Below are 57,671 nucleotides of genomic sequence, written 5' to 3'. Positions count from 1 at the left end.
CGGCCGTATTCCTCCTGGAAGGCGGCCTGGATCTCGGGCCGCTCGAACCAGTCCTTGCGGTAGGTCCAGCCGACCACGTCGCCGAAGGCCGGCAGCGCCCAGTAGTTCGGCGTGCCCTTGGGCCATTCGGAATAGCCGGTGACGGTGGCCGGGATGAAATCGTCCATGGTGATGCCTTCGGCATCGAAGAAATCGTTCAGCTTGACGTAATGGCCGCTCTCGGCGCCGCCGCCGATCCACTGGCTGTCGCCGATCATCAGGTCGCAGAGCTGGCCGCCGGAATTCAGCTCGTTGAGCATGCGGTCGGCGAAATTGGGCCAGGGCACGAATTCGAAGCTCATGCTGTGGCCGGAGGCCGCCTCGAAATCCTTGCTGAGCTCGACCAGGGCATTGGCCGGATCCCAGGCGGCCCAGCACAGGGTCAGATCCTCGGACAAGGCCGGCGACGACGCGGCGGCCGCCAACAGCGCACCGGCCGCGGCCGATGTCATGACTCTTGCGTTCATTGTTGTTTCCTCCCCGAAACATCGGCGGCGCCGTCTCCTCCCGGCGATTCCGATGCAATATTTGTAAATGTGACACGTGCCTCAAGGCAACAAATTTCTGATGCACGTGTCTCATTTGGCTGTATAACAGGCAGGACCGGCCGCGGCTCCGCCCTCCGGAGCCGGGCCGCGGCAACGGCTCGAAGACAACGGCACGAAGACAGGCGCGATGAAGAAGACCTATCCCCGCGGCGCGCCGGACACGCTCCTGCGCCCGACCACCAAGGACCTGGCCCGCGCCGCCGGGGTCAGCCGCGCGACGGTGGACCGCGTGCTGAACGGCCGCGAGGGGGTCAAGCCCGAGACCGTGCAGAAGGTGATGGACGCGATCGAGACGCTGGGCTTCGTGCGCAACCTCTCGGCCGCGAACCTGGCCAAGGGCCGCAGCTACCGCTTCCTCTTCGTGCTGCCGCAGACCGGCGACCAGTTCCTCGACGAGATCCGCCGCCATATCGGCGAGGCCGAGGCGGTCTTCGCCGCCGAGCGGATCTGGACCGGCATCCATGCGGTCGACGGCAACGACCCCTACCGGATCGCCGACTACCTGGCGACGCTCGGCCCCGCAGAGGTCGACGGCGTCGCCATCATGGCCCCCGAGACGCCGCAGGTGCGCGACGCCATCGTCCGGCTGCGCGAGCGCGGGGTGCGGGCGCTGCCCTTCATCTCGAACCAGGCGCTCTCGGGCACGGATCTGGTGGGGATCGACAACCGCGCGGCCGGGCGGACGGCGGCAACGCTGATGGGGCGGTTCATCCATGCCGGGACGGGCCGCATCCTGGTCGTCGCCGAAAGCATGCAGTCCCGCGACAGCCTGGAGCGGCGGCTGGGCTTCGACGAGGTGATGCATGCCCAGTTTCCGCATCTGGCGACGCTGCCCTCGCTGGAGACCTATGGCGCCCCGGGCCGGGCCGCGCGGGTCATGGCGGCCGCGATCGCGGGCAATCCGGACATCGCGGGCGTCTATGTCATGTCCGCCGAGGCGCGGATCCCGGTGGAGATCCTCGCCCGCTCGGGGCTGCCCGGCTCGGTCGTCGCCATCGCGCACGAGCGCACGCCCTTCACCATGCAGGCGCTGCGCGCGGGTACGCTCGACGCGGTCATCACCCAGGATTCCGGCCATCTGGTGCGCAGCGCCATCCGGCGGCTCCGGGCGCTGGCCGACCGGCTGAGCACGCTCGACTCGCAGGAGAAGATCCGCATCGAGATCCTGTTGCCCACCAATCTCTGAGGCGGTCTCCGGCCTGCCTGGGGACGCGGCACTGGCGGCGATTGACCTCGCGCGGGCGGCATGGCATCGACCTGCCACCGGTTTCCTTCGGGAATGAAAAGGGAATCCGTGCCGGTTTCGCGACCGGGAAACGGAACTGCCCCCGCAACTGTAGGCGGCGAGCCAACCCCATATGCCACTGGAGCTGCCGCATGGCAGGGCCGGGAAGGCGGGGACGGCCGCGACCCGCCAGTCAGGAGACCTGCCGGCGACGTGCAACCATGGCCGGACGGGGTGATCCGGGCGGGATGTCCGGCGCTTGCATGTCCGGCCCTCCGCCCCGCTCCCGACGGCCGCATCTGACGGGACGGACCGGATGAGACACTGCCTGATCGCAAGCCCCCTGCTTGCCGCCCTCGCCCTGCCGGCGATGGCGACCGACTACCCTCTGGAACTGCAGAACTGCGGCCGCTCGGTCCGCTTCGACGCCGCCCCCGGCAGCGCCGTGACCATCGGCCAGTCGGCGACCGAGATCCTCTATGCGCTGGGGCTGGCCCCCAAGGTCATGGGTACCTCGGTCTGGTTCAGCCCGGTGCTGCCGCAATTCGCCGAGGCCGATGCGAAGATCGAGCGGCTGGCCGAAAACGACCCGAGCTTCGAGAGCGTCGTGGCGAAGAAGCCGGAGCTGGTCGCCGTGCAGTACGAATGGCATGTCGGCCCCGCGGGCATGGTCGGCACGCGCGAGATGTTCGCGGATCTGGGCATCCCGACCTACATCCTGCCCGCCGATTGCGACACCAAGGACAACTCCACCGGCGGCGACGGCACCCGCACCGGCGCCTTCGAGACTGGCGCGGTCTACAAGGGCATCCGCGAGCTGGCGCAGATCTTCGACGTGGAGGCGGCGGGCGAGGCGCTGGTCGCCGATCTGGAGGCGACCGAGGCCGCGGCCGTCGCGCGGGCCGTCGCGCTCGGCCTGCCGGAGGGGCTGACCGCGGTCTTCTGGTTCTCCTCCTCCGATCTGGAGACGGATCCCTTTGTCGCCGGGCGGCTCGGCGCGCCGGGCTACATGATGTCGAAGCTCGGGATCGGCAATGTCGTCGCCTCCGACGAGGAATGGCCTGCCGTCGGCTGGGAGACCATCGCCCGCGCCGATCCGGACGTGATCGTCATCGCCCGGATGGACCGCCGCCGCTTCCCCGCCGACGACGTCGAGAAGAAGCTGGACTTCCTGCAGAGCGACCCGGTGGCCAGCCAGATGACGGCGGTGCGCGAGGGGCGGATCGTCGAGATGGACGCCCATGCGATGAGCGCCACGATGCGCACCATCTACGGGCTCGAGACGCTCTCGGACGCGCTGGCCGGGATGTCGTTCGAATGAGCGGTGCCGCCCTCGCCATGGCGCCGCGGCGGCGGCGCGTGCCCGGGCTCTGGCTCGGGCCGCTGCTGCTGGCGCTGGCGATCCTGGCGGGGGCGGCGATCGGCGAGACGCGCCTGCCGCTGTCCACCGTGCTGCAGACCCTGGCCAACCACCTGTGGCAGGCCGGCTATCCGGTCGACCGGATCGATGCCGGGATCGTCTGGAGCTACCGGCTGCCGAGGGCGATCGTCGCGGCGGCCTGCGGCGCGGGGCTGGCGCTCTCGGGGCTGGTGCTGCAGGCGCTGCTGCGCAATCCGCTGGCCGATCCCTACCTGATGGGGCTCTCGGCCGGGGCCTCGACCGGGGCGGTGCTGGTCGCGGTGGCCGGGGTCGGCGGCGGCGCGATCACCATGTCGGCGGGCGCGCTCGCGGGGGCGATGGCGGCCTTCCTCGCCGTCGTGGCGCTGGCCCATGCCGTTTCGGGCGGCTCCGGCGGCGGCCGCGCCACCCGCGCGGCGGCGGCGATCATCCTGGCGGGCATCGCCGGGTCGCAGATGTTCAACGCGCTGACCGCCTATGTCATCGCCCGCTCCGCCAATGCCGAGGAGGCGCGCGGGCTGATGTTCTGGCTGATGGGCAGCCTCTCGGGCATCCGCTGGCAGGATGTTGCGCCCTGCGTCGCGGTCACTGTGCTCGGCACCGGGCTCTGCCTCTGGCACCGGCGCGGGCTCGACGCCTTCGCCTTCGGCGCGGATGCCGCCGCGGCGCTCGGGATCAATGTGCGGGCGATGCGCGGGCTGCTGATCTCGGCCACCGCGGCGATGGTCGGCGTGCTCGTCTCCAAGGTGGGCGCGATCGGCTTCGTCGGGCTGGTGATCCCGCATGCGATGCGCTTTCTCGCGGGCACGCGCCATGACCGGCTGGTCCCGGCCTCGGCCTTCGCGGGCGCGATCTTCCTGGTGGCGGCCGACATCGTCTCGCGCATCCTGGTGCCGGGCCAGGTGCTGCCGATCGGGGTCATCACCGCGCTGGTCGGCGCCCCGGCCTTCGCCGCCATCCTGATCCGGGGGGCGGGACGGTGAGCCTGGAGCTGCGCTCCGTCTCGGTCTCGGTGCATCGCCGGGCGCTGCTGCGCGATGTCTCGCTGGCGCTGCGCCCGGGCGAGTGCCTCGGGCTGGTCGGGCCGAACGGCGCGGGGAAATCGACGCTGCTGCGCTGCCTCGCGGGGATCCTGCGGCCGCAATCGGGCCAGATCCTGCTCGACGGGCAGCCGCTGGCGGCGCTGCGCGCGCGCGACCGGGCGCAGCGGATCGCGCTGGTGGAGCAGCAGGCCGAGACCGCCGAGCGGCTGAGCGTGCGCGAGGCGGTGGCGCTGGGGCGGACGCCCTTCCTGTCGCCGCTGCGCGGCTGGAGCGCCGGGGATGCGCAGCTGGTCGCCGAGGCGCTGGCCGCGGTCGAGATGACCGCCTTCGCCGACCGGCTCTGGCACACGCTCTCGGGCGGCGAGCGGCAGCGGGTCCATATCGCCCGCGCCCTGGCCCAGACGCCGCAGATACTGATCCTCGACGAGCCCTCGAACCATCTCGACATCCGCCACCAGCTGGCGCTGATGGCGCTGGTGCAGGCGCTGCCGCTGACGCGGGTGATCGCGCTGCATGACCTCAATCAGGCGATGGGCTGCGACCGCCTGGCGATGCTGGACCATGGCCGCCTGGTCGCGCTCGGCCCGCCCGCCGAGGTGCTCTCGCCCGCCCGGCTGGCCGAGGTCTTCGGCGTTGCCGCGTCGCTCCATGCCGGGCCGGATGGCCGGCCGCTGCTGCATTTCTCCCGCCCGCTCTGAGGGGCCCGCCTGCACGACTCGGGGGGGCGTGGCCCTGCCAGAAAGAGCGACCGGAGCGCCCCTGCAAGCGCTTCGGACGGGTCCTGCCCGTGACGCGCCGACCCCGCGTCAACTACCTAATTCGATAGCATTTAACTATTGATGCACGGAATACTCATATTGAAATCCGCTTTGAAAAGGCGTTGATCCGGCCCAGCTGCGGCGCAGCACCGGGTCCCGGCCCGCGGCGCGCGGCAGACGTGTGGTAACGAGAACCGGAGTAGTCGCGGACATGGCGAAGGACGAGGTGACGGGCAGGGCATCGGCCGCTGCCGGCGGATGGGGCGCGCTGAAGAGCGTCGGACGCCATTTGATGGGAAGCGGCGCGCCGGTCGCGGGCGCGAAGACCATGCTGCGGGCGAACCAGCCCGACGGGTTCGACTGCCCCGGCTGCGCCTGGGGCGATCCCGAGCACGGGTCGTCCTTCGAATTCTGCGAGAACGGCGTCAAGGCCGTCGCCTGGGAAGCCACCCGCGACCGCGTCACGCCGGACTTCTTCGCCGCCCATACCGTCGCAGAGCTGCGCGGCTGGAGCGACTTCGACCTGGAGAACCAGGGCCGGCTGACCCATCCGATGCGCTACGACCCCGCCACCGACCGCTACGAGCCCGTCGCCTGGGAGACCGCCTTCGCCGAGATCGGCGCCGCGCTGAAGGCGCTGCCCGATCCCGACCAGGCGGAATTCTACACCTCGGGCCGCGCGTCGAACGAGGCGGCCTTCCTCTACCAGGCCTTCGTGCGGCTCTATGGCACCAACAACTTCCCCGACTGCTCGAACATGTGCCACGAGGCCAGCGGCGTCGCGCTGACCGGCGCGATCGGCATCGGCAAGGGGACCGTGCTGCTCGAGGATTTCGAGCTGGCCGACGCGATCTTCGTGGTCGGGCAGAACCCGGGCACCAACCATCCCCGCATGCTGGCCGACCTGCGCAAGGCGACCGCGCGGGGCGCCCAGGTCGTGGCGGTCAACCCGCTGAAGGAAAAGGGGCTGAAGCGCTTCGCCGATCCGCAGGACAAGGTGGAGATGATGCATGGCGGCAGCAAGCCGACCTCCACCGACTTCCTCTCGCCGCGGCTCGGCGGCGACATGGCGCTGTTCCGCGGCATGGCCAAGCTGGTCTTCGCCGCCGAGGACCGCGCCCGCGCCGAGGGCCGCGCGCCGGTGCTCGACCACGCCTTCCTCGAGGCGCATACCGAGGGGCTCGAGGCCTGGCGCGCCGAGGTGGAGGCGACCGGCTGGGAGCAGATCGAGGCGCAGTCCGGCCTGGCCCGGGCCGAGATCGCCCGCGCCGCGGATGTCTATATCGCGGCCGACCGGGTGATCCTGACCTGGGCCATGGGCATCACCCAGCACCGCCATTCGGTTGCCACCATCCGCGAGATGGCCAACCTGATGTTCCTGCGCGGCAATATCGGCCGTCCGGGCGCCGGGCTGTGTCCGGTCCGCGGCCATTCCAACGTGCAGGGCGACCGCACGATGGGCATCAACGAAAAGCCCTCGGCCGCCTTCCTCGACGCGATGGAAGGCGCGCTCGGCGTGCCGATGCCGCGCCGCCACGGCCATAACGTTCTGGGCGCGATCGGCGCGATGCTCGGGGGCAGCGCGCGCGCCTTCATCGGGCTCGGCGGCAACTTCGCCCGCGCGACGCCCGACAGCGCGCTGATCGCCGAGGCGCTGACCCGGCTCGACCTGACGGTCAACATCGCCACCAAGCTCAATCACGGCCACCTGCTGACGGGGCGGCAATCCTACATCCTGCCCTGCCTCGGGCGCACGGAAATCGACCGCAACGCCGCGGGCAACCGCCAGATGGTCTCGGTCGAGGACTCGATGGGGATGGTCCACGGCTCGGGCGGGATCAACCTGCCCGCCGCGCCCGAGCTGAAATCCGAGGTCGCCATCATCGCCGGGATCGCTGCGGCGACGGTCGGCTCGGAGGTGCTCGACTGGGCAGCGCTGGCCCAGGACAATGACGCGATCCGCGACCTGATCGCCCGCGTCCTGCCCGATTTCGGCGATTTCAACACGGTGCTGCGCCAGCCCCGCGGCTTCCGCCTGCGCAACCGCGCCGCCGAGCGGATCTGGCAGACGCCCTCGGGCCGCGCGGTCTTCGGCACCGCGCCGCTGCCCGAGGCGACCGAATGGCAGAGCGCGCAGGGCCGCGACGCGTGCTTCGTGCTGCAGACCTTCCGCTCGCATGACCAGTACAACACCACGATCTACGGCATGGACGACCGCTATCGCGGCGTCTTCCGCGAGCGCCGGGTGATTTTCGCCAACCCCGCCGACATCGCCGCGCTGGGGCTCGCGCCGGGCGCGCGCGTCGCGCTTCACGGGCTGCACGAGGACGGCGTCGCGCGGGTGGCGGAGGATCTGCGCCTCGTCGCCTACGACATCCCGCAGGGCTGCATCGCGGGCTACTATCCCGAGCTGAACGTTCTGGTGCCGCACGGGCTCTTCGGCGAGGGCAGCGACACGCCGGTGTCGAAATCCGTGCTGGTCAGGATGGTCCCGGCCTGAGGCGCGGGCAGGCGGTCTGGCATGCGCTTCCTGCGCGCCGCCACCGTTTCCCGACGCGGCTTCTGCCGGTACGGCGCGGCCGTGTTCCCCCGTCGGGAAAGGAGGACCGCTCTGCGGTCTCCCGTTCGGGCGCGGGATGCGCTATCACCGGCCGGGATCGGACGGAGACCGGGGGCACGAGCATGGACGGCAACGGCTTGGCGGCAGCGCGCGACTGCCAGTGGGAGGTGGACGGGCTGCGCTATGCAGGGCTCGCCTGGGGGCCGGAGGCCGGCCTGCCGGTGCTTGCGCTGCATGGCTGGATGGACCATGCCGAGAGCTTCCGCGAGCTGGCGCCGCGGCTGGCAGGCTGCCATGTCGTCGCCATCGATCTCAGCGGCCAGGGGCTGAGCGGCCATCGCGCCGCCCATGCCAGCTACAATATCTGGGATGACCTGCCGCAGATCGCCGGGCTGCTCGACCAGCTCGGATGGGAGGATTGCGTGCTGCTCGGCCATTCCCGCGGCGCCAATATCGCCACGCTCTTCGCCGCTGCCCAGCCCGGCCGGGTGCGCGCGCTGGTGGGGCTCGATTCGCTGGTGCCCGAGCCCGCGGCAGAGGATGCCGTCCCGACGCTCCACGGCTTCATCGAAGGCACGCGGCGGCAGGGCGCGCGGCCGCCGCGGGTCTTCGCCACGCGCGAGGACTATGTCGCGCGCCGCATCCGCCAGGGCAATGCCCGCCGCACCGCCGAGGCTCTGGCCGGGCGCGCGCTGGAGCCAGTGCCGGAGGGCTTCCGCCTGCGCGCCGATCCGCGGCTCTTTGCCAGTTCGGCGGTGAAGCTGACCGCGGGACAGATCGAGCACGTGCTCGGCGCGCTGCGCTGCCCGGTCCTGGCCGTCTGGGCGACAGAGGGGCTGCGCCAGGTCCGGCCGCAGGCGGCGGCGCTGGCCGAGCGCGCCCTGCCGGGGATCGCGCAGGCTGAGACGCTGGAGATCGCGGGCGACCACCATGCCCATCTCGACCCGGGCGCGGCGGAATGGCTGGCGGCAGAGATCAACGCCTTCCTCGCCCGGCATCTGGGAGAGCAGGGCTAGCAGGCTGCGGGCACTGATCAGCGGCTGGTTTCCAGCTCCCTTGCTGCGATGATTGCCGCCCCTTCGCGAGCTTCCCTCATGACGCGTCCGGACGGTGCATCATGCGCCCGCCGGGTTGGCCTTGCCAGAGCATCCGGGCCGTCTGCTCGACCGCGGCCAAGGCGCCATGGCCGCGATCACAAAGGTGGCTCCGTGCCAGACGGGGCGATCCGCTGCGCAGCGTCCCGACGGCGCGGCGGTCACCGGCTGCCGACGGCGGTCCGAGCTCGCGAGGCCGGGAGAGGCGGGCTGCAGCAGCACCTTGGCGGCCATCAGCGCGAAGACCTCGACGAAACCGGCGTCATGTGCCGCCCGGGCGATCGCGGCGTGGACGCCGAAGCCGCGCTGGCCGCGCTGGTCATCCTCGTCAGGCCCGGTCCCGAACGCTTGGCGGCCCGCCCGGACCACCTTTGCCTGCCCACATCTGCGGCGGCTGGCGGCCGGAACCTCGAAGGCCATGCGCAGGTCCATGAAGGCGCCGTCACGGCTGGCGAGACTCCTCATCGCCAAGGCGCTGCCCTCCGTCGGACGGGCGGAACTGCCCGCAGTGCAGAGGCTGCCGCCGTGGCGCAGTTCCAGCGGCATTTGCGCCGGAGGGATCGCCATGCGGCTGCCCGTCAACTCCCGCCAAGCTGCATAGGCGTGCGGGGCTTCGTGCCATGCGCCAGCCGGTTCTCGGCAGGTGGGGCCCGCGGGGCGGCAACGCTCTGGGAGGATCGGTTCTGTCTGGCGAGAATTATCGGAAGCCCGCCCCGGGACAGGATCCCGGAGCCGGACCATGAAGACCCGCCATGTCCCGAACCGCCTGCCGCCTCGCCGAGCTGGGACCGGCCTGTCTGGCTCTCGATGCCCGAGCGGGCAGTACCTGTGCTTCCGCCGCACGGCCGGGCGGGTGAGCCTTCCGTGCCGTGCCGTGCCGTGCCGTGCCGTGCCGTGCCGTGCCGGGTCCGGCGGCCCGGCGGGCGGGATGCCCTTCGGGAGATGCAAGGCGCGGACATGAGCGCGGCGGGGGGGGGCAGGCGAGCGCCCCCCTGACTCAGCTTGCGGGCGCAGTCGACGGCTCTCTCGACCGGGTCGGGGTCTGTCCGGAGCCGCCCCGCCCCGTCCGCGCCGCGCCGGATTCCACCGGCCATCCGGCGGCGATCGACGGTGCCTTGGAGCTTCTGGTCCGGGTGCCGGGCGAGCGCGGGCGCCATGCGGTGTCGCGGTCGAGCGCTTGGGGGCGGGCTGGGCCCGCCCCGGCGTCCGCATGGAGACGGGCTGCAACCGGTTCGTGGCGCTCAACATGCGGATGGACATCCGCCTGAGCTGCGAGGGCTGCGGGCATGTCGTGCTTCGCGGCTCCACGGACGGACTCGCGCAAGCCGGCACTGATCCGTTGCATCAGCAGGCGCGTGGGGATCCGGCCGGGTCGCATGCTTGCCGACGGATTGCCGCCCTGACGGCCGCAACGCCGAGGAGATCCGCGGCCATGTCGGCATGGTGTTCCAGCCGTTCTGCCGCCTTCCCCGAAGGACCGCGCCGGAGACCGGCGCCGAGCGGCTGTCCCCGGCGCGGGCGCTGCTGCGGGAGGGATAGAACGGGCTGGCGGCGCTTCTGCGCCGCGAGGCGGCGGGCCGGATCGATGTGGACCGGGTCGACGGCGATGCGGTGACGGCACGGGAGGTGACGTTCCTGGGCCATCTGATGGCCTTCGACGCCGAACCGTCCCGGCGCGGCGCCGGAGCCGGACGGAACGCCAGACGGCGACTGGAACGCCATTCGCGCCGCTACCCTGGGGGAAGATGCAAACCACCCCGCCTCGAATCTCGTGAACTGGGCAGGGTGCGTCCTCTACGGAAGGTGACAGGCGACCGGTGGAAGGCGGGCGATGAAACCCATGCCTCACCAAACTGCCAACATTGCGGCGAGCGGACATCTCCCCGGCGCGGCCGGCCATCAAGGTCAAAATCCGATTGCCCCATGTCCTCCAAGACGACGCCCCGGACTTCTTCTTCAGCACCCGGCTGAACAGTTGGTGCTTGAACTCGGACACCGGACCCGTCGCCTGCGCAAGCGGGCGGGGCCCGGGCATCGCTTGCCCGGCAGGGCCACGCGGAGCCCGCAAGCGCGCCTGGCCCGGTCCGGCATCCGCGCGCCCGGCGCTCCGGTGCGGTCAGCAGGCGCGGCGGCTGGCGGAGGGGGGTTCTCCGAAGGCGCGGCGGTAGGCGGTCGCGAAATTGGCCGCGGCGGAATAGCCGGCTATCCGCGCCGCCTCGGAGACCGGAACCGCGTCGGCGCGCAGCGCACGGCGGGCGGCTTCCAGGCGGAGGCGGCGCAGATGCGCCTGCACCGTCGTGCCATGCGCCTCGCGGAAGAGCCGCCGCAGGGTGGAGACGCTGACCCCGCCCTCGCGCGCGATCGCCTCGAGCCCGGGCAGGGGGCCGGTGGCGCCGTCGCGCAGGAAGGCCTCGATGCGCGAAAGGCTGCGGCGGTCATGCGGCGCCAGCACCCGGCCGGAGGCGGGCGGCGCGATCCGGGCGAAGCTCTGCGCCACGAGGGTCAGCGCCAGTGCCTCGGCCTCGAGCCGTGCCAGCGGAGCCTCGGCGGCAGAGAGCCGGGCGAGCCGCTCGAAGCCTGCCACCTGCTCGCGCCCGAGCTCGAGCGCGAGGCGCCGCGCGCTGCCCGGCAGGGCGAGCTGGTGGCGCTCCATCCAGTCGGGGCCGAGATTGATGTTCACCTTGCGGACATATTCCCCGGCGCGGGAGCGGCGCAGGAAGGGCTCGGGATCGCGTGTCGCGGTCAGCACCAGCCGGGGCGGGGCGTTCTCGGCGCGGCCGAGCCCCATCGAGCGGCCCGAGAGCCGCGCCTCGGTCCGGCCCTCGAGGAAGCAGTGCAGGATCACGCCGGGCGCCCGCGTGGCGCGGATCTCGAAAGGTTCGCGGGCGGTCGCGTCGAGCATGTGGAGGCCGAAGCCCGGGGCGAATTGCGTCGCCACCATCTGCCCGTCGAGCTTGCTGCCCACCCGCTCTGCCGGTGCTGCTGCCATGTCGTCCCCTGCTGGCCGGGCCGCCGCCGGAATTCCGTCGCCGGATTGCGCTCCGGCAAAGGTTTCTGGCGCTGCGGCAAAGATCGCTGGCTACCGTCTCGGCGAGGGGTGGCTAATAATCGACAATAATAGTCAGTTTCTCTCCGCATCACAAGGATACGATCCCGTGCCCCGAGCCTCCTTCCGCCGGCTGCTTCTCGCGTCCACCTGCCTCGCCACGCCGGCGGCGGCGCAGGACGTCCTGGTCCTCGACGACATCCTCGTCTCCGCCTCGAGCTACGAGACGGAGGGCACCGGCAGCTACACGACCGACGAGGTCTCGGTCGGCGAGAAGGAGGTCCGCGACATCCGCGAGATCCCGCAATCGACCACGGTCATCACCAATGCCCAGATCACGGGCCAGGGCTTCACCTCGCTCGATACCGCGCTGCGCCGCACGCCGGGGATGCTGGTGCTCAGCAACGACTGGGGCCGGTCTTCGCTGTTCTCGCGCGGCTTCGAGATGGACTACCTCTATTTCAACGGCCTGCCGGCGCCGCTCTCCTCGATCTACGGCACCCAGCCGGATCTGGCGATCGTCGACCATGTCGAGATCCTCAAGGGGCCGAACGGGCTCTTCGCGGGCACGGGCGAGCCGGGCGGGGCCGTCAACATGAGCCTCAAGCGCGCGCAGGAGGAGTTCGGCGGCTATGTCACCGTCACCGGCCAGAGCTATGGCCGCGGCCGGATCGAGGCCGATGTCACCGGCGCGATGAACGAGAGCGGCACGCTGCGCGGACGCGCGGTCTTCGCCCATGAAGAGGGCGACGGCTTCGTCGACATGCAGGAGAACGGCGTCGATGTCGCCTATGGCACCGTCGCCTGGGACATCACGCCCGACACGATGCTGACCTTCTCGCTCAGCCACATGGAGCGCGACATCTCGCCCTTCAACGGCCTGCCGACCGATGCCGACGGCAACCTGCTGGACATCGACCGCTCGACCACGACCATGGCCGACTGGAACGATTTCGAGAACACCGTCGACGACTACATCCTGGAGCTGCGCCACGAGCTCGAGGGCGGCGGTTTCGTCAAGTTCTCCTCGCGCTATTCGACCCGCGACGTGGATTTCATCTATGCCTATGCCGGTTCCGCCGCGGATGCCGACAACAAGATCAGCCGCCTCTCCTGGCTGGCGCGCGAGTTCGAGGAGGACAGCCTGGCGCTCGACGCCTATGCCAGCCTGCCTTTCGATCTTGGCGCGATGTCGGGCAACGTGATCTTCGGCGCCGACTACCAGAAGGTGGAGTCGCGCATGTACCAGGCGCGGGGCGCGATCTCGGGCAGCTGGGATCTGGATGACTGGGATGTCTCGGACGTGGCGAAGCCGGATGTCGAGTACACCACCAAGACCGATACCGACACCGAGCGCTTCGGCCTCTATTCGCAGCTGCGCCTGCAGCCGGTCGAGCGGCTCAATGTCATCGCCGGCGGCCGCTTCACCTGGTTCGACCAGACCACGAAGGACCTGACCACCAACGAGATCACCGACGATATCGGCGAGGACGGGCATTTCACCCCCTATGGCGGCGTCACCTACGATGTCACCGACTGGGCGACGGTCTATGCCAGCTACACTTCGATCTTCCAGCCGCAGACCGAGACCGACGTCAATGACGAGCTGATCGACCCCGCCGAGGGCCGCCAGATCGAGGTCGGGGTCAAGGCGCGCGTCTTCGACGCGATGAACGCCTCGCTGGCCTTCTTCGACCTCCGGCAGGACAACCGCGCCGAGGTGGCGCTCGGCACCTCCGACTACTACGCGATGGATGTCGAGAGCCGCGGCGTCGAGCTGGAGCTCTCGGGCGAGGTGCTGCCCGGGCTGCAGCTTTTCGGCGGCTACACCTACACGGAGATGAAATACACCGACGGGCCGATGGATGGCGACGTGTTCAAGGGCTACACGCCCGAGCACATGCTGCAGCTCTCGGGCGAATACGATTTCGGCCCCGGCGCGCTCGACCGGCTGTCGCTCGGCGCCGGCCTGACCTGGTTCAGCGATTTCAAGGCGGTCTCGAGCGCGGGCGAGATCGAGGCGGACGGCTACACCGTTGTCAACCTGGCCGCCGCCTGGGAGGTGACCGAGCAGAGCGAGATCCGCCTGCGGGTCAACAACCTCTTCGACGAGACCTATTACAGCCGCGTCGGCAGCCCCTCGGTGTTCAACTTCTACGGCGATCCGATGAACGTGGAAGTTGCCTTCACCCAGCGGTTCTGAGCAAAAGGGCAGGGTCCGGCCTGTCCGGACCCTGCCAGCCGAGTCGGCCCCCGGGGCCGCATTCCCGCAAGCCTCACGTTTCGAGAAGCGACAGCTGGAAGGATGCTGGTGATGAGCGAAGTACTGGCTCAGGGCGAATTGCATGGCGGGCTGCCCGACGGCCTGCTGGAACGGGTCGCGCGCGAGATGCGCGAGCACGGGCGCGAGCCGCAGGCGGTGCCGGGCGGTCTGAGGCTCGAAGGCCAGGGCGCCCGGGTGGAGATGGATCTGCAGGGCGAGGCCTTCCGCATCCGCATTGCCGCAGACGACAACATGGCGGTGCAGCGGGTCCGCGGCGCGGTGATCCACATGCTCGACCACGCGGTCGAAGGGCTCTCCGACCGGATGGACTGGCAGGGCGGCCCCGAGCCGGGCGGCCTGCCGCCCAACGTGATCTTCGCCACGGTCGAGGGCGTCTCGCGGATCGGCGCGAATTTCCTGCGGGTGCGGCTGCGCTCGGACGCGATGGAGACCTTCGCCGAGGGCGGCATGCATTTCCGCCTGCTCCTGCCGCCCGAGGGCCGCGCGCCGGCCTGGCCGGTGGTGGACGAGCGGGGCCGCACGGTCTGGGCCCGCGGCGAGGACGCGCTCCACACCCCGGCCTACACCTTCGTCGATCTTGAGCCGGGCGAGGGCTGGATGAGCTTCGATCTCTACGAGCACGAGGGCAGCTACGCCACTGACTGGGCGCGCCGCGTCGCGCCAGGGGCGGAGGTCGGGCTCTCGGGCCCGGGCGGCGGAGACTTCCCGCCGGGCGACTGGATCCTGATGGGCGGCGACGAGACGGCGCTTCCGGCGATCCGCCGGATCCTCGCGCAGTCCGGCGAGGGGCGCTGCGGCCATGTCTTCCTCGAGACCGGCGATCCCGGCGACCGCGTGCCGCTCGAGGTGCCGCCCGGCATCACCGTGACCTGGCTGGCCCGCGGCGAGGGCCCGGACCTGCTGGAGGCGATGTCCGCCGTGGCCCTGCCGCCGGCGGGCGAGAGCCGCTATGTCTGGCTCGCCGCCGAGCGCCGGCTGGTGCGCCGCGCCAAGGCGCATTTCCGCGATACCCAGGGCCTCGCCGGAGCCGAGGGCTACTTCTCCGCCTATTGGAGCGCCCCGGCATGAGCGCTGCCCGCCTGTCCCGCCGCGCGGCGCTTGCGCTTGCGCTCGGCCTGCCGGCCGCGGCGCTCGCCCAGCCGGTCGCGGATCTCTCCGCGCCGCTCCTGTGGGCCGCGCCGCCCGAGGGCAGCCGGCTCCAGAGCTTCCTGGTGTCCCGCGGCGAGGGGCAGGTGGCGCAGCGGATGCATCTCCTCGTACCCGAGGGACCGGCCCCGGCGGCGGGCTGGCCGCTTCTGGTCGCGCTCGACGGCGCGGCGGTGGGCGAGGTTCTGGCCTCCCTGCCGCCCGCCGCGCTCGCGGGCCGCGCGATCCTGGCGGTCGGCCATGATGTCGATCTGCGCTATGCGCTGGTCGAGCGGACGCTCGACTACACGCCGCCCCTGGCCGAGGGACCGCAGGCGGATCCCGCCGGGCGCCCGGCCGGCGGGGCGGCGGCGCTGCTCGCGCGGCTGACGGAGGAGATCCTGCCCCGGGCCGAGGCGCTGGCGCCGCTCGATCCGGCGGCGCGCACGCTCTGGGGCCATTCCTATGGCGGGCTCTTCGCGCTCCACGCGGCCTTCGCCGGCGCGCCCTTCGCGCGGATCGTGGCAGCCAGCCCCTCGCTCTGGTGGGATAGCGGCCGCGCCTGGCAGGGCTGGCTCGGCCGCGTCGCCTCGGGCGAGGCGCCGGCCATGCGGCTCGACCTCCATTCCGGCACGGCCGAGGGCGCGCCGAAGCCCCGCGCCGAGACGCCCCAGGTCAGCGCCATGCTGGAGATGCGCGCCCGTACGCCTGCCGATGCGCTCGAACAGCTCGACCGCGCCCTGCGCGAAGCCGGCGTGCCGGGCCGCCTGACCCTCTTCCCCGATCTGGGACACGGCGCGGCCTTCGCCCGCTCGCTCGCCGAGGTGCTGGCCAGCTGACCCCGCCCTCCCCGCGCGCCGCCGGAACAGGGCGCGGGCCCGATCCGGCGACGGCCGGGACCCTGTCCCGCGGGTGGCCGAGTCGGGCCTTCCCGGGCGGGCGTCCATGCCAGCGAGTTTCGCCGGATGCCGGGACGGATCGCCCTCGAGGCTTGGCTTGCGGCCGGGAAAGGATCCGAGGACGTCGTCGTGGAAGAAACCGTTCCGGATCCGGTCAGCACGTCTTCCTGAATTGGGCAAGTCTAGCCACCGTCAGGACCATTTTCCCGGTTCTGTCCCCAAGCTCCCCGGCAGAGCAAGGCTTCTTCGGCACCTTGTGAAACCAGCAAGCCGCAGCCTGCGCGCAGCAGAGCCAACCGGCATCGCCGCCCAGACCCGGAGGCGCCCAAGCGCCAAGACCGGCAACGCCGCACCCCATTGGGACAGGGTGCTGGCCCGATCCGGCTGCGGCCGGGACTCTGTCCCGCCGGTGGCCGGGTCGGGCCTTGCTGCGCCTATTCCGCCGCGACGGTGGCCGCGCCGCCCGGGGTGTAGTTCAGGATCGGCGCCAGCCAGCGCTCGACCTCCTCCACCGACATCCCCTTGCGGAGCGCGTAATCCTCGACCTGGTCGCGCTCGACCTTCGCCACGCCGAAGTAGTAGCTGTCGGGATGCGCCAGGTAGAGGCCCGAAACGGAAGAGCCCGGCCACATCGCGAAGCTCTCGGTCAGCTCCACCCCGGTCGCCGCCGTCGCGTCGAGAAGCTCGAACAGTGTCGTCTTCTCGGTATGGTCGGGCTGCGCCGGATAGCCGGGCGCCGGGCGGATGCCCTTGTAGGGCTCGCCGATCAGCTCCTCGGGCGCGTAGCTCTCCGCGGCATAGCCCCAGAGCTCGGTCCGCACCAGCTCGTGCATCCGCTCGGCGAAGGCCTCGGCGAAGCGGTCGGCCAGCGCCTTGACCATGATCGCCGAATAGTCGTCATTCGCCGCCTCGAACCGCGCCGCGATCTCCGCCTCCTCGGGGCCGGCCGTGACCACGAAGCCGCCGACATAGTCGGCCGTGCCCGCGGGCGCGACGAAATCCGCCATCGCCACATTCGGCCGGTCGCCGCGTTTCGCCGTCTGCTGGCGCAGCGTGTGCAGCACCGCGCGGGTCTCGCCGCGGTCCTCGCCGGTAAAGAGCCGGATGTCGTCGCCGTCGCGGTTGGCCGGCCAGAAGCCGACAACGGCCCTGGGCGAGAACCATTTCTCGGCGACGATCTTCTCCAGCATCGCCTTGGCATCGGCAAAGAGCGCGCGCGCCGCCTCGCCCTGCTTCTCGTCCTCGAGGATGCGCGGATAGACGCCCTTCAGCTCCCAGGTCTGGAAGAACGGCGTCCAGTCGATGTAGCGCGCCAGCTCCGCCAGATCCCAGCCGTCCCAGACCTTCGTGCCGAGGAAGCCCGGCGCCTGCGTGCCCTCATGGGACAGCGACAGCGCATTGGCGCGGGCCTGCTCCAGCGTGATGCGCTTCTTGGCGAGTTCCGCGCGGGCATGGCGCTCGGCAACGTCGGCATATTCGCCGCGCACGCCCTCGACATAGCCCTGCACCTGCGCCGGCGACAGCAGCGAGGAGACCACGCCGACCGCGCGGCTCGCGTCGGTGACATAGACCGCCTGGCCCTTGGCATAGCGCGGATGGATCTTCACCGCGGTATGCACCTTCGAGGTCGTCGCGCCGCCGATCAGCAGCGGGATCTCGAAGCCCTGGCGCTCCATCTCGGCGGCGACATGGACCATCTCGTCCAGCGACGGCGTGATCAGCCCCGAAAGCCCGATCACGTCGACCTTCTCGTCGCGGGCGACCTGCAGGATCTTCTCGGCCGGGACCATCACGCCCAGATCGAGGATCTCGTAGTTGTTGCAGGCCAGCACGACGCCGACGATGTTCTTGCCGATGTCGTGGACATCGCCCTTCACGGTGGCCATCAGGACCTTGCCTGCGCTTTCGCGGCCCTCGCCGCCCGACAGGCGCTTCTCCTCTTCCATGTAGGGCAGGAGCACGGCCACGGCCTGCTTCATCACGCGCGCCGATTTCACCACCTGCGGCAGGAACATCTTGCCCGCGCCGAAGAGGTCGCCGACGACATTCATCCCCGCCATCAGCGGGCCCTCGATCACGTGCAGCGGACGCTCGGCGGCCTGCCGGGCCTCCTCGGTGTCGGCGTCGATGAATTCGGTGATGCCGTTGACCAGCGCGTGCTCCAGCCGCTTCTCGACGGAGAGCTCGCGCCAGGACATGTCCTTCTCGCGCCCTTTCGCGCCGCCCTGGCCGCGGTAGCGCTCGGCGATTTCCAGCATGTTCTCGGTCGCGGTGCCGCCATTGGCGGGGGCGCGGTTCAGGACGACGTCCTCGCAGGCCTCGCGCAGCTCGGCGTCGATCTGGTCATAGACCGCCAGCTGGCCCGCATTGACGATGCCCATGTCCATGCCGTTCTGGATGGCGTGGTACAGGAACACCGCATGCATCGCCTCGCGCACGGGTTCGTTGCCGCGGAAGGAAAAGGACAGGTTCGACACGCCGCCCGAGATATGGACATGCGGGCAGTCAGTGGTGATCCGCCGCGTCGCCTCGATGAAGTCGACGCCGTAATTGTCGTGCTCCTCGATGCCGGTCGCCACGGCGAAGACGTTCGGGTCGAAGATGATGTCCTCGGGCGGGAAGCCGACCTCTTCGGTCAGCAGCTTGTAGGCGCGCGAACAGATCTCGACCTTGCGGTCCTCGGTATCGGCCTGGCCGGTCTCGTCGAAGGCCATGACGATCACGGCCGCGCCGTAGCGGCGGCAGAGCCGCGCGTGCTCCAGGAACTGCGCCTCGCCCTCCTTCATCGAGATCGAGTTGACGACCGCCTTGCCCTGGACGCATTTCAGCCCGGCCTCGATCACCTCCCATTTGGAGCTGTCGATCATGACGGGCACGCGGGCGATGTCGGGCTCGGCGGCGATCAGGTTCAGGAACTCGATCATCGCCTGCTTGGAGTCGATCAGCCCCTCGTCCATGTTGACGTCGATGATCTGGGCGCCGTTCTCCACCTGCTGGCGCGCGACATCCAGCGCCTCGGCATAGTCGCCATTGGTGATCAGCTTGCGGAACTTGGCCGAGCCGGTGACATTCGTCCGCTCGCCCACGTTCACGAAGGGGATTTCCGGCGTCAGCACGAAGGGCTCGAGCCCCGAGAGCCGCATCAGCGGCGCATGCTCGGGGATGGCGCGCGGGGTGCAGTCCTTCACCGCATTGGCGATGGCGCGGATATGGTCATAGGTCGAGCCGCAGCAGCCGCCGACGATGTTCACCAGACCGTCGCGGGCGAATTCGGCGACCTGCGCGGCCATCTGCTCCGGGGTCTCGTCGTATTCGCCCATCTCGTTCGGTAGGCCGGCATTGGGATAGGCGCAGACCAGCGTGTCGGCGACGGTCGAGATCTCGTCGATATGGGCGCGCATCGCCGCGGCGCCGAGCGCGCAGTTCAGGCCGATGGTCAGCGGCTCGGAATGGCGCACCGAATGCCAGAAGGCGGTCGGCGTCTGGCCGGAGAGGGTGCGGCCCGACAGGTCGGTGATCGTGCCCGAGATCATCACCGGCAGGCGCATGCCGATTTCCTCGAAGACCAGCTCGCAGGCGAAGATCGCCGCCTTGGCGTTCAGCGTGTCGAAGATCGTCTCGATCAGCAGGATGTCGGCGCCGCCCTCGATGAGGGCGCGGGCCTGCTCGGCATAGGCGTCCTTGAGCTGGTCGAAGGTCACGGCGCGGTAGCCCGGGTTGTTCACGTCCGGGCTGATCGAGGCGGTGCGGTTCGTCGGGCCGAGCGCGCCGGCGACGAAGCGCTTGCGCCCGTCCTCGGCCTCGGCGCGGTCCATCGCCTTGCGCGCCAGCCGCGCGCCTTCGACATTGAGGTCGCGCACCGCGGCCTCCATCGCGTAGTCGGCCTGCGCGATCGTGGTCGAGGAGAAGGTGTTGGTCTCGACGATATCCGCCCCGGCCATGGCGTAGCGGTAGTGGATGTCCTCGATCACGTCCGGCCGGGTCAGGTTGAGAAGGTCGTTATTGCCCTTCTGCGGCTTGTCCGAGGAATGGGGCAGGTGGCAGGAACAGGCGCCGTTGCCGCAGCCCTGGAAATCGCCTTCGCCGAGCCCGAGAAGCTGGATCTGCGTCCCCATCGCGCCGTCGAGGATCAGGATGCGCTGCGCGGCCGCGTCGCGGATTTGGTCGAAGACGGGGGACAGTTTCAGCATTGGGCTCACCTCTGGCACGGACGGTCTCCGCGCTATACCGTCGCGAACGAAAAGCCAAACTCATAATCTTCAACGTGAACATGAAATCCGTTCAATTTGGACCGGCCGGGCGGGGCGCGTCATCCTGCGCCTTTCCCTGCGGCACCGGCGGGGCTAGGGCAGGGCAGGCAGATTGCGCGAGGCATGTTCCATGGCCGACGACCCGCGGATCCGGATGCTCGACGCGCCCGGCAAGCTCGATTTCCTCCACAGCCGCACGGTGGAGCTGCCGCGCGCGGTCACCGCGCTCGAGGCGTGGGCGATGATGACCGCCGGGCAGCCGCGCTGGCTGGGGGCGGCCTTCCGGCTGCGCGACGCGATCTCCGCGCGCTTCGGGGTCAAGCGGATCGGCAGCTTCTCGGGCAAGCCGGTCGCCTCGGTGGCGGCGGGCGACCATCTGGACTTCTTCCTTGTCGAGGAGGCGGCGCCCGACCTGCTGGTCCTGACCGAGCGCGACCGCCATCTCGACGTGATGACCTGCCTTTCCGTCGCGGGGCGGCGGCTGACCGTGACCGCCTCGGTCGTCACCCACAATGCCTTCGGCCGCGCCTACATGCTGCCGGTCGCCCCGGCGCACCGGCTGCTGGTCGCCTCGATGCTGCGCAAGCTCCGCCGCCGGATGGCGCGCGAGGCCGGGACAGTGCCAGCGCGGTAATTCGGGACCGGGCGGGGCTTCGGCCTTGACAATTGCCGAGTAAAACTGTCGGATACGCCCCGCCAGCCTCTCCCTGCGGCAAGCCCCAACCTCCCATCCGTTTCCGCCGGGACCTGTCCATGACATTCCTTCCCCGCATGACCGCCCGCACGCGGGCGATCCGCACCCTGCGTCCGCTCGCCTTCCGCCGCCTTCCCGGGGCGATCGCGGATGTCTGGCATGTGCGCGGCGCAGCCGGGGGCGGGGGCTTCTACAGCTCGCCCGACCCTCGGCTGGTGGTGTTCCTCGGCGAGCCTCCGGCGATGGAGCTGCGCTGCACCGAGGGCGGCCCGGCCGAGACCGGGGTGCGGGCGCTCTACATTCCGCCGGGCCTGCCGCTCTGGAGCGAGCTGGCCGAGGCGCAGGATTTCGCCCATCTCGACCTGCATCTGGAGGCCGGGCCGCTGGCGCAGCGGCTGGGACCAGAGGGGCGGGCGGCGATCGGCCGGGCGGCCTTCCTGAAAACCGGCCGCGCGGCGCCCCTGGCCGAGCTCTTCGCCGCCGAGGTGGAGCGTCCGACGCGGCCCGCGCTGATGCTCGACGGGCTCCTTTCAGCGCTGCTGGCCGAGACGCTCGATCTCGCGCCCGAGCCCGCGATGGCGCAGGGCGGGCTGGCGCCGGCGGTGCGCAAGCGGCTGGAGGGCCATGCCGCGCGCCATCTCGGCCGCCGCATCCCCACCGCCGAGCTCGCCGAGATCGCGGGCCTGTCGGAAAGCTGGTTCGCCCGCGCCTTCCGCGACGGCGAGGGGGTGACGCCGCAGCGCTGGCTGACCGGGCTGCGGCTCGACCGCGCCGCCGAGCTGATGGCCGATCCGGGCCGCGACCTGGCCGGGATCGCCGCCTGCACCGGCTTCGCCGACCAGGCGCACCTGACCCGCGCCTTCCGCCGCCGCCACGGCACCTCGCCGGCCGCCTGGCGGCGTGCGCAGTTTCCCCGGAACGGTTCAAGCGGCGGCGGAACGGTTCAAGCCGCGCCCGAATATCCGAGCTAAACGCTCGGGAAATCTTTTCCGATGGATCTGCCGATGCCCCTTCCCGTGAACATGCCGTCCCCCCGCACTGTCTTCCTCCTTGCCACCTGCAGCGGCCTGGCCCTGGCCGGGGCCGCGCGGGCGCAGTCGACCGCCGACCTGCTGGTGCTCGACACCATCGTCGTCACCGGCACGCCCGATCCGATGGCGCCGGTGGCGGGCTATGTCGCGCCGAGCCAGCAGACCGCCACCAAGAGCGGCACGCCGCTGCTGCAGGTGCCCTCGTCCGTCTCGGTGATCACCGGCGACCAGATCGAGGACCAGGGCGGCACCAACCTGGGCGACACGCTGGGCTATGTCGCGGGCATCACCGCGCAGCCCTTCGGCACCGATCCGCGCTTCGACAGCCCGACGATCCGCGGCTTCGACGGCTCGAACGCCCAGTATCTCAACGGGCTGCGGCTGCTGCGCGATTTCGGCGCGCCCTCCTTCGAGACCTATGCGCTGGAGCGGATCGAGGTGCTGCGCGGCCCGGCCTCGGTGCTCTACGGCTCGGGCACGCCCGGCGGGATGATCAACCAGGTGCAGAAGCGCGCCCAGGACGCCGATTTCGGCGAGGTCGGCATCGGCTTCGGCGATCCCAAGGCGACCGAGGCCTTCGTCGACGTCAACCGCGCCTTCACCCCGGATTTCGCCGCCCGCGTCACCGCGGTGGGCCGCGACACCGAGGAAGACGTCGAGGAGCTGACCAACGAGCGGCGCTATCTCGGCGTGGCCACCGACTGGCATGTCACCCCGGGCACGCGGCTGCAGTTCCTCGGCTCCTACCAGGAAGACAGCCCGATCACCCCGGCGGGTATTCCCTATGACCTGATCGGCCAGAAAAGCGACCGCGACCTGCGCGAATTCTACGCCGGCGACAGCTCCGAGGACGAGAGCGACCGCGAGATCCTCAACCTCGGCTTCGAGCTGGCGCAGGATCTGGGCGCGGGCTGGGCGCTCGACATGGGTTTCCGCTACCAGAGCTTCGACTGGGACTATACCGGCTTCTACGTCAACAACGCGGTGGCCGACGGCGACACGATCACCCGCGGCGGCAACGACTCCTCGGAGGAGAGCGAGACGCTGAACCTCGACAGCCGCATCACCGGCGAGGTGGAGACCGGCCGCGCGCTGCACCGGCTGCTCTTCGGGCTCGACCTGCGCCGCTACGATGTCAAGGAAAGCAACAGCTTCCTCTATGCCGATCCGATCAGCTTCTCCAACCCCTCGGCGTCGAGCGGCAATCTCAGCGCGCCCTGGTACACCTCGATCGACGACCTGACGGTCGAGCAGGCCGGGATCTACCTGCAGGACGAGATCGAGATCGGCGCGCTGACGCTCTCGGCGGCGCTGCGCCATGACTGGGTCGACCAGGATGGCGAGAGCTGGACCAACTTTGCCGGCACGACCGACATCTCGCAAACCGACCAGGCGACGACCTACCGCGCCGGGGCGTCCTGGCTCTTCGCCAACGGCATCGCGCCCTACATCTCCTATTCGACCTCCTTCGATCCCGAGCTGGGCTCGGATATCGACGGACGCGCGCTCGACCCGACCGAGGGGCGCCAGTGGGAGGCCGGGGTGAAGTACCAGCCCGCCGGGTTCAACGCGCTCTTCACCGCCGCGGTCTTCCGCATCGACCAGACCAATGTCGCCGCCACCGTGGTGGAGAACGGCATCAGCGGCACCCGCCAGATCGGCCGCGTCCGCTCGGAAGGCGTCGAGCTGGAGGCGGTGGCGAGCCTCGCGGAGGGCTGGAACCTGCGCGGCGCCTTCACCTGGAACGACGCCTGGCAGCGCCGCGGCGACAATGCGGGGGCCGAGCTGCCCAATGCGCCGCTGCACAATGCCAGCCTCTGGCTCAGCCATGATTTCGACGGCGCGCTCGACGGGCTGACCCTCGGCGGCGGCATCCGCTATATCGGCGAGCATTACGGCGACGCGGCGAACGAGTACAAGATCGACGAGGCGACGCTGCTCGACCTGCAGGCGGCCTATGCGCTGACCGAGAATGCCGAGGTCTCGGTGAATGTCTCGAACCTCACCGACGAGGCCTATGTCGCCAATTGCGGTTCCTTCGGCTGCTATTACGGCGACGGCCGCGCGGTGCAGGCGAAGCTGACCTGGAAATGGTGACGCGTCCGGGCAGGCGCGCGGTCCTCGGCGGGCTGCTGGCGGCCGTCGCCTGCCCGGCGCAGGCCGGGGGCGCGCGGCTGGCCGCGATCGACTGGGCGATGCTCGAGACCGCGCTGATGCTGGGCGAGGTGCCGGTCGCGGCCTGCGAGCTGATCCGCTACCGCGCCGATATCGGCGATCCGGAGGTGCCCGCCTCGGTCATCGACCTAGGCCTGCGCGGATCGCCGAATTTCGAGCTGCTGCAGCTCTCGCGCCCCGATCTGATCCTGTCCTCGCCCTGGTACGCGCCGATCGAGCCGCGGCTGGGCGCGATCGCGCCGGTCCTGTCGCTGCCGGTCTACCTGCCCGGCGTGCCGCCCTGGCCCAAGGCCGTGGCGGCGCTCGGCACGCTGGCGGCGCGGCTGGGACGCGAAGAGGAGGCCCGCCGCCTGCAGGCCGGGGCAGAGGCCGGGCTCGCCCGCCTCGCGGCCCGCCTGGCGCCGCTGCGCGATCGGCCCGTCTACGTGATCGACCTGGGCGATGCCCGCCATTTCCGCGCCTTCGGCGCCGACAGCATGTTCGGCGACGTGCTGGCGCGGCTGGGGCTGGAAAACGCCTGGCAGGCGCCGAGCCGCTTCTCCTTCGCCGCCCCGGTGCCGCTGGAACGGCTGGCCGAGCGGCCGGAGGCGCGGATCGTCACCCTGGGCCCGCCCCCGGCCGCGGCGCGGCGCGGGCTGGCGCGCTCGGTGCTCTGGCAGCATCTCCCGGCCGTCGCCGAGGGGCGCGTCACCGAGCTGCCCCCCCTGAACCCGTTCGGCGGCATGCCCTCCGGCCTGCGCTTCGCCCGCGCCCTCGCCGCCGCGCTGGCCCCGGAGGCGGCATGAGCGCAGGTCCCCTCCCGCGTCTTTCCGCGTCTCGACCGCAGGTGCAGGCTCGCGTCGCGGTGGCTGCCGCCTGCCATTTTGCCGTTGTGGCCCCGGCTCCCGTGGCGCGCCAGTGGGTGCCTGCGGACGTTGGAGCCAGTGCCGCGTTTCGCCCGGCCGTGCCGTCCCCGGGCCGTTTCGAGATCCGTCCGCAGGTTCCGGCGGAAATTGCCGCGCGTGCCGCGTGTCAACCGGCCGTTCCTGCGCTGCACCTCCGGCTGCCCCTAAGTGGTGCAGCATGTGCCGTGCGCTGCCCTGAGGTTCCTGCCGTTCTGGCCCCGCGTCGTTACGCGACCCACTTGCGCCTGCCTCTAAGTGGTATGGCGTTTCTCGCGCGCCGCCCTGCCATTCCGGCCCCAGGGCGTTCTATGCCCCGCGCGCGGGTGCCCGCGGACGCAGCGGCGCGTGCCGGGTGCCGCTTTGCCGTTCCGGCCTCGCGTCTTTCCTCGGCTCGACCGCAGGTTTCCGCGAGCGTTGCGGCGGGTGCAACGTGCTGTCCGGTCTCGCGTCGTTTCGTGACTTGCCCGGGGGTTTCTGCAGGCGTTGCGGCGAGTAAAGTGTGCTGCAATGCAGTTCCGGGCCCGGGTCGTTCCGCGACCCGCCAGCGGGTTTCGACGAGCGTAGCCGCGAGGACCGTGTGTCAACTGGCCGCCTCGGTCGCCTGTCCCGGCTGCGCCGCAGACCCGGCGCCTCGGGGTTGCATCGCGCGCTCTTCCGGGGGCGTGGCTCGCCTCGCGCACCCGCATGCGAACCCGGCCGATGGTCTTCTGATGCCTGTCCATGGCGGAGAAGAGCTTGCGCCTTTCTTGCGTCGCGTGTCCACCGGCTTCGGCATGCCTTCCGCGCGGCGTGTCAGGGGGCACTCCCACTCGTCCGCGATGTCAGTTTCGGCTGCCTGCCGTTCTCTCGCGGGCCCGAAGGACAGACCCGAGTCCGGCAAGAGCGCGGACAGTCCCTGCCAAGACGTTCCGGCCTCGCAATCCTCCCGAGGCGCTGCGGGGCAGCCATTGCAGGCCGCTGGAATAGAGTCGCTGATCCCTTGGCGAAGCGCTGAACATGGCCCCAGTACTTTTGGCAGGAATAGCCGGCCGTCGGGAGCAATCCGCGTCGCCCGACCCGCGGGACCGCCAGCGTTCGCTTGCCGGAGCCGTCTGCGGCGACACGGCGGAGACGGTCCGGCTGGACCCTCGCCGAAAGCGCTCCTCGCCGGGCGTCCCTCGGCACCGGTCCGGGCACTGGCAGCGGAGGCCGCATGACCCTGCGCGCGATCCTTCCTCTGGCGGCGGCGGGGCTCCTGGCAGCGGCGCTCTGGAGCCTTGCCGCGCTGCGGCTGATGCCGCTGCCCTGGCCGCTGCCGCCCTTCGATCCGTCGGGCATGTCGCTCGACGGCATCCTGCTGGCCTTCGGGCTGATGCCGCGCGGGGCCGTGGCGCTGCTGGCCGGCGCGCTCCTGGGGCTGTCGGGGCAGATCCTGCAGACGGTGTTCCGCAATCCGGTGGCCGATCCCTCGGTGCTCGGCATTTCCTCGGGCGCGCAGCTGGCGCTGGTCGCGGCGACGCTCTTCGCGCCGGAGCTGCTCGGCTGGGGCCGCTGGCCGGTGGCGCTGGCGGGGGCCGCCGCGGCGGCAGGGCTGGTGATGGGGCTGGGTGCGCTGCGCGGCTTCCACCCCGTGACGATGGTGATCGCGGGCATGCTGGCCGGGCTCTTCGCCTCGGCCATCGCCTCGGCGCTGGTGCTGTCGCAGGGGCAGTACCTGTTCTCGCTGGTCGTGTGGAATGGCGGCTCGCTGGTGCAGACCGGCTGGCAGCCGGCGCTGTCGCTGGCGGGCGTGCTGGCGGCCGGCGGGCTCTGCGCGGCGCTGCTGGCACGGCCGCTGGGGCTGATGCAGCTCGGTGCCGCCGCCGGGTCGCTCGGCATGAATGCGGCGCTGGTGCGGCTCGGCGGCGCGGCGCTGGCCGTGGCGCTGGCTGCGGCGGTCTCGGCGGCGGTCGGTCTCGTCGGCTTCGTCGGGCTGGCCGCTCCGGCGCTGGCGCGCGGGCTCGGCGCAAGGCGGATCGGCCAGCGGCTCCTGCTGGCGCCCCTGTGCGGGGCGCTGCTGCTGTGGCTCTGCGACGGGCTGGTGCTGGCGCTGGCCGGGGCGGGGGGCGAGATGTTCCCGGCAGGCGCCGTGACCGGGCTGATCGGCGCGCCGCTGCTTTTATGGATGCTGCCGCGGCTGCGCGCCGCCGCCCCGCCCGAAGCGGCGCCGCACCTGCCGCGCGCCGCCCGTCCGGAGCGGCTGCTGGCGCTCCTTCTCGCCGCCGCGCTGGCCGCGGTCGTGCTGCTGGCGATGGCCGGGCGGGTGCCGGGCGGCTGGGACATCCTGCGCGGCGAGACGCTGCGGCAGTTCCTGCCCAACCGGCTGCCGCGGCTCCTCGGCGCGGGCGCCGCGGGCGGGCTCCTGGGGCTTGCGGGGGCGGTGCTGCAGCGGCTGACCGGCAATCCGCTGGCCTCGCCGGAGGTGCTGGGCGTCTCGGGCGGGGCGGCGATGGGCTATGCCGCGACGCTTTTCGCCATGGCGGCGCCCCCGGCGGCGGCGCTGGCGCTCGGGGCGGGCGGCGGCGGCGCGCTGGCGCTCCTGCTGCTGGCCGTGGCGGCGCTGCGCGGCGGGATCGGGCCCGAGCGGGTGCTGCTCGGCGGCATCGCGGTCTCCGCGCTGGCGGGCGCGGTGCTCTCGGCGCTGATGGCGGCGGGCACGGCGAAATCCTTCGCGGTGCTGGCCTGGCTCTCGGGCTCGGCGGCCAGCCTCTCGGCCACGGGTGCGCTGGGGCTTCTGGCGCTGCTCCTCCTCCTGCTCGCGGCCTGCGCGGCGGCACGCCGCTGGCTCGAGCTGCTGCCGCTCGGCCCGGCCACCGCCCGCGCGCTCGGCCTGCCGGTGGAGCGCGCCTGGGCGGCGATGATCCTGGTTGCCGGGCTCGCCACCGGTGCGGCCACCGTACTGGTCGGACCGCTCAGCTTCGCCGGGCTGATGGCGCCGCATCTGGCGCGGCGGCTCGGCCTCGCGCGGCCGCTCCACCAGATCGCCGGCGCCGTGCTGATCGGCGCGCTGCTGATGCTCGCCGCCGATTTCGGCGCGCGCATGGCCGCTTTCCCCTATGACCTGCCGCTCGGGCTCTTCGCGTCGCTCCTCGGCACGCCCTGGCTCCTGTGGCTCCTGATGCGGAGACAGGGATGACCGCGCTATTCGATATCGAGGGGCTCGGCATGGCCGTCCCCGGCCGGACGCTCCTTGAGGGGCTCGACCTCGCCCTGCCGGAGGGGCGGGTGACCGGGCTGATCGGCCATAACGGCTCGGGCAAGTCGACGCTGCTGCGGCTGCTCTCGGGGCAGGCGGCGCCAAGCACGGGGCGGATCCGCTTCGAGGGGCGCGACCTCGGGCAATGGCCGCGCCGCGCGCTGGCGCGGCGGCTGGCCTATCTGCCGCAGCATCCGCCCGCCGCCGAGGGCATGCTGGTCGAAGAGCTGGTCGCGCTCGGCCGCTATCCCTGGCATGGCGCGCTCGGGAGGCCTTCCGCGCAGGACCGCGCCGCCACCGACGCCGCGATCGCCGCCTGCGGGCTGGCGCCGCTGGCCGGGCGGCGGGTCGACACGCTGTCGGGCGGCGAGGCGCAGCGCGCCTGGCTGGCCATGCTGATCGCGCAGGAGGCCGGCTGCCTGCTGCTCGACGAGCCGATCTCGGCGCTCGACATCGCCCACCAGATGGAGGTGCTGGCGCTGATCCGCAGCCTGTCGCAGGCGCATGGCCGGTCCGTCGTCGTGGTGCTGCACGACCTCAACATGGCGGCGCGCTTCTGCGACCATATCGTCGCGCTGAAGGGCGGACGGCTTGCCTTCGAGGGCGGACCGGGCGAGATGATGGCACCTGCCGCGCTGCAGCATGTCTTCGGCCTGCCGATGCAGGTGCTTCCCCGCGACGGCGCCAGCCCCGTGGCGATCCCCGCATGAGACCCCGCATGACACAAGGACAGAGCATGCTTCGCCAGTTCATTTCCTACTACCGCCCGCATGCCGGGCTGTTCTGGCTCGATTTCGGCTGCGCCGTGCTCTCGGGCCTCCTGGAACTCGCCTTCCCGCTGGCGATCACCGCCTTCATCGACCGGCTGATCCCGCTGGGCGACTGGTGGCTGACCGTCGCCGCCGCCTGCGGGCTGGCGATGATCTACCTGGTCAATACCGGGCTGATGGCGATCGTGATCTACTGGGGCCACCGGCTGGGCATCAATATCGAGACCGAGATGCGCGCCCGCGCCTTCCGCCACCTCACCCGGCTGAGCTGGCGCTGGTACGACCGCGCGGTGACCGGCAAGCTCGTCGCCCGCGTGACCCGCGACCTGGAGGAGATCGGCGAGGTCGCCCATCACGGCCCCGAGGACCTGTTCATCGCGATCATGACCTTCATCGGCGCCTTCCTGCTGATGATGAACCTGCATGTCGAGCTGGCGCTGATCACCGCGGTGATCGTGCCGCTGATGGTCTGGCTGGTCTCGGTCTATGGCGGCCGCATGACGCGCGCCTGGCGCGAGATCTACTCGCGCGTCGGCGCCTTCAACGTCCGGCTGGAAGAGGCGCTCGGCGGCATCCGCGTGGTGCAGGCCTTCGCCAACGAGCCGCATGAGGAGAAGCTCTTCGCCGCCGACAATGCCGGCTACCGCAAGACCAAGCTCGAGGCGTACAAGATCATGGCGACCTCCTCGGCGATCCACTACATGGGCATGCGCATGGTGCAGGTCGTGGTGATGGTCGCGGGGGCGGGCTATGTCCTGCAGGGCACGCTGACCACCGGCGCCTTCGTCGGCTTCCTGCTGCTGGTCAATGTCTTCTTCCGCCCGCTCGAGAAGATCGCCGCGGTGGTCGAGACCTATCCCAAGGGCATCGCGGGCTTCCGCCGCTACCAGGAGCTGCTGGCGATCGAGCCCGACATCGCCGACGCCCCCGAGGCGCGCGAGGCGCCCGAGCTGAAGGGCGAGATCGTCTTCGACCATGTCAGCTTCGGCTATGACGACAGCCGAGGCGTGCTCCACGGCATCGACCTGACCGTGCGCCCGGGCGAGACCGTGGCGCTGGTCGGTCCCTCGGGGGCGGGCAAGTCCAGCCTGATGTCGCTGGTGCCGCGCTTCTACGAGCCCGAGACGGGCGAGATCCGCATCGACGGCCTGCCGCTCCGGGCGATGACGCTGGGCTCGCTGCGCCGCCAGATCGGGCTGGTCTCGCAGGATGTCTTCCTCTTCGGCGGCACGCTGCGCGAGAATATCGCCTATGGCCGGCTCGGCGCGACCGAGGCGCAGATCCTCGAGGCGGTGCGGCTGGCGCAGCTCGGCCCGCTGGTCGAGACCCTGCCCGAAGGGCTCGACACCATCGTCGGCGAGCGCGGCGTCCTGCTCTCGGGCGGCCAGCGCCAGCGCGTCGCCATCGCCCGGGTCTTCCTGAAGGATCCGCCCATCCTGCTGCTCGACGAGGCGACCTCGGCGCTCGACCGCGAGACCGAGCGCGAGATCCAGGAGGCGCTGGCGCGGCTCTCGGCCGGGCGCACGACGCTGGTGATCGCGCACCGGCTCTCGACCATCGAGGAGGCCGACCGGATCCTCGTGATGCAGGAGGGCCGGATCGTCGAAGAGGGCCGCCATGCCCAGCTTCTCGACCGCAAGGCCGCCTATGCGCGGCTCGCCGGGGCCTGAGCGCCGCGCGGGCGGGTGTCTGCCGATCTGCCGCAGGCACCTTTCCCGAGGCGTCAGCTAAGCCTAGATCACCGGCAGGCAGTCACGAGGAGCGGACGGTGATGATCGACGGCGGCAAGACCCGGATGCCGGGCGGAGCAACGGCATGAGCGGCACCGGCCGGCTGATCGGCCCGGTGCTCTATCTCGACGCGCTGGCAGAGGACGGGCTGCATCTGGCCGCGCTCTTCATCGCCGCCGGGGGCCAGGTGCCCGCGGAGATCGAGGCCGGGGGCGCCTCCGCCGCGCCGGTGCGCATCGCCTCCTACCGCCGCGCCGAGATCTGGCGCGCCCGCTTCCGCCTTCCGGTCCAGGGCGGCAGCTACCGCTGGAACGGGACCGAGTTCCAGGTGGCCGGGATCGGCGAAGGCGACCTGCGCCTGGCCTATGTCTCCTGCAACGGCGAAGAGACCGGCGACATGGAGCGAGAGGGCTCCGAGCGCAACGCCATGTGGGCGAGGCTGCGCCGCGCCCATGCCGACGCGCCCTTCGCGCTGCTCCTCCATGGCGGCGACCAGGTCTATGCCGACGAGGTGACGGACGGCCACGAGCTGACCGCCGACTGGCCCGCGCACTATCCCGAGGCGCCCTCCGCGGAGGAGCTCGAGGCGCTGAACACCCATCTGCGCGAGCGCTTCCTGTTGCGCTACGCCGCGATCTACGCCGCCCCGGATCTCGCCTGGCTGGCGGCGCGCATCCCCTCGCTGATGCAATGGGACGACCACGACATCTGCGACGGCTGGGGCTCGCTGCCGCGCGCCGCCACCGCCTCGGCGGTCGGGCGGACGCTGTTCTCCGCTGCGCGCGAGGCCTATCTGGTCTTCCAGGCCGCCGCCGCCGAGGGCGACCTGCCGCCGCGCTTCGCCGATCCCTCGGGCGGACATCTGGGCTGGAGCATCCAGGGCGGCGGGCTCCGGCTCTTCGCCCCCGACCTGCGCTCCGAGCGCGGCCGCCGCCAGGTGATGGGCGGCCCCGGCTGGGCCGCCGCCGAGGCCGAGCGCGACCGCGACTGCGCGGGCCGCACCTTCCTGCTCTCCAGCGTGCCGCTTCTCGGCCCGCGGCTCTCCATCCTCGAATTCCTGATGATGGCCGTGCCGCATATGCAGAAATACGAGGACGACCTGCGCGACCAGTGGCAGAGCCGCGCGCATCGCGCCGAATGGCGCCGGATGCTGCGGCTGGTGCAGGACATCGCCGCGCGGGACGGCCAGGACGTGACCGCGATCTCGGGCGAGATCCACCTGGCGACCCGGGCCGAAATGTCCATGAGCGGCGGCCGGGTGCTGCACCAGCTCGTCGCCTCGGGCATCGCCCACCGCGCGCCGCCCGCCGCCTGGGCCCGCACGCTCGGAACGCTGGCCTCGCTGGGCGAGGCGCCGCTGCCGGGCCATCCGATCCGCATCCGCCCGCTGCCCGGACAGCGCCACCGCTATGCCGCGGAGCGCAACTACCTGATGCTGGAGCGCCGGGACGGGGCCTGGCAGGCGCGCTGGGAGCTGGAGGAAAGCGGCGCAACTCCGCCGCTGCCGCTCTGATCCGGCTTTCCCTTGCGGAATCCGGTGGCCAAGGAATTCTCTTTCTGGGAAACTTGCCCCGTTGCAGTTGCCCCGGAGGTTTAGTCCGTGAAATCCGGCCATGGCGCGTTCGCGCAGAACCCGCATGCCCTGCGCGAGGTGCGGGAGAAGAACCTGGAGGTCGCGATCGGCCGCGAAGTGCGCGAGCTGCGCCGCCGCCAGCGGCTGACCGGGGCGGAGCTGGCGGGCGCTGCGGGCCTGTCGGTCGGCATGCTCTCGAAGATCGAGAACGGCGTGATCTCGCCCTCGCTGGCGACGATCCAGACCCTGGCCCATGCGCTGCGCGTGCCGCTGGTCCAGCTTTTCTCGGGCTACGAGGAGGCCCGCGGCTGCATGCATGTCAAGGCGGGCGAGGGGGTCGAGACCGAGCGCGCGGGCACCCGCGCCGGGCACCAGTACAGCCTGCTCGGGCATATCGGCTCGAACAATTCCGGGGTGGTGGTGGAGCCCTACCTGATCACCCTCGACAGCCAGAGCGACACCTTCCCGGCCTTCCAGCACGAGGGGATCGAGTATCTCTACATGATCGAGGGGCTGGTCGACTACCGCCATGGCGAGCGGCTCTACCGGCTGGAGCCGGGCGACTCGCTGCTCTTCGATTCCGACGCGCCGCACGGGCCCGAAGGCCTGGTGTCGCTGCCCGCGCGCTACCTGTCGATCATCACCTATCCGCAGAAGGCCTGAGCCCCTCTGGAACCGGCCCCGGGCGCCGCGGACCTTCGGCTGCGGCAGAGGGCGGGGCCCTTGTTGCCGTCATTGGGGGACGGAGATGTGCCCGGGTCGTTGGCCCCGCTCGGGACTTGGGCGCCAGCGGCCTGGCACGTTGAGGCCGATGGCGGTGCGCGGGCCGGGGTTTTCAGCGCTGAAGGCCTGGTCGAGGACGATATCCATTTTGCGTCACCGGGAGAGTCGTCTTCTGCCCGGGCGCCGTTCCCGGAGTCTTGGCGGCAAGCCGATAGCGGCGAGGCGATCGTCGCATATGCACAGTTCCGGGCAGGACTGCCCGAGCGGCTAGCAGTTCGTGCCCTATCGATGGCAATCGGCAAGGCAGACGGCTGCCTGGCAGGGTGCTCAGGAGTTGACCGGCGACAGGGCCCGGAGGCAAACCTGAATAGTTTTCCGGAAGGCGGCCATCCCGGCTTACCTGCTGGGGTCGCCTCAGATGAAAACCGAACGGACTTCCCCCTGACAGGCTGCCAAATGGGTCTCCAATGCGTCGTCGCGGAGGACATCCGGCCTGATTTGGTCAAGGCTGCTCCCTGACTTCGGAAACTCTAGCCGCCTTCACGACCATTCTTCCAGCTTTGCGCCCAAGTTCCTTGGCCAAGCGGACCTTTCAGCACCCTGCTGGTCATGGCTCTGACCGCGTTTCAGCACCCTGCCAGGGAACAGTCCGCACGCTTCGGCCCCGCGCCATGACGCGGCAGCCGCTGCATCGGCCGTCGCCGCCCGGCTCCTCTGCGCCTCGCTATCCGATTGCCGTCTGCCAGGGCCTCGTTCCGGGTCACAGCAGGCCGGGCGCTGACCCGAGGCTGCGAGCAGGCAGTGGCGGCCGGCGTCTCCTGTGTCGAAACGGCAGGATGACCGCGTCGCACGCATGGGCGCGGAAGTGCGGGACTGGTCTCGCAGCGTCCAGAGAGCCGGGTCCCGGCACGCATCCAGCCGATCTTTTGCGGCATGGCGGGCCGATGGAGAAGGCGCCTAGGCGCAGGCGGGGCCGCCGCGGGCTGTGGCGTCGCGATGGAGATGCGGGACCGGGTCGCCTTCGGCTGCCGGGACGGGACCGGAAATGCGCCGCCGGTGCCCGGCGGGGGTCAGCGCGGGAGTTTCGCCAGGATATGGGCGGGGGCTTCCAGATGGACCTTGAGGATGGCGCGGGCGCGGGCGGCGTCGCCGGCATCCAGCGCCTCGACCAGCGCGGAATGCTCGCGGTCGATCAGCGCGCGGCGGTCGCGGTCGATCGTGAAGGCGGAGAAGCCGATGCGGGTGACATTGGCCGACATCGCCTCGGACATGCGGATCAGGATCTGGTTGCCGCAATGCGCCATCAGTGCCGCGTGGAAGCGGCCGTTCAGCTCGACATGCTGCAGCGCGTCCTCCAGCGGGAGCGCCTCCATCTCGGCGGCCAGGCGGCGCATCTCGGGCGGCGCGCCGCGGTCGGTCTCGCAGATCACGTCGGCGGCATGGCCCTCGATCAGCTTGCGCGCCTCGTAGAGATCGACCAGCTCCTGCGCCGTGACGTGCCGCACCATCGCGCCGCGCCGGGGCAGGAGATCGAGGAACCCCTCCGCCGCCAGCTGGTTCAGCGCCTCGCGCACCGGCGTCCGGGAGACCTCGGCAAGGGCGCTGGCCTGGGCCTCCTCGATGAAGGAGCCGGCCGGGAAGGTGCCGTTGAGGATACCGGCGCGGATCCGGTCATAAGCCCGGGTCCGGGCGCTGTCTTTCATCATGATCGTCATGCGTCCACCCTTCCATCCAGGCCGCGCATTGCACGGAGCTTTCCGAATCGCGCCGCAGATTTTGGGAAACCTGCTGCCATTGGCGCCAGTTGTAGCGCTAAAACGACTATAAAATGTGCAAAAAACATAGTTACCGGTCCTAGGGGCGGTTTTTCCTGTCTTCCGCCGTCCAGCGTATTCTTCATGTATACGAGAACAGACGCAAGAAAATCCGCAATCGGAGACGAGAATGGGCAAGTGGCGCGTGGGCGTGGACAGTGGCGGGACCTTCACCGATGTCTGCATGTTCGACGAGACCGAGGGCCGGGTGAAGATCTGGAAGGTCTCCTCGACGCCGGACGATCCGTCCCGCGGGATCGCCCAGGGGGTCGAGGAGGGGATGCGCGTCCATGGCGGCGCGACCGACGCCCCGTTGGCCGAGATCGGCTATTTCGGCCATGGCACGACGGTCGCCACCAATGCGCTGATCCAGCATCGCGGCGCCAAGGTCGGGCTGATCACCACCGACGGCTTCCGCGACCTGCTGGAAATCGGACGCCAGAAGCGCCCGAGCCTCTATGACATCTTCGCCGACAAGCCGCTGACGCTGGTGCCGCGGCACCTGCGCTTCGGCGTGCCGGAGCGGCTGCTGCATACCGGCGAGGTCGAGCTGCCGCTCGACGAGGACGCGGTGCGCGCCGCGGCGGAGGAGATGAGGGCCGAAGGGGTCGAGGCGGTCGCGATCTGCTTCCTCTACGCCTTCATCAACCCCGCGCACGAGCAGCGCGCCAAGGAGATCGTCGCAGAGATCCTGCCCGGCGCCTTCCTATGCACCAGCCACGAGATCGCCCCCGAGTTCCGCGAATTCGAGCGGCTCTCGACCGCGACGGTCAATGCCTATCTCGGGCCGCTGATGCACCGCTACATCCACCGCCTGTCGCTGCGCCTCGACGAGCTGGGGCTGAAATCCGCGCCGCACCTGACCCAGTCGAATGGCGGCGTGGCGAGCTTCGAGTCGGCCGCCGACGCGCCGGTGCGCACCGTGCTGTCGGGCCCCTCGACCGGCGTTGTCGCCGCCGAGGCGCTGGGAACCCAGGCGGGCTTCCCGGACATCATCACCTTCGACATGGGCGGCACCTCCTCGGACGTGGCGCTGATGACCGGCGGGGCGACCAGCCAGGCCAGCGAAGCGGTGGTCCACGGCTATCCGATCAAGGCGCCGATGCTCGACATCCACACCGTGGGGGCCGGCGGCGGCTCGATCGCGCGGATCGACACCGGCGGCTTCCTCAAGGTCGGGCCGCAGAGCGCGGGCGCCGATCCGGGGCCGGTCTGCTACGGCAAGGGCAATGACGAGCCGACCGTGACCGACGCGAATATCGCGCTGCAGGTTCTGAACCCGACCCATATCCTCGGCGGCCGCATGGCGGTCCATCGCGACCTGGCCATGGACGCGATCGGCAAGATGGCCGGCCGGCTGGGGCTCGGCACGATGGAGACGGCGCAGGGCATCATCTCGGTCGTCACGGCGAACATGGCGCGCGCGATCCGGGTGATCTCGGTGCAGCGCGGCTACGACCCGCGCGACTACGTGCTGATGGCCTTCGGCGGGGCCGGGCCGCTGCATGCGGTGCGGCTGGCGCAGGAGCTGGACATGACCCGCGTTCTGGTGCCGCGCACGCCCGGCACGCTCTGCGCGATGGGGCTCCTGCTGACCGACCTGCGGGCGAGCTTCCCGGTGACGCGGCTGACGCCGCTGGTCGACGGCTCGATCCCGGCGATCCAGGCCGCGCTGGCCGAGGTCGCGGCGCGGGCCGGCGCGTGGTTCGAGGCCGAGGGCATCGCCGAGGATGCCCGCCGGGTGATCCTGACGATCGACGTGCGCTACGAGGGCCAGAACTACGAGCTGTCGGTCCCGGTCGCGCCCGGCACGTTCGGGCTGGAGAGCCTCGCGGCGCTGATCGCGGGCTTCGAGGCCGAGCACGAGCGGCTCTACGGCTTCACCGCGGAAGGCGAGAAGATCAACGCCGTGACCTTCCGCGCCGAGGCGATGGGCCTCGTCGGCAAGGCCGAGCTGCCCGAGCGCCCGCTGGGCGCGCCCGAAGCCGCCTCGGCGATCATCGGCGCCCGCGAGATCTGGTATCCGGAAACCGGCGCCTTCACCGAAAGCCCGATCTACGACCGCGAGAAGCTGGCCCCGGGCATGGCGTTCCAGGGCCCGGCCGTGGTCGAGCAGATGGACACCACCACCCTAGTGCCGCCGGGCGTCTCCGCCCGTGTCGACGCCTTCGAAAACCTGATCCTGGACCTCGCATGACCCGTCTCGAAACACCGGCCGGCGACCGCCCGGCCACGCTCGATCCGATCACCGTCGAAGTGATCGGATCCGCGCTCTCCTCCATCGTCGACGAGACCGGCGAGGCGCTGGTGCGCGCCTCCTACTCGACCAACATCAAGGAGCGGCGCGACTGCTCCACCGCGCTTTTCGACCGCGAGGGCCGGACGCTCTGCCAGGCCGAGCACATCCCGATCCACCTCGGCTCCTTCATCGAATTCGTGCCCAAAGTGCTGGAGCTGCACGATATCGAGGACATGCAGCCGGGCGATGTTTTCATCGGCAACGACGCCTATATGGGCGGCGGCACCCACCTGCCGGACATCGTGCTGGCCGAGCCGATCTTCGTCGACGGCGCGCTGGCGGCCTGGACCGTCAACCTCGCGCACCATTCGGATTTCGCCGATCGCGGCCACGAGCACATCTACCAGGAGGGCCTGCGCATCCCGCCGATCCGGCTCTACCGCGCGGGCAAGCTGCAGAAGGACGTGCAGGACCTGGTGCTCCTGAACTGCCAGGTGCCGCGCGAGCGCCTGTCGGATCTGCGCGCGCAGATGGCGGCGAACCGGGTCGGCGTGCGCCGCTTCCAGGGGCTCTGCGAAAAGCACGGGCTCGGCACGGTGCTGGCCGCGGGCGAGGAGCTGCTCGACTACGCGGAGCGCAAGATGCGCGCCGGGATCGCGCAGCTGCCCGACGGCACCTATTCCTTCGAGGATGTCTTCGACGGGATCGACATCGACGAGCCGATGCCCCTGAAGGTGACGGTGAAGATCGAGGGCGAGACCATGGATCTCGACTTCGACGCGCCGCCGCAGGTGCGCGCGGGCATCAACATGACGATGACCGCGCTGCTGGCGACGGTCTACTACATCGTCAAATCCGTGGTCGATCCGACCATCCTGCCCAATTCCGGCCTGTCGCGGCCGCTGACCGTGGCGGCGCCCAAGGGCTCGATCCTGAACTGCGCGCATCCCGCCCCGGTGAACGGCCGGGTGCAGACCTGCCAGCGCGTCGCCGACCTCGTGCTCGGCGCGCTGGCCCGGGCCGTGCCCGAGCGCGCGATGGCCTGCACCAACTCCGCCTGCACGGTGGCGGTCTTCGCCGGCACCCGCGAGAGCGGACCGGAGAAGGGCAATCTCTGGGTCTACCTGGAAACGATCGGCGGCGGCGGCGGCGCGCGCCGCGGCGCGGACGGGCTCGACGGCATCCATGTCCACACCACCAATACCTCGAACCTGCCCGTCGAGGCGCTGGAGCTGGAATACCCGCTGGTGCTGACCCGCTACGAGCTGGTCGACGGCTCCGCCGGCGAGGGCGCCTGGCGGGGCGGCATGGGGCTGCGCCGGGTCTACCGCGCGACCGAGGACTGCCGCGTCTCCGTCGACATCGCCCGCACCGACAGCCGCAGCTGGGGGCTGCTCGGCGGCGGGGCAGGGGGCGGCAGCCGCTTCACCGTGACCAATGACAGCTTCACCCGCGGCGACGGCATCATGAAGGCGGGCGACGTGCTGGAAGTGGTCTCGCCCGGCGGCGGCGGCTACGGCCCGGCGGCCGAGCGGGCGGACGAGGATAGGGCGCGCGACGCCCGCGACAGGATCGCGACAGCCTGAGTTGCGACAAGCGCAAGGATAAACCGGATGGGGCCGGCCAAGGCCCCGCCATCACACCGACAGGAGCGACAGAGATGACCATGAAAATGAACCGGCGGGGCTTCCTCAACACCGCCATGGCCACCGGCACGCTGACTTTCCTCGGCGCGGCCGGTCTGCGCGCGCAGGAAGGCGGCACGCTGCGTTTCGGACTTTCGGCCTATCCGCCCTCCTTCGACATGTGGGCCTCGACCGGCACCGCCGCGGGCACCGTCAAGCTGATGATCCATCGCGGCCTGACCTCCTACGACCCGCAGGGCGTGCTGCGCGGCGAGCTGGCGGAAAGCTGGGAGGTCGACGACGCGGGCGTCTGGACCTTCAAGCTGCGCGACGCGACCTTCCATGACGGCAAGCCGGTCACCTCGGCGGACGTGAAATACACCATCGAGACCGTCGGCGCCGAGGACAGCACCGCCTTCCGCCGCGCGCAGATGGCCTCGATTACCAAGATCGAGACCCCGGACGAGAAGACCGTCAAGCTGACCACGGCCGAGCCGATCGCCGTGGTCCCGGACTGGTTCGCGCATTACCACATGCCGATCCTGCAGGACGGCGCCGAGGCGACCTCCACCATCGGCGCTGGCCCGTTCAAGTTCGACAGCCTGGAGCGCGGCGTCTCCGTCAAGGTCACCGCCTATGACGGCTACTACAAGGAAGGCGAGCCCAAGGTCGACGGCATCGAGGCCATCGTCTATTCCGACGAGAACCTGCGCGTCGCCGCGCTCGAGGCCGGCGATGTGGACATCATCGAATACGTGCCCTGGGCCGCGATGGAGCGGATCGAGGAAAACGACGCGCTGACCCTGAACACCGTGCCGGGTCCGTTCATGTACCTGACCTTCAACGGCACCAAGGCGCCCTTCGACAACCCGCTGGTGCGCAAGGCGATCGGCCATGCGATCAAGCGCGAGGACGTGGTGGCCGCGGCCTTCTACGACCATGGCGCGCCGCTGGCGCATCTGCCGCTCGACGAATCCTCGCCCTTCTTCAACGAGGACCTGGCGGACGGCTGGGACTACGATCCCGAGAAGGCCAAGGCGCTGCTGGCCGAGGCCGGCTATCCCGACGGGTTCGACTGCACGATGCTCTCGACCGCGCAATACGGCATGCACCAGTCGACCGCAGAGGTCGCGCAGGCCTACCTGATGATGATCGGCATCAACGTGACGCTCGACCTGCCGGACTGGTCGACCCGCGTGCAGAAGGGCAACGAGGGCCAGTACGACATCGCCGTGATGGGCACCTCGGCCGACATGAACGACCCCGACGGGCTGACCACGATCATGGACGGCTCCGCCAAGCCCAGCTTCGTGCGCAGCTTCGGCATCGAGGTCCCGGCGATCACCGAGGCGCTGAACAAGGGCCGCGTGACCTTCGACCAGGCCGAGCGCAAGCAGATCTACCACGACATGGAGGCCGCCGCGATCGAGCAGTCGCCCTGCGTGTTCCTGTGCTCGCGCGCCCAGGGCTATGCCATGGCCTCGACCGTCACCGGCTTCTCGAACCTGCCCGGCCAGCTGACCTTCTATTCCGGCGTCACGCTGGAAGAGACCGCAAAGGGCTGAGCCCCTCCGCCCCCGCCCGCTGACCTCCCGGGCGGGGGCCCCTGAATTCTAGGAACGGACACGCCGCACCGATGCTCCGCTACGTCGCCCTCCGCGTGCTCATCGCGCTCGTGCTGGTCTGGCTGGTTTCCACGCTGGTCTTTCTGGTGCTCCATCTCGTGCCCGGCGATCCGGCCGAGCTGCTGCTTTCCGCGGGCAATACCGCGCCCGACCCCGAGGCTGTCGCCCAGCTGCGATCGCAGATGGGGCTCGACCGCCCTGTCCTGGCGCAATACGCCGCGTATATCGCCGACCTGACGCATCTGGATTTCGGCGTCTCGCTGCGCGACCAGAACCCGATCGCGCCCGAGCTGGCGCTGCGCCTGCCGCGCACGCTGGAGCTGATCCTCGCCGCCGCGGTGATCGCCAGCCTGATCGGCGTGCCGCTCGGCACGCTCGCGGCGATGCGCGACGGCGGCTGGTCGGAGAAGCTGGTCTCGCTGCTCGCCTCCGCCGCGCTCTCGACCCCGGTCTTCGTGGTCGGCACGACGCTGGTGCTGGTCTTCGCGCAATGGCTGGGCTGGATCTCCGCGGGCGGCTACGTGCCGCTGGCCGAGGATCCGCTGCGCCACCTGTCGCTGCTCGCCATGCCCGCCGTGACCATCGCGCTGCCCCTGACCGCCGTGATGATCCGCATGACCCGCGCCTCGGTGCTGGAAGTGCTGGAGAAGGATCATGTCCGCACCGCCCGCGCCAAGGGCCTGGCCCGCGGCCCGATCATCCGCCGCCATGTCGTCCGCAACGCGCTGGTCCCGGTCATCACCGTCCTGGGGCTGGAGATGGGCACGCTGATCGGCGGCACCGTCCTCGTGGAATACGTGTTCAACTGGCCCGGCCTCTCGGGCTACCTGGTGCGCGCCGTCGAGGCCCGCGACTACCCCGAAGTGGTCGGCATCGTGCTGGTGATCTCCTTCCTCTTCGTGCTCCTCAATCTTCTCATCGACATCACCTACGCGGTGCTCGACCCAAGGGTGAAACTGGCGAAATGACCCGAGCTCAACGTTCCCTCTACATCTGGCTGGGACTGGCAGCGGTCCTGATCGCCTTCCCGCTTCTCGCGCCCGTGCTACCGCTGCAGCCGACCATCGGCATGGACATCCCCCACCGCTTCGCCGGGCCCTCGGCCGCGAACTGGCTGGGCAATGACGAATACGGCCGCGACGTGCTCTCGCGCATCATCTGGGGCGCGCGCGCCTCGCTGGCGGTCGCCTTCGGCTCGGCCTTCTGCGCCGCCGTGATCGGCACCATCCTCGGGCTTCTGGGCGGCTATTTCCGCGGCATCACCGAGGTGCTGGCCGTCCGCTCCACCGAGATCGTGATCTGCCTGCCGCCGCTGCTGCTGGCGATGCTGGTCATCACCATCCTCGGCGCGGGCGTGCTGACGCTGACCGTGGCGCTGACCATCCTCTTCGTGCCGAACTACACCCGCGTGGTCTATGCCGCGACGCTGCAGACCGGCGGGCTCGACTTCGTCAAGGCGCAGGAGGCGATGGGCACCCATCCGCTGAAGATCCTCGCCCGCACCGTGCTGCCGAACATCGTGCCGCCCTTGCTGGTGCAGTTCTCGCTGACCGTGGCCTCGGGGATCCTGCTGGAATCCGGCCTCTCCTTCCTCGGTCTCGGCGTCGTGCCGCCGGCGCCCTCCTGGGGCCTGATGATCCGCGCCGCGCGCGCCGCGATGGACCAGCAGCCGCTGCTGCTGCTCTGGCCGTCGCTGGCGCTGGCAGGCACCGTGCTGCTGCTCAACGTCATCTGCGACCGGCTGCAGGACGTGCTCAGCCCCAAGACCGCCGCCCGCGGCGGGGCGGCCTGGCTGCGCCGCCAGATCAAGCGCACGCCCGACGCCCCCGCGCCCGAGGTGCCGCTCCTGAAGATCGAGGATCTGTCGGTCGGCGTCGCTCTGGAGCAGGGCTCCATGGGGCTGACCAAGGGCATCGCCTTCGAGGTGAAGCCTGGCGAGACCATGGCGCTGGTCGGCGAAAGCGGCTCGGGCAAGACCCTGACCGGGCTCGCCATGACCGGGCTTTTGCCGAACGCGCTGTCGGTCACCGGCGGCCATGCCTGGTTCCGCACCGAAGCCGGGGTGGTCGACCTGGCCGCCCTGACCGAGGAGGAGTTCGGCCCGCTGCGCGGCAACGACATCTCGATGGTCTTCCAGGATGCCGCCGCCGCGCTGAACCCGGTCCACCGGATCGGCGACCAGCTGGCCGAGATCATCCAGTGCCACAGGCCGATGCCGAAGCAGCAGGCCGAGGCCGAGGTGGTCGAGCTTCTGCGCAAGGTCGGCATCCCCGATCCCGAGCGCCGCATCCGCGCCTATCCCTTCGAGCTGTCGGGCGGGCAGCGCCAGCGCGCGATGATCGCCATGGCGGTCGCGAACGCGCCGAAGCTCCTGATCGCCGACGAGCCGACGACCGCGCTCGACCCGACGATCCAGGCGCAGATCCTGCGACTCTTCGCCAAGCTGAAAGAGGACAATCCCGGCATGGGGGTGATCTTCGTCACCCACAACCTCGCCGTGGTGAAGGAAATCGCCACCCATGTCTCGGTGATGTATGCCGGCCAGGTGGTGGAGCAGGGCACGGTGGAGGAGGTCTTCGCCGATCCCCGCCACCCCTATACCAAGGCGCTGCTGGCCTCGGTCCCGGAAAGCGATGCCGAGCGGCTGGAGTCGATCCCCGGCACCGTGCCGCAGCCCGGCGCCATGCCCGAAGGCTGCCGCTTCGCCCCGCGCTGCGGCCATGCCGCGGCCGCCTGCGCGGCGCCGCAGCCGCTGCTTGACACCGGCGAGGGCCGCACCACGCGCTGCCTCCGCTGGGCCGATCTCTGGAAGGATGTCGCATGAGCCCCGTCATCGAAGCCCTCGAGCTGACCCGCAACTTCCCCTCGCGCTCCGGCTGGGTCGGCGCCAAGCGCGATGTCTGGGCGCTGCGCGGCATCAACCTGTCGATCTCGCGCGGCGAGACCGTCGGCGTCGTCGGCGAGTCCGGCTGCGGCAAGTCCACGCTCGGCAACATCCTCCTCGGCCTCGACAGCCCCACCGGCGGCGGCGTGCGCTTCGAGGGGAAGTACCTGCATGACTTCAAGGGCGCCCATCGCCGCCAGATGCGCAAGCGCATGCAGCTGGTCTTCCAGGACCCGTTCGGCAGCCTCGATCCCCGCCGCTCGGTCGGCGCGCAGATCGCCGACGGGCTGCGGAACCACGATGTCGTCCCGGCGGCGGAGATCCCGGCAGAGGTCGCGCGGCTCCTGACCCTCGTGGGGCTCGCCCCCTCCGTCGCGCCGCGGCGGCCCTCGCAATTCTCGGGGGGGCAGCGCCAGCGCATCGCCATCGCCCGGGCGCTTGCCCCGCGGCCCGATTTCATCGTCGCCGACGAGCCGGTCTCGGCGCTCGACGTGTCGATCCAGGCGCAGATCGTCAACCTGCTCGCCGATCTGCGCGAAGAGCTAGACCTCGCCATGCTCTTCATCAGCCACGACCTGCATGTGGTGCGCCATCTGTGCACCCGGGTCGTCGTGATGTATCTCGGCCGGATCGTCGAGGAGGGCCCGGCGGAGCAGATCTTCACCGCGCCGCGTCACCCCTATACCCAGGCGCTGCTGGCCGCGACGCCCTCGCTGAAGCGGCCCGCGGGCGAGACCGGCAAGGTGCTCGACGGCGAGCTTCCGAGCCCGGCCAACCCGCCCTCGGGCTGCGCCTTCCGCACCCGCTGCGCGCTGGCGACCGGGGACTGCGCCAGTGCCGTGCCGCCCCTGGAAACCGTCGGGCCCGAGCGCCGCACCGCCTGCTTCCATGCCGATCTGACCGCCGGGCAGGGGGGGCTGCAATGAAGCTCGCCATGGTCTCGGGCGCCAATCGCGGCATCGGCCTCGCGATCGCGCGCGAGCTGGCCGGGGCGGGCTACCGGCTGTCGCTCGGCGTCCGCGATCCCCGCCGCCTGCCGAAGGATCTGGAGCATTTCACCGAGCTCAGCTTCGCCTATGACGCGGCCGATCCGGGGGCGGGCCGCGCCTGGGTGGAGGCGACGATGGCCGTGGCCGGGCGGATTGACGTGCTGGTGAACAATGCCGGCGTCTCCGACCACCTGGCGCTGATGGAGGAACCGCCGCTCCCGGACGAGGAGGCCGAGGCCGTGCTCGACCGGCTGCTGGCGATCAACGTCAAGGCGCCCTTCCTCCTGACCCGCGCGGCGCTGCCGCATCTCTGCGCCAGCGGCGCGGGCCGGATCGTCACCGTCGCCTCGATGTCGGGCAAGCGGGTGCTGGGCCTGAATGCCGGCTACCAGGTGGCCAAGCACGCCGCCGTCGCGCTGTCGAATGCCGCGCGGCGCACCGGCTGGGACCAGGGGGTGCGCGGCACCGCCGTCTGCCCGGCCTTCGTCGCCACCGACATGACCGTGAAGCATGACGAGCTTGACCGCGCGGAGATCACCCAGCCCGAGGATCTTGCAAAGCTCGTCGCGCATGTCATCCAGATGCCGAACTCCGCCGCGGTGGCGGAGCTTCTGGTCAACTGGCGCTACGAACCGGGGTTCTGATGCATCCTCAACTTGATATTGTCGCGCCTTCTCCGCAGATGCCGGAGGAGGTCGATACGGTGGTGATCGGCGGCGGCATTGCCGGCGTCACGGCGGCGCTGGAGCTGGCCGAGCGCGGCCAGCGCGTGGCGTTGGTGGAAAAAGGCGAGATCGCCGCCGAGCAGTCCTGCCGCAACTGGGGCTGGGTGCGCTGCTCGGGCCGCGACCGGGCGGAATTCCCGCTGGGCGTGCTGTCGCTGTCGCTCTGGGACCAGATGGCGCAGCGCACCGGGCGCGAGACCGGCTTCCGCCGCACCGGGGTGGTCTATACCGCCTATAACCGGCGCGAGCTGGGGGTGCTGGAGGACAGCCTCGCCAATTGCCGCGATCACGGCATCAACGTCCGCTGGCTGTCGCCGTCGGAATTCGCGGAGTTCATGCCGCAGCACGCGCCGCCGGTGCTGGGCGCTCTCTACACTCCGGATGACGGGCGCGCCGAGCCTTCGATCGCGGTGCCCGCCATGGCCCGCGCCGCGCAGGACCGGGGGGTCGCGCTCCTGACCCGCTGCGCGGCGCGCGGCCTCGAAACCTCGGCCGGGGCCGTCTCGGGCGTCATCACCGAGCGGGGCGTGATCCGCTGCAAGGCGGCGATCCTCGCGGGCGGCGCCTGGTCGCGGCTGTTTGCGGGCAATCTCGGGATCGGGCTGCCGACCCTCAAGATCAAGGGCTCGGTGATGCGCACCGGTCCGGTGCCGCTGGCTCCGACCACGGCGCTCGGCGACAGCGAGATCGGCGTGCGCGCGCGGCTCGACGGCGGGCTGAACCTGGCCTATCGCGGCGGCTCGCCCGCGCAGATCACGCCGGACAGCTTCCGCATGTTCTTCCGCTTCCTGCCGAGCCTGATCGAGACCCGCCACGAGCTGAGCCTGGAGCTTGGCCGCAGCTTCCTCGACGAGGCGCGGATGCCCCGGACCTGGGATCCCTCCGGCCCCTCGCCGATGGAAACCGAGGAATGGCGCATCTGGAACCCGGCGCCGACCGAGCGGCTTTTGGCACGCGCCCGCCGCGAATGGGCGAAGCGGTTCCCGGGTTGCGGCACGCTCGAGGTCGCCGACAGCTGGGCGGGGATGATGGATGTCACCCCCGACGCGGTGCCGGTGATCTCCGAGACGCCGGTTCCGGGGCTCGTCCTGTCGACCGGCTATTCCGGCCATGGCTTCGGCATCGGCCCGGGGGCCGGGCGGCTGGCCGCCGATCTGGCGACCGGCGACAGCCCCTGCGTCGACCCCGCGCCGTTCCGGCTGGGCCGGTTCGGCAGGGTCGCCGCGCCGAAGCCACGGGGGCTCGTCGCGGCGTGAGGCGCTCAGTATCCCCGGCGCGCATCCGCGAGGTCGGGGACGCTGCCCTCGGCCTCGAACTGCTTCAGGTTCGCGGCGATGATCTGCCCGCCGGTCGGCGCGTCGATCATCGAGGCGATATGCGGCGTCACGGTGATCTGCGGATGGGTCCAGAACGGATGGTCCGAGGGCAGCGGCTCGACATGGAAGACGTCGAGCGTCGCCTGCGCGATCTGCCCCGAGGCCAGCGCGTCCACCAGATCCTGGTCGACCAGATGTGGGCCGCGCGCGGCATTGATGACGCAGGCGCCGCGGGCGAGCTTGTTGAACAGCGCCGCATCGAGGATGCCGCGGGTCTCGGTGGTCAGGGGCAGCAGGTTGACGAGGATCTCGGTGCCCTCGAGGAACCCGGCGAAGCCGTCGGCCCCGGCATGGCAGGTCACGCCCTCGACCTCGCGCGGGCTGCGCGCCCAGCCATGGGTGTCGAAGCCCAGCCCGGCCAGCGTCTGCGCCGCGACCTTGCCGAGATTGCCCAGCCCCATGACGCCGACGCGGCGGCGGGTGGCCGGCGGCACGACGATCTGGTTCCACTCGGACTTCGCCTGGCTGGCCAGGATGTCGGGCATGTTGCGGTGATGGCGCAGCACGTGCAGCGCCACGTATTCGCGCATCCGCTGGGTCAGGTCGGTGCCGACGGTGCGGATGATCGGCACGTCCTGGGGCAGGGCGGTGTCGGCCAGCACATGGTCGATGCCCGCGCCGATCGAGACGATCGCCTTGAGCTTGGGGAAGCGGGCCAGGTCGCCGGTGCGGGGACGCCAGACCACGCCGTATTCGACCGCGCCCGGATCCGCGACATCATGCATGGACTCGATCGTCCAGCCGGGCAGCAGCCCGCCGAGCATCGCGCACCAGTCGCGGCTTTTCTCTTCGGAGGGCAGGTAGACGGCGACAGTCACGGGCAGTCCTTTCACTTTGAACGTCCCGGGAACTCTCCCTGCGGCGGCGCCGGCGGTCAAAGCAGAAATTTTGGCGCCCCGGATAGAAAAGCTTTATGGCAGGAGGCCATGCAATGAACTTCAAGCAGCTCGAGGCCTTCTACTGGCTCACCCGGCTGCAGTCCTTCCAGGCGGTGGCCGACCGGATCGGGCTGACCCAGCCGGCGGTCTCGGCGCGGATCGGCGGGCTGGAGGAGGAATTCGGTGTCAAGCTGATCGACCGCGACGCGGCGCGCTTCTGCCTGACCGGGCCGGGCCACGAGGTCGCCGAATTCGCCGAGCGCTTCATGAACATGCGCGAGGCGATGGTGGCGCGGCTGGCGCAGAAGCACCGCAGCCGCTTTGCCATCGGCATGGTCGGGCCCGCGGCGCTGACCTGGGGCGCGGTGCTGCGCCGCGAGCTCGGCCGCGCCGATCCCGACCTGGTGGCCGATTTCCATGTCGGCTCGAACATGGAGCTGCTGGCGCAGGTCTCGGCCGGGGCGCTCGACATGGCCTTCGTCACCGGCGAGGCGGGGATCGAGCAGGTGCCGGGCAGCTTCGCCGTGCGCTACGAGGTCGGCTGGGTCGCGCGGCCCGACGTGGCGGCGGGCGGCAAGCCGCTGACGCCCGAAGAGCTGCGCGCGCTGCCCCTGGTGCTCTACCCGCCGACCTCGCCGCTGCATTCGCCGGTGGCCGACTATATCGAGGAGACCCGCGACCGCGCCGCGCCGCGGCATTTCGGCTATTCGATGTCGACCATCGTCGAGATGCTGCGCCAGGGCTTCGGCGCCACCGCGCTGCCGCTTGCGGTGCTGGAGAAGGAGATCGCCCAGGGCTTCCTCGCCGAGCTGCCGGTGACGGTGCCGCTGGCGCCCTTCGAGGTGCGCTGCATCCATCTGACCGGCGCGCGCCGCAAGCTGGCGGGCCAGGTCTTCGCGCTGGCGGAACGCGCGGCGCGCGACTGGTGCGCGGCGCATCCGCGCTATGCCCGCTTCATCGGCCAGGAGTGACGGCTCAGCGGTCGTGCAGCCCCTTGCCGTCGAGGATGCGCGCGGCGTGCTTGCCGATCCGCGCCCGGCGGGTGGCGGCGCGCTTGGCGCGGGAGATGTCGAGGATGTAGCCGCGCTGCCGTCCCGGGGTGAGCGCGGCGAAGGCCGCGGCCAGCGCGGCATCGCCGTCGAGCGCATCGGCCAGTTCGGACGGGATCTCGGGCCCGTCCTCCTCCTCGAAGACGACCTTCGCGCCGGCGCGCTCCAGCGCGATGGCCGCGTCGAGAAAGCTCAGGAGCTCGTCCTCGCGCGCGGCGATCTCGCCGGTGCCGGTGACGGCGATCATGCGCACGGCGCGCGAATGCGGCCCCGGCGCCTCCAGCCGACCCTCGGGATCGTCGATCAGAACGCCCTTGAAGAAGGACAGCACGCAGCGGTCGCGGAAGCCCCAGAGCGTGGCGACATTGCCGCCGCCAAGCGTGTAGCAGGGCGCGCGCCACTTGAATTCCTCGGCCAGAGGCCGGGTTAGCAGGAGTTCCCGCAGCGCGGCCAGCTCGGCCTGCCACTGCCCTTCCGCGGCGAAGAACGCCTCGATCCTCGGATCCACGGTCCCGGCCATGCGCGGCCCCCCTGTCGCTGCCAGATCAGCCTTGCCCATCCCGGCCGGGCTGTCCAGCGCCGCCCGCGGCAGGCGGCCCCGGCCGGCAGGATTGCGCCCGCCGGGGCAGGGGCCTGCGCGATCTTCCGCTCAGGGGCGAGCAGGCGCTGTGCAGATCGGCGCGAAGACGGCGGCCGCGCCGGGCATCGAGAGCCGCCCTGGCCGGGCAGGACCGCTGCAGGGCCCGCCCGCGCGCACGCATGGCGCCACCCCATGGGAAGGGCGTCCGCTCCTGCGCGACCGAGGGTCCATGCCGGGCCTGCGCCGCCTGCCGGATAGGCCGGCAGTCCGGTCCTGCGCGCCTTTCCGGCCGCCGCGGGAGCTGTCCCGGAGATCAGATCAGCGGGCCGGCATTCGCCGCGGAGCGCCGCGCTTGACGGCGTGGCGCGGGCATTGGCGGTTTACCTCTCCCGGAGACCGGCCCTGCGACGCGAGGGTTGCAGCCACGTCAAGCTCGCCCTGCATCCGCGGAATTGCGGTCGCGCCGCAGTGCAGCGGCGTATAGGACGTCAGGACAGCAAGGACGCAGCAGCGCGACGAGGTTTCCATGGTCCCAGTTCTTCCCGCCCGGCAGGAGCCCCGCCGATGGATCTGCTGATCCTCGCCGCTACCATCGCAGGCGCCGGCGCGATTGCCGGGGTGATCTCGGGGCTGCTCGGCGTCGGCGGCGGGATCATCCTGGTCCCGGCCTTCTTCCATGCCTTCCACGCGCTCGGCTACCATCCCGCGCAGATGATGCAGATCTGCGTCGCCACCTCGACCGGCACGATCATCTTCACTTCGCTGCGCTCGGTCACCGCCCATGCCAAGCGCGGCGCGGTCGACCGCACGCTGATCCGCGACTGGGGGCCCTTCATTGCCGTCGGCGCGGTGCTCGGCGTCTTCGCGGCGGCGGCTTTGCGCTCGCAGCAGCTGCAGGTGGTCTTCGGCGCGATCGGCGTGACGCTCGGGCTCTACATGCTGCTCGGCAAGCGCAGCTGGCGGATCTCGGACCGGCTGCCCGGCCGCGCGCTCGGCGGCACCTATGGCGGGCTGATCGGCTTCTTCTCGGCGCTGATGGGGATCGGCGGCGGCTCCTTCACCGTGCCCTTGCTGACCGCCTATTCGGTGCCGCCGCACCGCGCGGTGGGCACCAGCCCGGGCTTCGGCATGCTGATCTCGATCCCCGCCTTCCTGACCTTCCTGGCGACCGGCTGGGGGATCGAGGACAAGCCGCCGCTGACCGTGGGCTATGTCAACCTGCCCTCGGTGGTGCTGATCACGCTGATGACGCTGCTGACCGTGCCCCTGGGCGTGAAGCTCGCCCACCGGCTGAGCCCGGCGCATCTGCGGCTGGTCTTCGCGCTGACGATCCTGGTGCTGGCGGGCAACATGCTGCGCAAGGGCCTGACCGGCTGAGCCGGTTTCACCGGTGAACCGATATTGCGCGGGCCGCATGGCGGCCATGCGCGCGGCGCGCTGGAAACCCGCGGCGGCTCCCGGTAGCCAAGACGGGAATGCCCTTCATCCGGGCGGAAAGGGCAATCTCCATGGAAGCTCTGGTCGATGCGGTCCTGACCGCAGGCGAGAACGCGCTCTACACGGCGCTCTACATCTTCATGCCGCTGATGGTCGTTCTGATGGTCATCCTGCGCTTCTTCGAGGGCTGGGGCGTCCTGGCCTGGCTGGAGCGGGTGCTGGCGCGGCCGATGCGGGCCTTCGGGCTCGGCGGGCTCGGCGCGCTGGCGATCCTGCAGGCGCAGTTCGTCTCGGCCGTGGCGCCGGTGCCGGTGCTCGCCATGATGCAGGCGCGCGGCCATTCCGACCGCCGGCTGGCGGCGACCTATGCCGCCTGCATGGCGACCGCCCCGGCCAATGCGGTCTTTCCGCTGGTGCGGCTGGGGCTCGATATCGGCCCGACCATCGCGATCTCGCTGATCGGCGCGCTCGGCGGCGCGGCCAGCGTGCACTGGCTTTTCGGCCGCGGGCTGGATGACGCGCGCGGGCCGGACACCTATGGCGGCGAGGACGAGAAGGTCGACCGCTCGGTGATCGGCACGATCAACCGCGGCGGCTCGGAGGCGCTGAGGATCATCGCCGGGATGACGCCGATGCTGATCGTCACGCTCTTCGCGGTGGAGGTCCTGGTGATGGTCGGCGGCGTGCATCTGCTGGAGATGCTGCTGGCCCCGCCGATGGAGCTCCTGGGGATCGACCGCGGGCTGATCCTGCCCTTCATAACCAAGATGATCGCCGGGAACACCGCAGTCGTCGGCCTGCTGATGGCGCCGGAGTCTGCCCTGGCGATCCCCGCAGAGGAGCTGAACGCCGCCTCTTCCTTCCTCTTCCAGTCGCTCGACGTGGCCGGGCTTGCGATCTTCCTGGCGGCTCTGCCCTTCCTGGCGCGGGTCTGGAAGCAGGCGGTGCTGGGCGCGGCCGCGGGGATCGCGCTGCGCGCCGTGCTGACCGCGGTCTTCGTCTAGCAGGCCCTAGGGGGCGCATGCAGAGGACCGCGGCGCGCGGCCCGGGCTGCTAGCCCCGCCCGACAGGCAAGACGCCCCTCGGGCCTGCCGCGCGGGCGGGCGCGGGCCGGGACCGCAAGCGGCCCGGGCGGGCGCGGCTCAGGCGGCGGCGCCGGCCTTGCCCAGATACTGCGGCAGCAGCCGTTCCAGCGTGCGCTCCATCACGTCGACGGTGATCTTGGTCTGGTGGTCGACCTCGATATTGACGTGATCGCCGACCTTGTAGTCGGGGAAGGTGGTCTGGCGCAGCGTCTCGGGGATCAGGTAGATGGTGAAGAGGTCGCCCTCGGCCTCGGCCACGGTCAGGCTGCAGCCATTCACCGCCAGGAAGCCGCGGTCGAAGACGTATTTCGCCCAGGGCTGCGGCACGCGGAAGGTGATGAAGGCGCCCGCGCCCTCGGTCTTCAGCGCGACCAGCTCGGCGGTGCAGGAGATGTGCCCGGCCACCGGATGGCCGCCATTCTCCTCGGTCATCTTCATCGAGCGTTCGATATTGGCGCGGCCGCCTTCCTCGAGACGGGCCAGATTGGTGCGCTCCAGCGTGGCGGTCATGGCGTCGAAGCTGACGCGGGTGCCCTCGATCGCGGTGGCCGAAAGGCAGACGCCTTCGACCGCGACGCTGCCGCCGATCTGCAGGTCGGCGAGCCGCTCGGGCGGCAGCTCGAAGGTGAAGCTGGTATGGCCCTCGTGCCGCTCGAGGCGGGTGACGGGGGCGACGGTCTGGACGATGCCGGTATACATGGCGGAGCTCTCCGGTCTGGGCGGGGCGCATCCTACGCCCCGCAGCGGCAATGGCAAGGCATGCGCCGTGCCAGCTCAGGCGATCCCGGCCAGTTCCAGCCCGCCGCGGGCCAGCAGCACCACCGACAGGATCAGCAGCATCACCTGGATCGTCCGCATGTAGAGCCATTCGGGCAGCAGATGCGTCAGCCAGCGGCCCAGATAGGTGCCCGCGACCCCGGCCGCCGCCAGCCCGGCGATCAGCCCCCAGTTCAGCCCGTCGAGCTGGCCGATGGCGGCATAGGCCGGGAGCTTCACGAGGTTGCCGATGGCGAAGGAGATCGCGATCGTGCCGGCGAAGTCCAGCTTGGGCAGCTTCTGCGGCAGCAGGTAGGCTTGGGAGGGCGGGGCGCCCGAATGGGTGATGAAGCTGGCGATGCCGGTCAGCGTGCCCCAGAAGATGCCGGGCAGGACCCGGGGCGGCACGGCCTCTTCCTCGCCGCGCTTCAGCCAGCTGCGCGCGATATGCCAGAGCCCGATGCAGCCGGTGAAGATCAGCAGCGCCGATTCCGGCGTGTAGGGGGTGATCACCGTGGCGATGGCGACGCCCAGCAGGATCGCGGGCGTCAGGATCAGCACGTTGCGCTTCGAGAAGTGCTTCCGGTAGAGCCAGACGCCGATCCAGTCGGTGACGATGTAGACGGGCAGGAGGGTCGCGGCCGCCTTCACCGGGCTCATGAAAAGCGCCAGCATCGGCACGGCAATGGCAGCGGCGGAAGACAGGCCGCCCTTCGAGGCGCCGACGATCAGCGCGGCCAGGATAAGCAGGATCGTGTCACTCATGTCACTCGCAGGTCTCCGGAAAGGAACGGGAAATCGCCGCCTGAGCGGCCGGGCTCAGGTAGGCCCGCGCCGCGGGCCGGTCCAGTCACGGAAAATTGCGGGGGCTCACTCCGCGGCGGCGAGCCCGTCGGAGAGATGCTCGGCCAGCGCGCGGACGCGGCGGGATTCCTGCGCCCGGGGCGCGAAGACGGCATAGAGATTGGTCGACTCGGTGGTGAAGCTGTCGAGCACGGTCTCCAGCCGTCCGGCGGCGACATCGGCGGCGATGTCGAAGCTCGACTTGAAGGCGACGCCCGCCCCGGCCACCGCCCAGTCGCGCAGCACCTGGCCGTCATTGACCAGCCGCGTGCCGGCGACGCGCTGGCGGAACCGGGTCTCGCCGTCGCGGAAGCCCCAGAAGGCCTGGGTGTCGCCGGGCATCGACAGGGTCAGGCAGTCATGCTCCGCGAGGTCGCGGGGATGTTCGGGACGGCCGTGCCGGTCCCAGTAGGCGGGCGCCGCGCAGACCCGCTTGCGGCCGCGCAAGAGCAGCCGCGCCTTCAGGTCGGAATCCCGCAAGGGCCCGGTTCTTATGCCGAAATCGAAGCCGCCCTCGACCAGGTCGACCACCGTGTCCGACAGGAAGAGCTGCACCAGCAGCCCGGGATTGAGCTCCATGAAGCTGTGGACCAGGGGCGCGATGCGCTGGCGGCCCAGATCGTTCGTAGCGGTGACGCGGATCTGGCCCTTGAGCGGGCCGCGCTCGGCGAAGCCCGACATCACCTCTTCCAGATCCGACAGGATGCGGCGGCAATCGGTGAGGAAGCGCGCGCCCTCGGGCGTCAGCGACAGCCGCCGGGTGGAGCGCAGGACCAGCTGCGCGCCCAGCCGTTCCTCCAGCCGCTTCAGCCCGTGGGTCACGGTCGAGGGCGCCACGCCCCAGCCGCGCGCCACCGCCGAGAGCGAGCCCTGCTCGGCGATGGCCACGAAGAGCCGCATCAGCCTTGGATCGTCCATTCTTCGATTTCCCTGAAAAGATCTTGCCATCTGGCGGGCATTCTTTCCTGCGCCAGAATTCTAGCTGATGCAACAGCGGCCTCTGGGCCGCGAAACGAGTTCAGGAGGTATTCCATGTCCCGGACACATGCCCTTGTTGCGGGCGGTCTTGGCGTGATCGGGCGCAATCTGGTGACGCATCTGGCCGACGAGGCGGGGTGGGAGGTGACGGCGCTGTCGCGCCGCAGCCCCGATTTCGAGACCAGCGCGCGCTATCTTTCCGTCGATCTGGAGGATGCGGAGGCCACCCGCGCCGCGCTGGCCGGGGCCGGTCCCTTCACCCATGTCTTCTACGCTGCCTACCAGGAAGGCCGGGACATGCAGGCGCAGGTGGCGGTCAATCTCGCCATGCTGGAAAACTGCGTCACCGCCGCCGAGGCGGCCTCGCCCGGACTGCAGCGGGTGCTGCTCTACGAGGGCGCGAAATACTACGGCGCGCATCTGGGCGCCTTCCCGACGCCCGCGCGCGAGGACGATCCGCGCGTGATGCCGCCGATGTTCTACTACGACCAGGAGGACTGGCTGGCGGCCTACTCCGAGGGCAAGGCCTGGGACCGCGTGGTGCTGCGCCCCGACGTGGTCTGCGGCTTCGCCATCGGCAATCCGATGAACCTGGCGATGGTGATCGCGGTCTATGCGGCGATCTGCAAGGAACTGGGCCTGCCGCTGCGCTTCCCCGGATCGGCCACCTGCTACGGCAAGCTCGCGCAGGTGACGGATGCCGCGCAGCTCGCGCGCGGCTCGGCCTGGGCCGCGACCGGGGCGCCGGGCGGCACGGCCTACAACCTGACCAATGGCGACGTCTTCCGCTGGAGCCATCTGTGGAAGCGGATCGCCGCCAGCCTGGAGATGGATCCGGGCGAACCGATGCCGATCTCGCTGAGCGAAATGATGGCCGACAAGGGCCCCCTCTGGGAGCGGATCAAGGCGAAATACGGGCTCGCGGACGTGCCCTTCGACAAGGTCGCGGCCTGGGGCTTCGGCGATTTCATCTTCAACTGCGACTGGGACGTGATTTCCTCGACCACGCGGATCCGCCAGGCTGGCTTCGGAACCGTTGTCGATAGTGAAGCGATGTTCCTGCGTCTGGTAAACGAGTTCCGGGAAAGGAAGATCATCCCATGAGCCAAGCAAATTTCCGCGGCATCGAGCATGTCGGCATCACCGTGCCCGATCACGACGCCGCCGTCGCCTTCTTCGCCCGCGCCTTCGGCACCGAGGTGCTGTTCTCGCTGACCTCGAAGGACCGCGCGCCCCTGCCGGGCACGGAGCTGGAGGCCAAGAACGGCCTGCGCCGCGGCACCGCCATCGTCGCGGTCTCGATGCTGCGCTTCGGCAATGGCGCCAATCTGGAGATCTTCGAGATCGACCGGCCCGGCGCCGCCCAGGGCGGCATCTCGGAGACCGGGATCAGCCATTTCAGCATCACCGTCGAGGATATCGACGCGGCCTCCGCCGCCTTCGCCGCCGCCGGGGGCGAGCTGCTCGAGGGGCCCTATGCGCTGACCGGCCAGGAGGAGGCCCCGGGCAATCGCGGCCGCTTCGGCCTGACGCCCTGGGGGCTGCTGATCGAGTTCGAGGCGCTGCCCTCGCCGGTGCGCTATGACGGCGCGCCCTCCGCGCCGCGCTGGCTGCCCGCGCCGCGCCGCGAGACGGAGGCGGCGGAATGATGCTGGCGGACAAGACCGTTCTCGTGCTCGGCGGCTCCTCGGGCATCGGCTTCGGCGTGGCAAAGGCCGCGCGCGCGGCGGGCGCCCATGTGACCATCGCCTCGCGCTCGCAGGAGAAGATCGACGCCGCGCTCGACCGGCTGGGCGGCACCGCCGAGGGCGCGGTGCTCGATACCGGCGACGCGGCCGGGCTCGACGCCTTCTTCGCCGCCCGCGCGCCCTTCGGCCATGTCTTCTGCTCGGCGGCCGCGACGAAGGTCGCCGCCGTGCGGGAGCTGCCGCTGGAGGATGCCTACGGCTCCTTCGACTCCAAGTTCTGGGGCGCCTACCGGCTGGCCCGCGCCGCGCGGATCGAGGAGGGCGGCTCGCTGACCCTGACCTCGGGCTTCCTGTCGATCCGGCCGAAGCCCGGCGCGGCGATCCAGGGCGCGATCAATGCCGCGCTCGAGGGGCTGACCCGCGGCCTGGCGCTGGAATTCGCGCCGGTCAGGGTCAATTGCGTCTCGCCGGGGCTGGTGAAGACCGAGATGTACGACACGCTCGAAGGCGACGGCCGCAAGGCGATGTTCGAGGGCGCGGCCGCGAAGCTCCCCGCGGGGCGCGTCGGCACGCCCGAGATGATCGCCACCCAGGCGCTCGCCTTCATGGGCAACCCCTACATGACCGGGGCCACCGTCTATGTCGATGGCGGCGGCGCGCTGGTCTGAACCGCAGCAAGGAGAACGGAAATGCAGAAGAAGACACTGGGCCGCACCGGCATGGAGATCGCGCCGATCGTCTTCGGCGGCAATGTGCTCGGCTGGACGGCGGACGAGGCGGAGAGCTTCCGCGTGCTCGACGCCTTCGTCGATCACGGCTTCGACGCGATCGACACGGCGGATGTCTATTCCGCCTGGGTCGAGGGCCACAAGGGCGGCGAATCCGAGACCGTGCTCGGCCGCTGGTTCGCCGCGCGCCCGGGGATGCGGGCGAAGGTGAAGCTCTTCACCAAGGTCGGCTCCGACATGGGCGGGCCGGGCGAGAAGGGCCTGTCCGAGGCCTGGATCCTCAAGGCGGTGGAGCGCTCGCTGGAGCGGCTGCAGACCGAGAGCATCGACCTCTACTTCTCGCACTGGCCGGATCCGGAGACCGGCCATGCCGAGACGCTGGGCGCCTATGACAAGCTGCTGAAAGCGGGCAAGATCAAGGCGGTCGGCGCCTCGAACTACGATGCGGCGCTGCTGGGCGCGGCGCTCGAGACCGCGGCAGCCGAGGGCCTGCCGGCCTATCAGGTGATCCAGCCGGAATACAATCTCTACGACCGTTCCGCCTTCGAGGGGCCGTTGCGCGATCTCTGCCTCGAGAAGGAGATCGGGGTGGTGACCTATTTCAGCCTGGCGGCCGGGTTCCTCTCGGGCAAGTACCGTTCCGAGGCCGACCTGAAGGGCCGCCAGCGCGGCGGCATGGTCGAAAAGTACCTCACCGAGCGCGGCATGCGGCTCCTTGACGTGCTCGACGACGTGGCGGGCGCGCATGGCGCGCAACCGGCGGAGGTGGCGCTGGCCTGGCTGATCGCGCGCGAGGGCGTCTCGGCGCCGATCGCCTCGGCGACGAGCGTGGCGCAGGTGGAGAGCTTCGCCCGGGCCGCGTCTCTGTCGCTCTCCTCCGAGGACATGGCGCGGCTGACCGGTGCGGGCATCCCGGCCGAAGCCGCCTGACCCCGGTCCCGGGCTTCGCCCGGGCCCGGCCCGACTCGGCTGCCGCTGCGCCCTTGTCCCGAGGCCGGCCGGATCGGGCCAGTCCTCTATTCTGAAGCGGTCGCGCATGTGACCCGGCCGGGTCCCCGCAGGCGGCGGCCCGGGCCTGCAGGCTGGCCCGATCCGGCTGAGGCCGGGACTCTGTCCTGCCGGTGGCCGAGTCGGGCCTTGGTCGGCGGCAGGCGCAGCGCTCGGAAGAGTCGATTTGCTGACATAAGTCAGGTTAGCGTGCAGCGTGTGGTGTAGGCGCAAAGCGATAATGTCATCCCGGAACAAAGCGAAAGTGTCACTCGCCCTGCCGGTGATGGCGAGGGAGAGCTTCCGTGGGATGGGTGTTGA

At 70.7% G+C, this 57,671-nt stretch carries 43 protein-coding genes and 1 riboswitch (1 of these 44 running past the window's edge); of the genes, 33 read left to right on the top strand and 10 right to left on the bottom strand.

Translation table 11 applies throughout. The features are described from left to right. On the bottom strand, positions 1–506 hold the start of the coding sequence (locus FGX59_RS06905) for an ABC transporter substrate-binding protein (RefSeq protein ID WP_138465797.1). Its footprint begins 817 nt before the window's first position; only the first 506 of its 1,323 coding nucleotides appear in the window; the start codon lies at positions 504–506; its stop codon lies off the left edge, out of view. A 208-nt stretch (positions 507–714) separates the two neighbouring features. On the opposite strand from FGX59_RS06905, the gene FGX59_RS06900 reads away from it, so the two are divergent. The 6 genes from FGX59_RS06900 (at position 715) to FGX59_RS06880 (ending at position 8,588) form a co-directional block, all read left to right on the top strand. Then, the gene (locus FGX59_RS06900; protein ID WP_138465796.1) at positions 715–1,773 is read left to right on the top strand and encodes a LacI family DNA-binding transcriptional regulator; all 1,059 of its coding nucleotides are present in this window, start codon (positions 715–717) and stop codon (positions 1,771–1,773) included. Positions 1,774–1,834: 61 nt separating this feature from the next. Continuing rightward, positions 1,835–2,037, top strand: a riboswitch (cobalamin riboswitch). Positions 2,038–2,128: 91 nt separating this feature from the next. Beyond that, entirely contained in the window at positions 2,129–3,133 is a 1,005-nt protein-coding gene (locus FGX59_RS38110; protein ID WP_206078300.1) for an ABC transporter substrate-binding protein, read from the top strand. Then, positions 3,130–4,194: an iron ABC transporter permease gene (locus tag FGX59_RS06895; protein ID WP_206078299.1), complete on the top strand. Its 1,065-nt coding sequence runs from the start codon at positions 3,130–3,132 to the stop codon at positions 4,192–4,194. Before FGX59_RS38110 ends, FGX59_RS06895 begins: the two co-directional genes overlap by 4 nt. Continuing rightward, positions 4,191–4,952 carry an ABC transporter ATP-binding protein gene (locus tag FGX59_RS06890; RefSeq protein ID WP_138465794.1) on the top strand — a complete coding sequence of 254 codons (762 nt, stop codon included), beginning with the start codon at positions 4,191–4,193 and terminating at the stop codon, positions 4,950–4,952. Before FGX59_RS06895 ends, FGX59_RS06890 begins: the two co-directional genes overlap by 4 nt. A 271-nt stretch (positions 4,953–5,223) precedes the next feature. Then, a complete protein-coding gene (locus FGX59_RS06885) occupies positions 5,224–7,512 on the top strand; it encodes an FdhF/YdeP family oxidoreductase (RefSeq protein ID WP_138465793.1) in 2,289 nt (762 codons plus the stop codon). Between the two features lie 182 nt (positions 7,513–7,694). Further along, positions 7,695–8,588, top strand: a complete 894-nt coding sequence (locus FGX59_RS06880; protein WP_138465792.1) for an alpha/beta fold hydrolase — start codon at positions 7,695–7,697, stop codon at positions 8,586–8,588. Positions 8,589–8,687: 99 nt separating this feature from the next. Here FGX59_RS06880 and FGX59_RS06875 read toward each other — a convergent pair whose 3' ends face one another. Continuing rightward, positions 8,688–9,233 (bottom strand): hypothetical protein, encoded by a 546-nt coding sequence (locus FGX59_RS06875; protein ID WP_138465791.1) that lies wholly within the window; start codon positions 9,231–9,233, stop codon positions 8,688–8,690. A gap of 1,549 nt (positions 9,234–10,782) precedes the next feature. After that, entirely contained in the window at positions 10,783–11,655 is an 873-nt protein-coding gene (locus FGX59_RS06870) for an AraC family transcriptional regulator (protein WP_138465790.1), read from the bottom strand. 166 nt (positions 11,656–11,821) lie between these two features. On the opposite strand from FGX59_RS06870, the gene FGX59_RS06865 reads away from it, so the two are divergent. The 3 genes from FGX59_RS06865 to FGX59_RS06855 all read left to right on the top strand — a co-directional run bounded on the left by FGX59_RS06865 (position 11,822) and on the right by FGX59_RS06855 (position 15,960). Continuing rightward, complete coding sequence (locus FGX59_RS06865; RefSeq protein WP_240722295.1) at positions 11,822–13,915, top strand: TonB-dependent siderophore receptor; 2,094 nt, start codon at positions 11,822–11,824, stop codon at positions 13,913–13,915. A 111-nt stretch (positions 13,916–14,026) separates the two neighbouring features. Next, a complete protein-coding gene (locus tag FGX59_RS06860; RefSeq protein WP_138465788.1) occupies positions 14,027–15,064 on the top strand; it encodes a siderophore-interacting protein in 1,038 nt (345 codons plus the stop codon). Continuing rightward, positions 15,061–15,960 carry an alpha/beta hydrolase gene (locus FGX59_RS06855; RefSeq protein ID WP_138465787.1) on the top strand — a complete coding sequence of 300 codons (900 nt, stop codon included), beginning with the start codon at positions 15,061–15,063 and terminating at the stop codon, positions 15,958–15,960. Before FGX59_RS06860 ends, FGX59_RS06855 begins: the two co-directional genes overlap by 4 nt. Positions 15,961–16,454: 494 nt before the next feature. Here FGX59_RS06855 and metH read toward each other — a convergent pair whose 3' ends face one another. Further along, positions 16,455–20,210 (bottom strand): methionine synthase, encoded by a 3,756-nt coding sequence (metH, locus tag FGX59_RS06850; protein ID WP_138465786.1) that lies wholly within the window; start codon positions 20,208–20,210, stop codon positions 16,455–16,457. Positions 20,211–20,400: 190 nt separating this feature from the next. Here metH and FGX59_RS06845 point away from each other — a divergent pair, with 190 nt between their 5' ends. The 9 genes from FGX59_RS06845 to FGX59_RS06805 all read left to right on the top strand — a co-directional run bounded on the left by FGX59_RS06845 (position 20,401) and on the right by FGX59_RS06805 (position 33,004). After that, on the top strand, positions 20,401–20,904 hold the full coding sequence (locus FGX59_RS06845; protein WP_138465785.1) for a DUF2867 domain-containing protein: 504 nt from the start codon (positions 20,401–20,403) through the stop codon (positions 20,902–20,904). A 119-nt stretch (positions 20,905–21,023) separates the two neighbouring features. After that, complete coding sequence (locus FGX59_RS39445; protein ID WP_138465784.1) at positions 21,024–21,935, top strand: AraC family transcriptional regulator; 912 nt, start codon at positions 21,024–21,026, stop codon at positions 21,933–21,935. 33 nt (positions 21,936–21,968) lie between these two features. Continuing rightward, complete coding sequence (locus tag FGX59_RS06835; RefSeq protein ID WP_240722293.1) at positions 21,969–24,092, top strand: TonB-dependent siderophore receptor; 2,124 nt, start codon at positions 21,969–21,971, stop codon at positions 24,090–24,092. Next, on the top strand, positions 24,086–24,955 hold the full coding sequence (locus FGX59_RS06830) for an iron-siderophore ABC transporter substrate-binding protein (protein ID WP_138465783.1): 870 nt from the start codon (positions 24,086–24,088) through the stop codon (positions 24,953–24,955). Before FGX59_RS06835 ends, FGX59_RS06830 begins: the two co-directional genes overlap by 7 nt. Before the next feature lie 1,291 nt (positions 24,956–26,246). Then, positions 26,247–28,208 (top strand): Fe(3+)-hydroxamate ABC transporter permease FhuB, encoded by a 1,962-nt coding sequence (fhuB, locus tag FGX59_RS06825; protein ID WP_138465782.1) that lies wholly within the window; start codon positions 26,247–26,249, stop codon positions 28,206–28,208. Next, positions 28,205–28,978, top strand: a complete 774-nt coding sequence (locus FGX59_RS06820) for an ABC transporter ATP-binding protein (protein WP_138465781.1) — start codon at positions 28,205–28,207, stop codon at positions 28,976–28,978. The genes fhuB and FGX59_RS06820 overlap by 4 nt, the downstream gene beginning before the upstream one ends. A 26-nt stretch (positions 28,979–29,004) precedes the next feature. Next, positions 29,005–30,708, top strand: a complete 1,704-nt coding sequence (locus FGX59_RS06815; protein ID WP_138465780.1) for an ABC transporter ATP-binding protein — start codon at positions 29,005–29,007, stop codon at positions 30,706–30,708. Positions 30,709–30,853: 145 nt separating this feature from the next. Continuing rightward, positions 30,854–32,281: an alkaline phosphatase D family protein gene (locus tag FGX59_RS06810; RefSeq protein ID WP_138465779.1), complete on the top strand. Its 1,428-nt coding sequence runs from the start codon at positions 30,854–30,856 to the stop codon at positions 32,279–32,281. Between the two features lie 87 nt (positions 32,282–32,368). Further along, a complete protein-coding gene (locus FGX59_RS06805; RefSeq protein WP_138465778.1) occupies positions 32,369–33,004 on the top strand; it encodes an XRE family transcriptional regulator in 636 nt (211 codons plus the stop codon). Positions 33,005–34,134: 1,130 nt separating this feature from the next. Here FGX59_RS06805 and FGX59_RS06800 read toward each other — a convergent pair. Then, positions 34,135–34,779 carry a GntR family transcriptional regulator gene (locus tag FGX59_RS06800; protein WP_171060541.1) on the bottom strand — a complete coding sequence of 215 codons (645 nt, stop codon included), beginning with the start codon at positions 34,777–34,779 and terminating at the stop codon, positions 34,135–34,137. A 229-nt stretch (positions 34,780–35,008) separates the two neighbouring features. On the opposite strand from FGX59_RS06800, the gene FGX59_RS06795 reads away from it, so the two are divergent. The 8 genes from FGX59_RS06795 (at position 35,009) to FGX59_RS06760 (ending at position 46,221) form a co-directional block, all read left to right on the top strand. After that, on the top strand, positions 35,009–37,075 hold the full coding sequence (locus FGX59_RS06795; RefSeq protein WP_138465776.1) for a hydantoinase/oxoprolinase family protein: 2,067 nt from the start codon (positions 35,009–35,011) through the stop codon (positions 37,073–37,075). Next, on the top strand, positions 37,072–38,703 hold the full coding sequence (locus tag FGX59_RS06790; RefSeq protein ID WP_138465775.1) for a hydantoinase B/oxoprolinase family protein: 1,632 nt from the start codon (positions 37,072–37,074) through the stop codon (positions 38,701–38,703). The genes FGX59_RS06795 and FGX59_RS06790 overlap by 4 nt, the downstream gene beginning before the upstream one ends. 74 nt (positions 38,704–38,777) lie before the next feature. Further along, positions 38,778–40,307 carry an ABC transporter substrate-binding protein gene (locus FGX59_RS06785; RefSeq protein ID WP_138465774.1) on the top strand — a complete coding sequence of 510 codons (1,530 nt, stop codon included), beginning with the start codon at positions 38,778–38,780 and terminating at the stop codon, positions 40,305–40,307. Positions 40,308–40,378: 71 nt separating this feature from the next. Next, complete coding sequence (locus FGX59_RS06780) at positions 40,379–41,335, top strand: ABC transporter permease (protein ID WP_138465773.1); 957 nt, start codon at positions 40,379–40,381, stop codon at positions 41,333–41,335. Further along, on the top strand, positions 41,332–43,191 hold the full coding sequence (locus FGX59_RS06775; protein WP_138465772.1) for a dipeptide/oligopeptide/nickel ABC transporter permease/ATP-binding protein: 1,860 nt from the start codon (positions 41,332–41,334) through the stop codon (positions 43,189–43,191). The genes FGX59_RS06780 and FGX59_RS06775 overlap by 4 nt, the downstream gene beginning before the upstream one ends. Beyond that, a complete protein-coding gene (locus FGX59_RS06770; protein ID WP_138465771.1) occupies positions 43,188–44,177 on the top strand; it encodes an ABC transporter ATP-binding protein in 990 nt (329 codons plus the stop codon). Before FGX59_RS06775 ends, FGX59_RS06770 begins: the two co-directional genes overlap by 4 nt. Beyond that, positions 44,174–44,884 carry an SDR family NAD(P)-dependent oxidoreductase gene (locus tag FGX59_RS06765; RefSeq protein ID WP_206078298.1) on the top strand — a complete coding sequence of 237 codons (711 nt, stop codon included), beginning with the start codon at positions 44,174–44,176 and terminating at the stop codon, positions 44,882–44,884. The genes FGX59_RS06770 and FGX59_RS06765 overlap by 4 nt, the downstream gene beginning before the upstream one ends. Continuing rightward, on the top strand, positions 44,884–46,221 hold the full coding sequence (locus FGX59_RS06760; RefSeq protein WP_138465770.1) for an FAD-binding oxidoreductase: 1,338 nt from the start codon (positions 44,884–44,886) through the stop codon (positions 46,219–46,221). The genes FGX59_RS06765 and FGX59_RS06760 overlap by 1 nt, the downstream gene beginning before the upstream one ends. 5 nt (positions 46,222–46,226) lie before the next feature. On the opposite strand, the gene FGX59_RS06755 is transcribed toward FGX59_RS06760, so the two are convergent. Continuing rightward, positions 46,227–47,159, bottom strand: coding sequence for a glyoxylate/hydroxypyruvate reductase A (locus FGX59_RS06755; RefSeq protein ID WP_138465769.1), 933 nt, complete (start codon positions 47,157–47,159; stop codon positions 46,227–46,229). 113 nt (positions 47,160–47,272) lie between these two features. Here FGX59_RS06755 and FGX59_RS06750 point away from each other — a divergent pair, with 113 nt between their 5' ends. After that, positions 47,273–48,190, top strand: a complete 918-nt coding sequence (locus FGX59_RS06750) for a LysR family transcriptional regulator (protein ID WP_138465768.1) — start codon at positions 47,273–47,275, stop codon at positions 48,188–48,190. Between the two features lie 4 nt (positions 48,191–48,194). Here FGX59_RS06750 and FGX59_RS06745 read toward each other — a convergent pair whose 3' ends face one another. Then, positions 48,195–48,788, bottom strand: coding sequence for a YdeI/OmpD-associated family protein (locus tag FGX59_RS06745; protein ID WP_138465767.1), 594 nt, complete (start codon positions 48,786–48,788; stop codon positions 48,195–48,197). A 624-nt stretch (positions 48,789–49,412) separates the two neighbouring features. Here FGX59_RS06745 and FGX59_RS06740 point away from each other — a divergent pair. Both FGX59_RS06740 and FGX59_RS06735 read left to right on the top strand, forming a co-directional pair. Then, positions 49,413–50,225: a sulfite exporter TauE/SafE family protein gene (locus FGX59_RS06740; RefSeq protein WP_138465766.1), complete on the top strand. Its 813-nt coding sequence runs from the start codon at positions 49,413–49,415 to the stop codon at positions 50,223–50,225. A gap of 131 nt (positions 50,226–50,356) precedes the next feature. Then, entirely contained in the window at positions 50,357–51,289 is a 933-nt protein-coding gene (locus FGX59_RS06735; protein ID WP_138465765.1) for a nucleoside recognition family protein, read from the top strand. 138 nt (positions 51,290–51,427) lie between these two features. Here FGX59_RS06735 and FGX59_RS06730 read toward each other — a convergent pair whose 3' ends face one another. The 3 genes from FGX59_RS06730 to FGX59_RS06720 all read right to left on the bottom strand — a co-directional run bounded on the left by FGX59_RS06730 (position 51,428) and on the right by FGX59_RS06720 (position 53,887). Continuing rightward, on the bottom strand, positions 51,428–52,069 hold the full coding sequence (locus FGX59_RS06730) for a riboflavin synthase subunit alpha (protein WP_138465764.1): 642 nt from the start codon (positions 52,067–52,069) through the stop codon (positions 51,428–51,430). 75 nt (positions 52,070–52,144) lie between these two features. Continuing rightward, on the bottom strand, positions 52,145–52,891 hold the full coding sequence (locus FGX59_RS06725) for a sulfite exporter TauE/SafE family protein (RefSeq protein ID WP_138465763.1): 747 nt from the start codon (positions 52,889–52,891) through the stop codon (positions 52,145–52,147). A 105-nt stretch (positions 52,892–52,996) separates the two neighbouring features. Continuing rightward, positions 52,997–53,887, bottom strand: coding sequence for a LysR family transcriptional regulator (locus FGX59_RS06720; RefSeq protein WP_138465762.1), 891 nt, complete (start codon positions 53,885–53,887; stop codon positions 52,997–52,999). A 114-nt stretch (positions 53,888–54,001) separates the two neighbouring features. Between FGX59_RS06720 and FGX59_RS06715 the strand changes: the two genes are divergently transcribed. Genes FGX59_RS06715 through FGX59_RS06700 form a run of 4 tightly spaced genes read left to right on the top strand, consistent with a single transcriptional unit; the run spans position 54,002 to position 57,293 of the window. Then, on the top strand, positions 54,002–55,051 hold the full coding sequence (locus FGX59_RS06715) for an SDR family oxidoreductase (RefSeq protein ID WP_138465761.1): 1,050 nt from the start codon (positions 54,002–54,004) through the stop codon (positions 55,049–55,051). Then, positions 55,048–55,596, top strand: coding sequence for a VOC family protein (locus FGX59_RS06710; RefSeq protein ID WP_138465760.1), 549 nt, complete (start codon positions 55,048–55,050; stop codon positions 55,594–55,596). Before FGX59_RS06715 ends, FGX59_RS06710 begins: the two co-directional genes overlap by 4 nt. Further along, entirely contained in the window at positions 55,593–56,303 is a 711-nt protein-coding gene (locus FGX59_RS06705) for an SDR family oxidoreductase (RefSeq protein ID WP_138465759.1), read from the top strand. Before FGX59_RS06710 ends, FGX59_RS06705 begins: the two co-directional genes overlap by 4 nt. A 21-nt stretch (positions 56,304–56,324) precedes the next feature. After that, entirely contained in the window at positions 56,325–57,293 is a 969-nt protein-coding gene (locus FGX59_RS06700) for an aldo/keto reductase (protein ID WP_138465758.1), read from the top strand. Positions 57,294–57,671: the final 378 nt, after the last annotated feature.

Origin of the sequence: Poseidonocella sp. HB161398, from assembly GCF_005870025.1 — a bacterium.
Classification (GTDB): Bacteria; Pseudomonadota; Alphaproteobacteria; order Rhodobacterales; family Rhodobacteraceae; genus Mangrovicoccus.
The sequence above is the reverse complement of the archived record's forward strand: the minus strand, read 5'-3'. Positions and strand labels throughout refer to the sequence as shown.

Excerpts from the sequence above, each read along its gene's own strand:
- FGX59_RS06845 (WP_138465785.1), top strand. The coding sequence starts at position 20,401 with ATGGCCGACGACCCGCGGATCCGGATGCTCGACGCGCCCGGCAAGCTC.
- FGX59_RS06735 (WP_138465765.1), top strand. The coding sequence starts at position 50,357 with ATGGAAGCTCTGGTCGATGCGGTCCTGACCGCAGGCGAGAACGCGCTC.
- FGX59_RS06880 (WP_138465792.1), top strand. The coding sequence starts at position 7,695 with ATGGACGGCAACGGCTTGGCGGCAGCGCGCGACTGCCAGTGGGAGGTG.
- FGX59_RS06860 (WP_138465788.1), top strand. The coding sequence starts at position 14,027 with ATGAGCGAAGTACTGGCTCAGGGCGAATTGCATGGCGGGCTGCCCGAC.
- FGX59_RS06780 (WP_138465773.1), top strand. The coding sequence starts at position 40,379 with ATGCTCCGCTACGTCGCCCTCCGCGTGCTCATCGCGCTCGTGCTGGTC.
- FGX59_RS06745 (WP_138465767.1), bottom strand. The coding sequence starts at position 48,788 with ATGGCCGGGACCGTGGATCCGAGGATCGAGGCGTTCTTCGCCGCGGAA.
- FGX59_RS06765 (WP_206078298.1), top strand. The coding sequence starts at position 44,174 with ATGAAGCTCGCCATGGTCTCGGGCGCCAATCGCGGCATCGGCCTCGCG.
- FGX59_RS06810 (WP_138465779.1), top strand. The coding sequence starts at position 30,854 with ATGAGCGGCACCGGCCGGCTGATCGGCCCGGTGCTCTATCTCGACGCG.
- FGX59_RS06790 (WP_138465775.1), top strand. The coding sequence starts at position 37,072 with ATGACCCGTCTCGAAACACCGGCCGGCGACCGCCCGGCCACGCTCGAT.
- FGX59_RS06715 (WP_138465761.1), top strand. The coding sequence starts at position 54,002 with ATGTCCCGGACACATGCCCTTGTTGCGGGCGGTCTTGGCGTGATCGGG.
- FGX59_RS06835 (WP_240722293.1), top strand. The coding sequence starts at position 21,969 with ATGCCCCTTCCCGTGAACATGCCGTCCCCCCGCACTGTCTTCCTCCTT.
- FGX59_RS06725 (WP_138465763.1), bottom strand. The coding sequence starts at position 52,891 with ATGAGTGACACGATCCTGCTTATCCTGGCCGCGCTGATCGTCGGCGCC.
- FGX59_RS06800 (WP_171060541.1), bottom strand. The coding sequence starts at position 34,779 with ATGACGATCATGATGAAAGACAGCGCCCGGACCCGGGCTTATGACCGG.
- FGX59_RS06875 (WP_138465791.1), bottom strand. The coding sequence starts at position 9,233 with ATGGCGATCCCTCCGGCGCAAATGCCGCTGGAACTGCGCCACGGCGGC.
- FGX59_RS06740 (WP_138465766.1), top strand. The coding sequence starts at position 49,413 with ATGGATCTGCTGATCCTCGCCGCTACCATCGCAGGCGCCGGCGCGATT.
- FGX59_RS06775 (WP_138465772.1), top strand. The coding sequence starts at position 41,332 with ATGACCCGAGCTCAACGTTCCCTCTACATCTGGCTGGGACTGGCAGCG.
- FGX59_RS06700 (WP_138465758.1), top strand. The coding sequence starts at position 56,325 with ATGCAGAAGAAGACACTGGGCCGCACCGGCATGGAGATCGCGCCGATC.
- metH (WP_138465786.1), bottom strand. The coding sequence starts at position 20,210 with ATGCTGAAACTGTCCCCCGTCTTCGACCAAATCCGCGACGCGGCCGCG.
- FGX59_RS38110 (WP_206078300.1), top strand. The coding sequence starts at position 2,129 with ATGAGACACTGCCTGATCGCAAGCCCCCTGCTTGCCGCCCTCGCCCTG.
- FGX59_RS06815 (WP_138465780.1), top strand. The coding sequence starts at position 29,005 with ATGCTTCGCCAGTTCATTTCCTACTACCGCCCGCATGCCGGGCTGTTC.
- FGX59_RS06705 (WP_138465759.1), top strand. The coding sequence starts at position 55,593 with ATGATGCTGGCGGACAAGACCGTTCTCGTGCTCGGCGGCTCCTCGGGC.
- FGX59_RS06900 (WP_138465796.1), top strand. The coding sequence starts at position 715 with ATGAAGAAGACCTATCCCCGCGGCGCGCCGGACACGCTCCTGCGCCCG.
- FGX59_RS06785 (WP_138465774.1), top strand. The coding sequence starts at position 38,778 with ATGACCATGAAAATGAACCGGCGGGGCTTCCTCAACACCGCCATGGCC.
- FGX59_RS39445 (WP_138465784.1), top strand. The coding sequence starts at position 21,024 with ATGACATTCCTTCCCCGCATGACCGCCCGCACGCGGGCGATCCGCACC.
- FGX59_RS06770 (WP_138465771.1), top strand. The coding sequence starts at position 43,188 with ATGAGCCCCGTCATCGAAGCCCTCGAGCTGACCCGCAACTTCCCCTCG.
- FGX59_RS06820 (WP_138465781.1), top strand. The coding sequence starts at position 28,205 with ATGACCGCGCTATTCGATATCGAGGGGCTCGGCATGGCCGTCCCCGGC.
- FGX59_RS06750 (WP_138465768.1), top strand. The coding sequence starts at position 47,273 with ATGAACTTCAAGCAGCTCGAGGCCTTCTACTGGCTCACCCGGCTGCAG.
- FGX59_RS06855 (WP_138465787.1), top strand. The coding sequence starts at position 15,061 with ATGAGCGCTGCCCGCCTGTCCCGCCGCGCGGCGCTTGCGCTTGCGCTC.
- FGX59_RS06795 (WP_138465776.1), top strand. The coding sequence starts at position 35,009 with ATGGGCAAGTGGCGCGTGGGCGTGGACAGTGGCGGGACCTTCACCGAT.
- FGX59_RS06895 (WP_206078299.1), top strand. The coding sequence starts at position 3,130 with ATGAGCGGTGCCGCCCTCGCCATGGCGCCGCGGCGGCGGCGCGTGCCC.
- FGX59_RS06720 (WP_138465762.1), bottom strand. The coding sequence starts at position 53,887 with ATGGACGATCCAAGGCTGATGCGGCTCTTCGTGGCCATCGCCGAGCAG.
- FGX59_RS06830 (WP_138465783.1), top strand. The coding sequence starts at position 24,086 with ATGGTGACGCGTCCGGGCAGGCGCGCGGTCCTCGGCGGGCTGCTGGCG.
- FGX59_RS06760 (WP_138465770.1), top strand. The coding sequence starts at position 44,884 with ATGCATCCTCAACTTGATATTGTCGCGCCTTCTCCGCAGATGCCGGAG.
- FGX59_RS06885 (WP_138465793.1), top strand. The coding sequence starts at position 5,224 with ATGGCGAAGGACGAGGTGACGGGCAGGGCATCGGCCGCTGCCGGCGGA.
- FGX59_RS06710 (WP_138465760.1), top strand. The coding sequence starts at position 55,048 with ATGAGCCAAGCAAATTTCCGCGGCATCGAGCATGTCGGCATCACCGTG.
- FGX59_RS06730 (WP_138465764.1), bottom strand. The coding sequence starts at position 52,069 with ATGTATACCGGCATCGTCCAGACCGTCGCCCCCGTCACCCGCCTCGAG.
- FGX59_RS06870 (WP_138465790.1), bottom strand. The coding sequence starts at position 11,655 with ATGGCAGCAGCACCGGCAGAGCGGGTGGGCAGCAAGCTCGACGGGCAG.
- fhuB (WP_138465782.1), top strand. The coding sequence starts at position 26,247 with ATGACCCTGCGCGCGATCCTTCCTCTGGCGGCGGCGGGGCTCCTGGCA.